At 39.7% G+C, this 50,415-nt stretch carries 49 protein-coding genes; 29 read left to right on the top strand and 20 right to left on the bottom strand.

The features are described 5' to 3' along the window. Positions 1 to 110: 110 nt before the first annotated feature. Both C7B62_RS09020 and C7B62_RS09015 read left to right on the top strand, forming a co-directional pair. Entirely contained in the window at positions 111 to 1,028 is a 918-nt protein-coding gene (locus C7B62_RS09020; protein ID WP_106234995.1) for a glycosyltransferase, read from the top strand. Beyond that, complete coding sequence (locus C7B62_RS09015; protein WP_106234992.1) at positions 1,028 to 2,281, top strand: lipopolysaccharide biosynthesis protein; 1,254 nt, start codon at positions 1,028 to 1,030, stop codon at positions 2,279 to 2,281. The genes C7B62_RS09020 and C7B62_RS09015 overlap by 1 nt, the downstream gene beginning before the upstream one ends. A 150-nt stretch (positions 2,282 to 2,431) precedes the next feature. On the opposite strand, the gene C7B62_RS09010 is transcribed toward C7B62_RS09015, so the two are convergent. The 3 genes from C7B62_RS09010 to C7B62_RS09000 all read right to left on the bottom strand — a co-directional run bounded on the left by C7B62_RS09010 (position 2,432) and on the right by C7B62_RS09000 (position 5,540). After that, the gene (locus C7B62_RS09010; RefSeq protein ID WP_106234990.1) at positions 2,432 to 3,121 is read right to left on the bottom strand and encodes a hypothetical protein; all 690 of its coding nucleotides are present in this window, start codon (positions 3,119 to 3,121) and stop codon (positions 2,432 to 2,434) included. Between the two features lie 268 nt (positions 3,122 to 3,389). After that, positions 3,390 to 4,574 carry a DegT/DnrJ/EryC1/StrS aminotransferase family protein gene (locus tag C7B62_RS09005; RefSeq protein ID WP_106234987.1) on the bottom strand — a complete coding sequence of 395 codons (1,185 nt, stop codon included), beginning with the start codon at positions 4,572 to 4,574 and terminating at the stop codon, positions 3,390 to 3,392. 174 nt (positions 4,575 to 4,748) lie between these two features. Continuing rightward, entirely contained in the window at positions 4,749 to 5,540 is a 792-nt protein-coding gene (locus C7B62_RS09000) for a phytanoyl-CoA dioxygenase family protein (RefSeq protein ID WP_106234985.1), read from the bottom strand. 237 nt (positions 5,541 to 5,777) lie between these two features. Between C7B62_RS09000 and C7B62_RS08995 the strand changes: the two genes are divergently transcribed. After that, positions 5,778 to 6,776, top strand: coding sequence for an adenosine kinase (locus C7B62_RS08995; RefSeq protein WP_106234982.1), 999 nt, complete (start codon positions 5,778 to 5,780; stop codon positions 6,774 to 6,776). A 175-nt stretch (positions 6,777 to 6,951) separates the two neighbouring features. Here C7B62_RS08995 and C7B62_RS08990 read toward each other — a convergent pair whose 3' ends face one another. The 3 genes from C7B62_RS08990 to C7B62_RS08980 are packed head-to-tail and all read right to left on the bottom strand — an operon-like array spanning position 6,952 to position 10,655. Beyond that, positions 6,952 to 8,328, bottom strand: coding sequence for a CHAT domain-containing protein (locus C7B62_RS08990; protein ID WP_106234979.1), 1,377 nt, complete (start codon positions 8,326 to 8,328; stop codon positions 6,952 to 6,954). 59 nt (positions 8,329 to 8,387) lie between these two features. Continuing rightward, on the bottom strand, positions 8,388 to 9,713 hold the full coding sequence (gntT, locus tag C7B62_RS08985; protein WP_199194118.1) for a guanitoxin biosynthesis MATE family efflux transporter GntT: 1,326 nt from the start codon (positions 9,711 to 9,713) through the stop codon (positions 8,388 to 8,390). Between the two features lie 42 nt (positions 9,714 to 9,755). After that, positions 9,756 to 10,655: an AEC family transporter gene (locus C7B62_RS08980; protein ID WP_106234977.1), complete on the bottom strand. Its 900-nt coding sequence runs from the start codon at positions 10,653 to 10,655 to the stop codon at positions 9,756 to 9,758. Between the two features lie 196 nt (positions 10,656 to 10,851). Here C7B62_RS08980 and C7B62_RS08975 point away from each other — a divergent pair, with 196 nt between their 5' ends. Continuing rightward, entirely contained in the window at positions 10,852 to 11,538 is a 687-nt protein-coding gene (locus tag C7B62_RS08975) for a PHP domain-containing protein (protein ID WP_106234975.1), read from the top strand. 352 nt (positions 11,539 to 11,890) lie between these two features. Here C7B62_RS08975 and C7B62_RS08970 read toward each other — a convergent pair whose 3' ends face one another. After that, on the bottom strand, positions 11,891 to 12,655 hold the full coding sequence (locus tag C7B62_RS08970) for a PD-(D/E)XK nuclease family protein (protein WP_106234972.1): 765 nt from the start codon (positions 12,653 to 12,655) through the stop codon (positions 11,891 to 11,893). Positions 12,656 to 12,728: 73 nt separating this feature from the next. Here C7B62_RS08970 and C7B62_RS08965 point away from each other — a divergent pair, with 73 nt between their 5' ends. The 8 genes from C7B62_RS08965 to C7B62_RS08930 all read left to right on the top strand — a co-directional run bounded on the left by C7B62_RS08965 (position 12,729) and on the right by C7B62_RS08930 (position 20,468). Further along, a complete protein-coding gene (locus tag C7B62_RS08965) occupies positions 12,729 to 13,505 on the top strand; it encodes a DUF1350 family protein (protein ID WP_106234970.1) in 777 nt (258 codons plus the stop codon). A 271-nt stretch (positions 13,506 to 13,776) separates the two neighbouring features. Beyond that, the gene (gene rfbF / locus C7B62_RS08960; RefSeq protein WP_106234967.1) at positions 13,777 to 14,631 is read left to right on the top strand and encodes a glucose-1-phosphate cytidylyltransferase; all 855 of its coding nucleotides are present in this window, start codon (positions 13,777 to 13,779) and stop codon (positions 14,629 to 14,631) included. After that, positions 14,609 to 15,601: an NAD(P)-dependent oxidoreductase gene (locus C7B62_RS08955; protein WP_233219883.1), complete on the top strand. Its 993-nt coding sequence runs from the start codon at positions 14,609 to 14,611 to the stop codon at positions 15,599 to 15,601. Before rfbF ends, C7B62_RS08955 begins: the two co-directional genes overlap by 23 nt. A gap of 153 nt (positions 15,602 to 15,754) precedes the next feature. After that, complete coding sequence (locus C7B62_RS08950; protein WP_106234965.1) at positions 15,755 to 16,984, top strand: class I SAM-dependent methyltransferase; 1,230 nt, start codon at positions 15,755 to 15,757, stop codon at positions 16,982 to 16,984. Positions 16,985 to 17,130: 146 nt separating this feature from the next. Then, complete coding sequence (locus C7B62_RS08945; protein WP_106234962.1) at positions 17,131 to 18,357, top strand: class I SAM-dependent methyltransferase; 1,227 nt, start codon at positions 17,131 to 17,133, stop codon at positions 18,355 to 18,357. A 118-nt stretch (positions 18,358 to 18,475) separates the two neighbouring features. Further along, positions 18,476 to 19,666 carry an L-2-hydroxyglutarate oxidase gene (gene lhgO / locus C7B62_RS08940; protein WP_106234959.1) on the top strand — a complete coding sequence of 397 codons (1,191 nt, stop codon included), beginning with the start codon at positions 18,476 to 18,478 and terminating at the stop codon, positions 19,664 to 19,666. Positions 19,667 to 19,957: 291 nt separating this feature from the next. Beyond that, complete coding sequence (locus tag C7B62_RS08935) at positions 19,958 to 20,212, top strand: type II toxin-antitoxin system Phd/YefM family antitoxin (protein ID WP_106234957.1); 255 nt, start codon at positions 19,958 to 19,960, stop codon at positions 20,210 to 20,212. Further along, positions 20,205 to 20,468: a Txe/YoeB family addiction module toxin gene (locus C7B62_RS08930; protein WP_106234954.1), complete on the top strand. Its 264-nt coding sequence runs from the start codon at positions 20,205 to 20,207 to the stop codon at positions 20,466 to 20,468. The genes C7B62_RS08935 and C7B62_RS08930 overlap by 8 nt, the downstream gene beginning before the upstream one ends. A gap of 434 nt (positions 20,469 to 20,902) precedes the next feature. On the opposite strand, the gene C7B62_RS08925 is transcribed toward C7B62_RS08930, so the two are convergent. Further along, the gene (locus C7B62_RS08925; protein ID WP_106234952.1) at positions 20,903 to 22,327 is read right to left on the bottom strand and encodes a carotenoid oxygenase family protein; all 1,425 of its coding nucleotides are present in this window, start codon (positions 22,325 to 22,327) and stop codon (positions 20,903 to 20,905) included. A 147-nt stretch (positions 22,328 to 22,474) separates the two neighbouring features. On the opposite strand from C7B62_RS08925, the gene nuoH reads away from it, so the two are divergent. The 5 genes from nuoH to C7B62_RS08900 all read left to right on the top strand — a co-directional run bounded on the left by nuoH (position 22,475) and on the right by C7B62_RS08900 (position 25,899). After that, complete coding sequence (gene nuoH / locus C7B62_RS08920) at positions 22,475 to 23,593, top strand: NADH-quinone oxidoreductase subunit NuoH (protein WP_106234949.1); 1,119 nt, start codon at positions 22,475 to 22,477, stop codon at positions 23,591 to 23,593. A 48-nt stretch (positions 23,594 to 23,641) separates the two neighbouring features. Beyond that, positions 23,642 to 24,259 (top strand): NAD(P)H-quinone oxidoreductase subunit I, encoded by a 618-nt coding sequence (gene ndhI / locus C7B62_RS08915; protein ID WP_106234947.1) that lies wholly within the window; start codon positions 23,642 to 23,644, stop codon positions 24,257 to 24,259. A gap of 42 nt (positions 24,260 to 24,301) precedes the next feature. After that, positions 24,302 to 24,913, top strand: coding sequence for an NADH-quinone oxidoreductase subunit J (locus tag C7B62_RS08910; RefSeq protein WP_106234944.1), 612 nt, complete (start codon positions 24,302 to 24,304; stop codon positions 24,911 to 24,913). Between the two features lie 50 nt (positions 24,914 to 24,963). Beyond that, positions 24,964 to 25,269, top strand: coding sequence for an NADH-quinone oxidoreductase subunit NuoK (gene nuoK, locus C7B62_RS08905; protein WP_106234941.1), 306 nt, complete (start codon positions 24,964 to 24,966; stop codon positions 25,267 to 25,269). A 159-nt stretch (positions 25,270 to 25,428) separates the two neighbouring features. Next, a complete protein-coding gene (locus C7B62_RS08900; protein ID WP_106234939.1) occupies positions 25,429 to 25,899 on the top strand; it encodes a hypothetical protein in 471 nt (156 codons plus the stop codon). Between the two features lie 136 nt (positions 25,900 to 26,035). Here the strand turns inward: C7B62_RS08900 and C7B62_RS08895 are convergent, their stop codons facing one another. From C7B62_RS08895 to rppA, 3 genes are all read right to left on the bottom strand, one after another. Then, the gene (locus C7B62_RS08895) at positions 26,036 to 26,449 is read right to left on the bottom strand and encodes a DoxX family protein (protein WP_106234936.1); all 414 of its coding nucleotides are present in this window, start codon (positions 26,447 to 26,449) and stop codon (positions 26,036 to 26,038) included. 47 nt (positions 26,450 to 26,496) lie between these two features. Then, positions 26,497 to 27,819, bottom strand: coding sequence for an NAD(P)/FAD-dependent oxidoreductase (locus C7B62_RS08890; protein WP_106234934.1), 1,323 nt, complete (start codon positions 27,817 to 27,819; stop codon positions 26,497 to 26,499). Between the two features lie 220 nt (positions 27,820 to 28,039). Continuing rightward, positions 28,040 to 28,714: a two-component system response regulator RppA gene (rppA, locus tag C7B62_RS08885; protein WP_106234931.1), complete on the bottom strand. Its 675-nt coding sequence runs from the start codon at positions 28,712 to 28,714 to the stop codon at positions 28,040 to 28,042. Between the two features lie 193 nt (positions 28,715 to 28,907). Here rppA and C7B62_RS08880 point away from each other — a divergent pair, with 193 nt between their 5' ends. The 10 genes from C7B62_RS08880 to pdhA all read left to right on the top strand — a co-directional run bounded on the left by C7B62_RS08880 (position 28,908) and on the right by pdhA (position 40,359). Then, positions 28,908 to 30,125: a PQQ-dependent sugar dehydrogenase gene (locus tag C7B62_RS08880; RefSeq protein ID WP_106234929.1), complete on the top strand. Its 1,218-nt coding sequence runs from the start codon at positions 28,908 to 28,910 to the stop codon at positions 30,123 to 30,125. 86 nt (positions 30,126 to 30,211) lie between these two features. Next, positions 30,212 to 30,400, top strand: a complete 189-nt coding sequence (gene pqqA, locus C7B62_RS08875; protein WP_106234926.1) for a pyrroloquinoline quinone precursor peptide PqqA — start codon at positions 30,212 to 30,214, stop codon at positions 30,398 to 30,400. Continuing rightward, positions 30,400 to 31,314: a pyrroloquinoline quinone biosynthesis protein PqqB gene (pqqB, locus tag C7B62_RS08870; protein ID WP_106234925.1), complete on the top strand. Its 915-nt coding sequence runs from the start codon at positions 30,400 to 30,402 to the stop codon at positions 31,312 to 31,314. The genes pqqA and pqqB overlap by 1 nt, the downstream gene beginning before the upstream one ends. A 123-nt stretch (positions 31,315 to 31,437) precedes the next feature. After that, entirely contained in the window at positions 31,438 to 32,154 is a 717-nt protein-coding gene (gene pqqC / locus C7B62_RS08865; RefSeq protein WP_106234924.1) for a pyrroloquinoline-quinone synthase PqqC, read from the top strand. Between the two features lie 78 nt (positions 32,155 to 32,232). Beyond that, complete coding sequence (gene pqqD / locus C7B62_RS08860) at positions 32,233 to 32,520, top strand: pyrroloquinoline quinone biosynthesis peptide chaperone PqqD (RefSeq protein ID WP_106234922.1); 288 nt, start codon at positions 32,233 to 32,235, stop codon at positions 32,518 to 32,520. After that, complete coding sequence (pqqE, locus tag C7B62_RS08855) at positions 32,517 to 33,614, top strand: pyrroloquinoline quinone biosynthesis protein PqqE (RefSeq protein ID WP_106234919.1); 1,098 nt, start codon at positions 32,517 to 32,519, stop codon at positions 33,612 to 33,614. The genes pqqD and pqqE overlap by 4 nt, the downstream gene beginning before the upstream one ends. 102 nt (positions 33,615 to 33,716) lie before the next feature. Then, the gene (locus C7B62_RS08850; protein WP_106234916.1) at positions 33,717 to 35,078 is read left to right on the top strand and encodes an efflux RND transporter periplasmic adaptor subunit; all 1,362 of its coding nucleotides are present in this window, start codon (positions 33,717 to 33,719) and stop codon (positions 35,076 to 35,078) included. Positions 35,079 to 35,121: 43 nt separating this feature from the next. Continuing rightward, the gene (locus C7B62_RS08845) at positions 35,122 to 38,364 is read left to right on the top strand and encodes an efflux RND transporter permease subunit (protein ID WP_106234913.1); all 3,243 of its coding nucleotides are present in this window, start codon (positions 35,122 to 35,124) and stop codon (positions 38,362 to 38,364) included. A 61-nt stretch (positions 38,365 to 38,425) separates the two neighbouring features. Continuing rightward, positions 38,426 to 39,256, top strand: coding sequence for a sulfurtransferase (locus C7B62_RS08840; RefSeq protein WP_106234911.1), 831 nt, complete (start codon positions 38,426 to 38,428; stop codon positions 39,254 to 39,256). A gap of 71 nt (positions 39,257 to 39,327) precedes the next feature. Next, positions 39,328 to 40,359, top strand: a complete 1,032-nt coding sequence (gene pdhA, locus C7B62_RS08835; RefSeq protein ID WP_106234908.1) for a pyruvate dehydrogenase (acetyl-transferring) E1 component subunit alpha — start codon at positions 39,328 to 39,330, stop codon at positions 40,357 to 40,359. Positions 40,360 to 40,414: 55 nt separating this feature from the next. Here the strand turns inward: pdhA and C7B62_RS08830 are convergent, their stop codons facing one another. Then, complete coding sequence (locus C7B62_RS08830) at positions 40,415 to 41,920, bottom strand: YcjF family protein (RefSeq protein ID WP_233219881.1); 1,506 nt, start codon at positions 41,918 to 41,920, stop codon at positions 40,415 to 40,417. Between the two features lie 453 nt (positions 41,921 to 42,373). On the opposite strand from C7B62_RS08830, the gene C7B62_RS08825 reads away from it, so the two are divergent. Then, complete coding sequence (locus tag C7B62_RS08825) at positions 42,374 to 42,994, top strand: rhomboid family intramembrane serine protease (protein ID WP_106234904.1); 621 nt, start codon at positions 42,374 to 42,376, stop codon at positions 42,992 to 42,994. 99 nt (positions 42,995 to 43,093) lie between these two features. On the opposite strand, the gene C7B62_RS08820 is transcribed toward C7B62_RS08825, so the two are convergent. From C7B62_RS08820 to C7B62_RS08790, 7 genes are all read right to left on the bottom strand, one after another. Beyond that, entirely contained in the window at positions 43,094 to 43,537 is a 444-nt protein-coding gene (locus tag C7B62_RS08820; protein WP_146132073.1) for a DMT family transporter, read from the bottom strand. 25 nt (positions 43,538 to 43,562) lie between these two features. Next, positions 43,563 to 44,243, bottom strand: coding sequence for an NADPH-dependent F420 reductase (locus tag C7B62_RS08815; protein ID WP_106234899.1), 681 nt, complete (start codon positions 44,241 to 44,243; stop codon positions 43,563 to 43,565). A gap of 2 nt (positions 44,244 to 44,245) precedes the next feature. Then, positions 44,246 to 44,824: a nuclear transport factor 2 family protein gene (locus C7B62_RS08810; RefSeq protein WP_106234896.1), complete on the bottom strand. Its 579-nt coding sequence runs from the start codon at positions 44,822 to 44,824 to the stop codon at positions 44,246 to 44,248. A 21-nt stretch (positions 44,825 to 44,845) separates the two neighbouring features. Beyond that, entirely contained in the window at positions 44,846 to 45,841 is a 996-nt protein-coding gene (locus C7B62_RS08805) for a zinc-dependent alcohol dehydrogenase family protein (protein ID WP_106234894.1), read from the bottom strand. Between the two features lie 39 nt (positions 45,842 to 45,880). Next, complete coding sequence (locus tag C7B62_RS08800; protein WP_106234891.1) at positions 45,881 to 46,168, bottom strand: hypothetical protein; 288 nt, start codon at positions 46,166 to 46,168, stop codon at positions 45,881 to 45,883. A gap of 14 nt (positions 46,169 to 46,182) precedes the next feature. After that, on the bottom strand, positions 46,183 to 46,839 hold the full coding sequence (locus C7B62_RS08795) for an NADPH-dependent F420 reductase (RefSeq protein ID WP_158260652.1): 657 nt from the start codon (positions 46,837 to 46,839) through the stop codon (positions 46,183 to 46,185). A gap of 128 nt (positions 46,840 to 46,967) precedes the next feature. Next, positions 46,968 to 47,321, bottom strand: a complete 354-nt coding sequence (locus tag C7B62_RS08790; protein ID WP_106234886.1) for a nuclear transport factor 2 family protein — start codon at positions 47,319 to 47,321, stop codon at positions 46,968 to 46,970. Positions 47,322 to 47,613: 292 nt separating this feature from the next. On the opposite strand from C7B62_RS08790, the gene C7B62_RS08785 reads away from it, so the two are divergent. Next, a complete protein-coding gene (locus tag C7B62_RS08785) occupies positions 47,614 to 48,528 on the top strand; it encodes a LysR family transcriptional regulator (protein ID WP_106234884.1) in 915 nt (304 codons plus the stop codon). A 10-nt stretch (positions 48,529 to 48,538) separates the two neighbouring features. On the opposite strand, the gene C7B62_RS08780 is transcribed toward C7B62_RS08785, so the two are convergent. Next, positions 48,539 to 50,029: a DEAD/DEAH box helicase gene (locus C7B62_RS08780; RefSeq protein ID WP_106234881.1), complete on the bottom strand. Its 1,491-nt coding sequence runs from the start codon at positions 50,027 to 50,029 to the stop codon at positions 48,539 to 48,541. Positions 50,030 to 50,415 lie beyond the last annotated feature (386 nt).

Genomic DNA, 50,415 nt, shown 5'->3' with positions numbered 1-50,415 from the left:
TCTTGTCAATCGTCCGAACGTAACGCATCATTTGGTGTAGTTACAAGCTGCATCCGCTTGTCGGTGCAGTAATTGACCCAAGCATTCCTTTGACAATTTTCAATTAAATTATGCCTACAATTTCTGTCGTTATCCCTACATATAATTCCGAAACTACTATTCAAGAAACAATTGAATCGGTACAAAAGCAAACTTTTAGTGATTTTGAGATAATTGTCATTGATGACGGTTCTCAAGATGGTACTATCGAATTGGTTAAAAGTCTTGTCAAATTAGAACCTCGTCTAAAAATTTTCTGCTACGAAAACGCAGGAGTCGCAGTTGCTCGTAATAGAGGAATTGAGCTGGCTCAAGGAGAGTTTATATCTCTATTAGATGCCGACGATCTTTGGACTCCAGATAAGTTAGAATTGCAGCTAAAAGCTTTAAAAGATCATCCTCAAGCAGGAGTTGCCTATAGTTGGACTAACCCTATAGACGAGCAAGGCAAAATTTTGTTTTTAGGCACTCGTCCTATTTGGGAGGGAAATGTTTATGGAAAGCTATTGCAAACGAATTTTTTGTCAAATGGCTCAAATATTTTAGTTCGCCGAGAAGCAATAGAATCAATTTGTGGCTTTCCTACCGACTTTCCCGTAGCCTCAGATTGGGACTTTTATCTTAAATTAGCCTTTAAATGCTCTTTTGTGGTCGTGCCTCAATACCAAATTTTGTATCGTCAACGTTCAAACAGTATGTCTTCTAATATTGAAGTTCTAATGCAAGAAAACTGTGCGGTATTAGAAAAAGCGTATTATATTGCACCAGCAGAATTAAAATCTTCTCGTAATAAAAACTTGAGTAATTTGTATTTTTATTTTGCTGAATTATATTTAAAACGAAGCAAAGATGTCAAAAGTATAAATCAAGTTGGACGAAATTTATGGATATCAATTCGCTTTTACCCGCCAAGTTTATTTAATAAAAATATTCAAAGAACATTGGTTAAATTTTGCTGGAAAAGATTATTATCAATTAAAAATTACTAATGCTAATTAACAAGCTAAAAAACTCGTTATCGAATCAATTTTTACGCAATGTTGGTTGGTTAGGTGCATCAGAACTAGTCAATCGAGTTTTTAGATTAGGTACAACAGTTACTTTAGCTCGTGTATTTAGTCCGCAAGACTATGGATTAATGGCTGTAATTTATACTATTTTTGATTTAGTAACTGTATTTATCTTCAAAGGTGGTATTGGAGCTAAAGTTATACAAGCAGAAGAAGAACAGGTTGCCACTATTGCCAGTACTTCTTACTGGCTTAATTGGATAGTATGTATTGCTCTTTTCTTGGTTCAATGCCTGGCAGCTTGGCCGATCGCTCAATTTTATGATAACAATAAGCTAATTTTACCTATTTGTGCTATATCCTTGATGTATTTAATTTATCCTTTTTTTCTAACTCACTGTGCCTTAATTGAGCGAGAAAATAGGTTGAAAATAATTGCTATGTGTACAGCATCTCAGTCAATTGTTAGTAATATTTTTACTGTTATTTTTGCACTTGTGGGTATGGGAATTTGGGCTATTGTCATACCAATGTTAATAACAGTTCCAGTTTGGTTTATTTTTAGCTGGAGAAATCATACGTGGCGACCACCAAAATCGTTTAGTTTAGAAGATTGGCAAATGATAGTTAATTATGGTAAAAATTTAATTGGAGTTGAATTATTAACCAAATTACGCCTCAATTTAGACTATTTAATAGTCGGTAAATTTCTGGGAGTAGAACAACTAGGATTATACTATTTTGCTTTTAATGCTGGTTCGGGAATTACAAATAATATAGTTAATTCTTTGATGTCAGCTTTATTTCCTCATCTTTGTGGTGCAAGAGGCGATCGCCAAGACTTGAAGAAACGTTATTTTAAAAGCTTAAAAACTATTTCCTTAACCGTAATTCCAATTGTTATTCTTCAATCAGCTTTATCGCCATTTTATGTACCAATCATCTTTGGTGAAAAATGGGTTAAAGCCATTCCCATTTTAATTCTAATTTGCCTTTCTGTTGTACCCATGACTTTTAAACATGCAGCTTCTTTATTATTAAATTCTATCGATCAAACTCACATCTCTCTTTATTTTGACTTAATTTATACAATTATTTTTGCTCTGGCAATTTTTATTTCTGTGCAACAAGGAATATTAGCCGTTGCAATTACCGTGCTGGCAATTAATCTTTTATTTTCTTTGACTTTTAGTATTTATTCTAGCCAAATGATATTTGCTAAAAAAATTTAAATATTAATTAATAATAAAATTATCTACTAGATTAACTTTGTATATTTGCCTTCTCTCTCCTCAGATTAACTATTTTATTGATTTTATTTATAGCGATCGCCTGAAAACTAAACACAGAACAAAATTTAGCATAAGCATAATATTATTACACTACAATAATTTTTTAGCTTTTTGATAACATGCTTTTACGTAATAGGTCATCAAACTGGCAATGCCTAATAACTTAAATCCTTCTTCTAAAATATAATGCCCCTTCATATTTTCAGGCAAAACATCAACAACTAGAGACATAAAAAAGAAAACCAAAGCTAGTATAAGCACCAAAATTTCTGTACGATATATTAATTTTCTAAAATAAAACCCATAGAAAAAAAATAGTGATACATAAAGGGTAAATACAGTTGCCTCTAAAATATTTTGTAGCTTATGATCGGTTACACTTATATTGGCATCTGCGCCAAATAACAAAGTAGAGAAGTTTTCGTGAAGCTGAAATGTATCATCAATTAATAAAAGAAGAACAAAATATCCTGAGCATTTAAAGAACAATTTCCATTTTTCATCATGCTTGTTATTAGCATCAATTAAGTAACTGCTAAAAAAACAAATGCTAGCAGCACAACATAGAAGTAATAGACCAAAATTAGAAACTGCTCCTGCGTATGGCGCTATACGACCTATTTCATTAGAATCGGCGACTAATTCATACACGGAAATTCTACTAAATTTTTCGATTAACCATACTGAAAAAATTATTGAGCAGATAGGTACGTATACTTTTCCTAAGCCATGTATTTGTTTACTAAATGAATCAAAAACCGATGAAATTAACTGCTTCATCAAAGCTAAATAATAAAAAAATTACGACTAAACTAAGAATATATTAAAATGAGCTTAATGTATAGTTAATAAATTTTACTGCAATATAATTTAAAATCGTCAACAATAACAATTTTTCAACAAAAATTGCTTCCAAAAGTCATTCTAAAGCCAGTATAGTTTTGTTACCACTACTCATTTTTGTCAAACTAATCTTGTCACAGTTTATTACTTCATGTTTGAATTAGCTTATATTAAACATTAATAGCTAGTTTTATAAATGTCTTGTTTACCCTAATATTTGTTTTACCGCCAAGATAACATCTTCAACATCTTTATCGGTCAACTTGGGTGACAATGGTAAGCTCACTGTTTGCCTTCCTATACGCATGGCATGAGGATAGTCTTCTGGTTTCCAACCAAAAGTTTTTTGATAATAAGGATGTTCAGGAATGCTTAAGTAATGTACTCCCAAACCAATATTTTCTGCTGTCATTGCATTCAAAAAATTGTCTCGACTAATTCCTGTTTTTGCTTCATCAACAAGAATAGTGAATAAGTGATAACCATGCTGGGTATTTTCTTCTGGACTTGCTGGTAAACTTATCGGCAAATCGCTCAAAGCTTCAATATATCTTTGCCAAATTGCTTCTCTTTTCAGCCAATATTGCTTGACCTTAGCTAGCTGATGAATTCCGATCGCAGCTTGTAAATCCATCATATTATATTTGTAGCCACACTCTTCCACATAATAGTGTTTATAGCCATCATCACCAAAACGCTTCCATGCATCTTTACTCATGCCATGCAATGCTAATGTTTTAATCCGAGCCGCCGCCGATTTTTGGCTAGTGAGGATCATTCCCCCTTCCCCTGTGGTAATGTTTTTGGTCACATAAAAACTAAAAGAGCCAAAATCACCAAATGTTCCAGCTTGGCGACCTTTATATTCTGTCTCAATAGCATGGGCGCAATCTTCAATCAATTTTAGATCGTGGTCTGCAACTAAGGCACAAATCCTATCCATATCACAAGGACGACCAGCAAAATGAACAGGCAATATCACTTTAGTTTTGTCGGTTATCTTCGATGCAATTTGCTCAGGATTAATATTCATCGTAACTGGATCTATATCTGCTAATACAGGCTTGCCACCAGCATGAAGAATGGCGTTGATAGTGGCACAAAAAGTTAGAGGCGTAGTAATAACCTCGTCACCAGGTTTTATTCCAGCAGCCAATATACTTAAATGTATGGCTGCTGTACAAGAATTGACCGCAACCGCATAATCCGCTTTTTTGTAATTGCTAAAGTCTTGTTCAAACCTTGCTACTTTTGGCCCTGTACCTAACCAACCAGATGTCATACTGGCAACAACTTCTTTGATTTCTGCTATTTCAATACAGGGAGAGCCAAATACCAAAAAATCTTCTTGAGAACGAATTGGAGATTTACCCTGAGAAATAGTTTGCATAACAGTTTTGATAATATTTTAAAGAATAATTTGTAGCTGAAATAAATTGAGATTTTGATTGATAACACTAACCAATAGTATTCAGTAATACAAATAAAAATTGAATATAATGCATTGTCAGAAAAATACTTGATTACTGATTATTGCATTTAGCTTATATTTTATAATACAAAATTAATTCTTATAATTTGCTAACTTGTTAAGTATTTTTTGAGATCGTTTGAGGTAAGGAATATAATATTTTAAGCGAGACATTGGATTATTACTGCCACGATAGGAACGGACAAATTCAGGGCTAGATTTACCATTTCGAGCAGCGACAAAATAAGGAGGCTCAATATAAGGATCGTAATGATCGAGAGACATATATTCGATCACATATGCCCATCTAGTATCCTGAGTAATATTGGGAGTCGTACTATGAAGCGTAAACGAAGAAAAAATCACTACATCTCCAGGTTCGGCGGTAATTAAAATAGGGTTTTGCGGTATTCCGTCATAAACAACTTCATATCCTTCATATCGATAAGGTTGACTTTGCAGATGTGAACCAGGTTGCAACAATAAACCACCATTATCGCCATTCGATTCGGTCAAAGCCACCCAAAACTGATAGTGAGTATCTTTCAATTTGCTATAATTGTTATCTTGATGCCAAGGAAAAGTATCTGAATTAGGTCCTTTAGCAACCGCCTGATCCCAACGTACCCAGATGTCAGGTCCAATCAAAATTTTGAGTAGATCAATGATCTTCTGCTGAGTGATGAAATGTTGAATTTTTGGACTATGAAAAAAAATACTACTTTTGAAGACCATCGAACCTTTGGTTAATTCATCTTGCTCATATCTGCGCTGGGAATCCTTGATGTCTTGCAGGAGAATTTGCATCTCCTCTTGAGAGAAAAGTCCTTTGCACAATAAAAAACCATCTGTTGCAAATGCAGTTTTAATTTCTTTTTCGTTCATAAATATTTTTAGAATTTCACAAATTGTAAAATAAAATTGTGTATTTGTTGAGAAATAATGAACCTAAATCTATCAAATGTTAGATATACAGTTGTGTCACACAAAAATTTAAAACTAATTTAAGCGAGCAAATCAAAATAGAACTAGTCAAATATAACTGCGATCGCTACTGATACTCAGAGGCTAATAGTGCTATCTTGCTTAAAGTTAATTGTGTTATGTGACTTGAGGTAATTTATGGCGAAATATGATGTATACGCTTTGGGTAATGCTTTATTAGATATTGAATTTGAAGTATCACCAGAGGTATTACAAAATCTAGGAATTGAAAAGGGTGTCATGACTCTCTTAGACCAAGAAAGTCAGGATAAAATTGTCAGTAATTTAGCCAACTATGACCAAAAACGCTCCTGTGGTGGTTCGGCAGCTAATACCTTGATTGCGATCGCTCAGTTTGGCGGTCAAGCGTTTTATTCTTGCAAAGTGGCAGATGATGAACCAGGCAAGTTTTACACTCAAGATTTAATTGACTGTGGTGTAAGCACTAATCTAGAAAGCCAGGTAGCAAAATCGGGAGTGACGGGGAAATGTCTTGTGTTTGTGACTCCTGATGCCGATCGCACGATGAATACTTTTCTGGGTATTTCTGGAGAATTTAGCGATGCAGAACTAGTCTCTGAGGCGATTAAGAATGCTGAATATACTTATATTGAAGGTTATTTAGTCAGTGGTGAAAGCAGCAAACAAGCAGCAATTAAAGCCAAAGAAACTGCTCAAGCTGCGGGAAACAAAGTAGCGTTTACCCTGGCGGATTTAAATATGGTCAAATTCTTTAAGTCTGGACTATTAGAAATTATTGGTTCAGGAGTAGATTTTCTGTTTGCTAATGAAGGAGAAGCTTTATTGATTGCAGAAACTCAAGATTTTGACCAGGCAATTGAATATTTAAAAACTTTAGCCACAAGGTTTGCGGTTACTCGCGGAGCATCGGGTTCAGTGGTTTTTGATGGTGAACAGCTAATTAAAATCGAACCGTTTCCTGTTAAAGCGATCGATACTGTGGGCGCAGGAGATATGTATGCAGGTGCTTTTCTCTACGGCATCACTAACGGCATGAGTTATACAGAGGCAGGGCAGTTAGCGTCTTTAGCATCTTCTCAAATAGTTACTACCTTGGGAGCGCGAATGAAAACCGCAGAAGTACAAAATCTCTTAAATCAGGCAAAAGTAGCCTAGGACTAAATATTTCTCGTTTAAAGAGTGCTAATTAATTTATAAGGTTAGGTTAAAGGGCAAGGGGAAAAAGGGAAAGGGTTTAATCTTTTAACCTTTTAACCTTTTCCCCAACATAACCAATTAATCAAAAGGCTTAGAGCTTACTAAGTCCTCGCAGGAGGATAGCTAAAAATCTCTACCAAGGATTACCGATCAGAGTAAATCCCGCCCAATAATAGGGATGAGAGAAGTCTTGAGTTCGATCTTTTGAGATTATGTCTGTCAGATCAACTTTGAAGTCTAATCCTTGAATTTGAGCATTTTTAACAAAAATTTTCCGTTGCAGCAAATTAACTTGGGCTTGTCTTAATGCTGCTGATTTACTAGGAGTAGATTTTAACTGCTGATAAAAGTCACTCATCAGTACAACTGTTCCCATGTCATCAATTGACCAAAGACTGGCTAAAGCAGATTTCACCCCTGCCTGCATTGCTAACCCTGCAAAACCATACTCCGCATCTTCATCTCCTAAAGCAGTTTGGCAAGCACTCAAAACCAATAAATCAACTAGGGGTAAATTTAAATTTAACTCGTTAATTTGAGCTAAACTTAAACGGCGATCGCTAAACTGAATAAAAGAATCTTCAGGAGAGCCAGGGTTAAACTCAGAGTGGGAAGCGATGTGAATAATATCAAAGCCTTCTCTTTGATGAACATCTTGCAGATTGGTCACCGTAAAATCTTGATCGGTTATTTTGCGTCCCGACCACAACTTTGGCACAATAGTTTCTAGCTCAATTGCTACTCCAGGCAGTGACGGCAAATTGTTGAACTTAGATGTTCCCATTGCCAAAACCTGCCGATCTGACTGAGCATTATAGCTAGTATCTGTGAGGGTAAAGGCAGGAATAAGAGCCAAGCTGTATTTTTCGACAATAAACTTATCTCCATCATGTAGCGCTGCAAAGGGAAGAGAACGCAGTTTAGGCCCAGTGCAAAGCAATAATGTGTCGATGTTCTCGGCTTCTAAATAAGGTTCGAGAGGTTTAAAGATCCAATTGTAAATTAATCTAGCGGGAGGATAATATTTGAGAGAGTCGCGATCGCCAATTGCCATTCCTAATTCATCAATCCTCTTGGTCAATCTCTCGCGGTTTGCACCAGGAATTTTTTTAACTACAAACTGTGCATCTGGAGTAACTAAAATTAATTCTAAAAAATCATCTGCTGGCATCGCCCAAATAACCGCAGGATTAATCTTAGTCTTCTCTTGAACTGCTCGCAAACGCTCGGCAATTTGATTGACAGAACTAGACTGATGAGCAAAATCGCGGTCAAAGTATCTTTCGTAACTGTTTTCCCATTTCGACTCCAACTTGCTAACTAAATCAGAAAATTGCTCCAAATCTACTAATTCTGGTTCTGCTACAGAAACTAATTGCGATGATGCAGCTTGAGATTTAAGCCCATAGGTTTGGGTGAAAACAATCGAAACTGCTATTAATCCAGAAATTAAACCATATAACCAATGACGATCTAGCCAACTAATACTCTTCAATATTTTGCCTAACATAGCACTTCTCGCGTCAATATTATTGAGTTTTATTGATCTAGCTTACAAGTAGTAGTAGCTTAATAATTAATTTTCCACCCTAGAGTAATACTTCGAGTTGCCATAAATAAAGCTAAAGCCAGCCAGAGTAGGTGATTCATTTGCCAATACCAAGCAGCGGTCGCCATTGGAGCAAAACCAATGAGCGCAGCAATTAAGGTGGACTGGCGTAATATCTTTCCAGCGGTTAAGCCTAAAAAATAGCCATCGAGCATGTAGGCAATCGAACCAAAGCCCAACACAGGAAATAACCACCAAAGATAGCTCCCAATGTGCTGAATTACTTTAGGGTGACTAGTTAACAAACCAAATAAAGGCAGTGGGAAAAAGCTAAACATAGCAGCAAAACCCAAGCCAGACATTAAGCTCACACTTCCCGCTAATTGCAGTAAAGGCAGCAGTTGCCCTTTCGCCCCCTGTCCGTGCAGATTACCCGCCATACTTTCGGTGGCGAAGGCAATCCCGTCAATAAAATAGGCTGCCAGAGTTACCACCTGCAACAATAAAGTATTCCCAGCTAAAGTCGTCGTCCCCATCATCGCACTGAGGTTAGTAAATAAGGCAAAAGTAGATACTAGCGCCAAAGTACGGATTAAAATATCTTTATTTAGAGAAAAAGCAGCTTTGAAGGCGGATATTTCCCAAATTTGCCCAATCAATTGTCTAAGCGATCGCTGTTCCTGCCTAGATATTTCCCTAAGTTGACGATCTGCCAAAATTAAGCCAACAATTAGAGTGATTAACTGACTCAGGGCCGTGGCAGCCCCCGCCCCTCCACTCTCCTGTCCCCAGCGCACCACAAACAAATAATCTAAAATAATATTTGCGCCATTATTAATCAAAGAAATTAGGAACACTCCTTGCTTTTGTTCTCGTCCCAAAAACCAACCCAACAAGACAAAGTTGAGCAAAGTGGCAGGCGCACCCCAAATTAAGGCATTATAGTAAGCTTTTCCTGCCTGAAGTACTTCAGGATCGGCTTGTAGTAAGACAAAACCAATTTCTCTTAAGGGTTGCTGTAGCAAAAGAATAATTATGCCAATGACTAAAGCGATCGCACTATTACGTAATAAAGTAAGTATCTCAACTTCACGATCTCCTCGACCTCTAGCTTGGGCGGTTAATCCTGTCGTCCCCATGCGGAGAAACCCAAACGTCCAATAAATATAATTAAACAACACTGTGGCGATCGCCACTCCCGCTAAATGCTTAATTTCCGTCAAATGACCCAAAAATGCCATATCAACTAGACTAGCCATTGGCACCATGAGATTAGAAATCACGTTGACGATTGCTAATTGCCAAAAACGTCTTTGGCGATCGAGTGCCGAAGAATAATGATTCAAAACTTTTTTCCAATTACTTCTGGTACATGAATAAACTAAGAACTAAGAATTAAGAGCTAGCAAAAACGACAATAAAATCGGCAGAGTAATAAAGCTCAATAAAGTAGAAGTAACAATTGCCCTGGCGACCAAATCTTGATCTCCTCCAAATTCACTAACAATCACAAAAGAACTAACCGCAGTGGGCATTCCACTTTCCAAAACCAGGATTTGTAAGTTGAGGGTTTCTAACTGAAGTAGCCTGCCAATTATATAGGCAATCATCGGCGCACCAAGCAAACGAGCGATCGCTAAAATAATTTCTTTAATCTCTGGTCGAAATCGAGTCTGGGATAGTTGAATTCCTAACAAAATCAAAGCAATGGGGATATCTGCTGCGCCTAACTGCTGAATCCCTTTATCTAATCCCCAAGGGATTTTTAGTGCTGTGAAATGAAGGCTTAAACCCAATAAAAATGCCCACAACAGAGGTAGCCTCAGAGTTAGCTTAAAGCCTTCAGTGATCCCCTTTCCCTGAAGCATCGCTGGTCCAAAGCAAAACATCAAAAAAGCAGAACCGAGCATATAAATAATTGCCCGATCCAATCCTGCTGTACCGAAAGCAAAAGTGGCGACGGGTAAACCCATGTTGCCATTATTGGGAAACATTACCACGGCGGTAATAGCTCGGCTTAAAGGATCACGAAGGCTTAAGAGACGATTTACGGCGGTGACAATCCCGTAGATACCCATAGATGTTAAGGCAAAGCCAATCAATAGTTTAGCGGAGCTATCTAAAGACAACTCAGTACGATATAAACTATTAATCACTAAGGCGGGAGATAAAACGTAAAGGGATAACTGAGAAAGGGTTGAACGTTGAAGAGGAATAGTACGACCGACAACAAAGCCAATCAAGATAATCAAGCCCACAGGGAGGACAGCAGGTAGCAAAGTCGTCATCTAAAAATTATTAGCTAATTTTATATATTTTATTGGGAATCTATCTATTTTTTTGAGCGTCTTGAAAACATATCTGTCAAAAGATTTGACAATTTCTTAGTGGTTATTTCCTAGTTCAAGCTCTCCCAAGGGGTCTTTTATTTTGCTATGGTATTTGTAACAATTAGAAACATTTCTCTGTTACTCCTTGACGCTTATGGTTGTTACATATCCTCTTAAACCCACAGCACAGGATACTGGATACTTAAAAAGTGTCTGGGAAACGATTGATGCTGCTAGTTGCCCTCTCTCCTACAACTTTCATTTACATACTATTGCTTCTGACGGTAAGCTCACACCAGTAGAATTAATAGAGCAAGCGATCGCGATCGGATTAAAAGGTTTGGCGATTACGGATCACCATTCTGTAGCTGGCTTCAAAGAAGCCGAATCGTATCTTGCCACTATTAGTTTAGAGCAAAAAAACTTACCCCAGCTATGGACAGGTACAGAAATTACTTCTCAACTATTGGAAGTAGAAGTACATATTTTAGGTTATGGATTCAATCCTGAGCATTCAGCTATTAGCTCATATCTGCAAGGAGATAGACCTCAAGAGAAAGCTGCTCAAGCTGAACGAGTGATTGAGAGCATTCATCAGGCTGGTGGATTAGCGGTTTTAGCTCATCCAGAACGCTATCGTCGCTCGGCGAGCCAGTTAATTCCTGCTGCTGCCCAATTAAATATTGATGGTGTAGAAACTTATTACGCTTATAATAACCCTCAAGTTTGGCAACCTAGCCCTGGAAAAACCGAACTAGTTCAGGCTTTAGCAACAACCCATCACCTTTATAGTACCTGCGGAACTGATACTCACGGACTTAATATTCTCCAGAGACTTTAGAGAAGAAATTTAGGAGACAATTTTGACCATAGCAGTTAGAAGCATATGTTATAGATTACATTCATTCAGAAAGAGAAACAGCGATGAGTAGATGAAGGCTTAAGTAAAGACACCATTTTGTTAACCTAAGACCCTGATTATATCTAACTTGCTACTGCGATGCAAAGCGATACGGCGCGTTTTCTGTGGGAAGCTTACCATAGAAAAGCTGGCTAGCCCTAAAGGGCTACTTGTTACTTGTTACTTAAGCGAAGCGGTATTAGGCTTCGCCTACCCGAAGGCGATCGCCTTGAAGGTTAACTAGAGGCATAAGATATTGCCCCAATTGGCAAACTGATGGCAATTAAATCAATTAAATCGATATTTCTTCAATGTCTTCAATGGATTTAAGCATCTTCTGCTGAACATCTGCTGTTACAAAATCTTGATAATAGCGACAGGTGGTTTCACAATCTGGTCGGTGTGGAAAGTCAGCTTGAAACTCCCGATAATTTTGCAACCATGTTGCGAGATTGCTTAATAGAATTGTTAGCTCTTGTTCTGCTTGTTGATGTTCTTGCTGGCTATATTTAATGGTCACATTTTTAGGCTGACCAGATTTGACAAACCAATAAGTCATTTGAACTTGTTCAGGCTTATATTCTGAAGTTTCAACCAAAACATAAAGATAAAGGCGAGTTTGCCAATTTTGCTTGAGCTTTTTTATCCCTATTGGCTGGCGATAAGTTTTCCAATCAAGAATTACTGCCCGATCATTCTCCGCAATTAATAGATCATAGATGACGGTAAACAAAAAATTACCCATGCTTAATGTTCGACAATGTTCTGCTGAACGCCAAACTTGCGGATTTGGTGCTAATTCAGGTGCAGCTTGAATCAAAGCTTTTAACGAGCTATCTAGCTCTGTATCAGTAGCCAATAGAGGTTCGATGGGTAAAGTCAATTCTCTTTGCTGCATCAACAGGTGAAAGCGACTACCCCACTCCATAGTATCTTGTTGTTTGGGTGCGGAAAGAGAACCTAAACAGTCGATGTATACCTGCTGAAATTTAGGTGGACAAATACTCAGGAGATTAAGATGGCTTTGAGATAAGCGAATTAAATCTTGATCGGGCATATAAAAGAGTGCATTTTGCTAAAATCAATTGTAAGTATTACCGAAAACGAAGTTAACTCAAACGGCACATTATATGCAATGGCAAGAAGTATCTGGTAATTGGGTTTATCTTCCTCGCCAGGAAGTCAAAGGTATTGTTCACTTTTTGGGTGGCGCATTTGTGGCTACCGCACCTCAAGTATCCTATCGTTCTATTTTAGAACAACTGAGTCAGGCTGGCTTTGCGATTATTGCTACGCCTTTTCTCAATACGTTCGATCATTTTGCGATCGCTCGTGAAGTCTTAAATCGTTTTGAAACCGTAATTACCAGATTACAAAAAACTAATCAGTTAAGAACAGGTTATCTACCAATATATGGCATCGGACACAGTATGGGCTGCAAGCTGCATCTTCTCATTGGTAGTTTATATGACGTAGAAAGAGCAGGCAATATTCTCATTTCGTTTAATAATTATCCTGCTAGTCGAGCCGTTCCTTTTATGGAACAGTTTAATGTGACTCCTATGCTGAACGTGGAATTTGCCCCTTCTCCCACAGAAACCGAAAAGTTAATTGCCGAACACTATAACGTACGCCGAAACTTGTTACTTAAGTTTACTCAAGATGAATTAGATCAAACAGTAATTTTAAACAGCGTATTGCAAAATCGGTTTCCCAACATGATAACTTTACGTACTTTAATGGGAACTCACTTAACTCCTTTGTCTCAAAATATACAGTGGCAAACAGGCAATTTATTTACACCAATTGATGCGATCGGGCAATGGTTTAATCAAGGAATGTCTCGCAATCTACAGAATTTAAGCCGAGAACTAATTGCTTGGTTAAATCCAATATCAGCTTTCTAAATAGTGCAATTAACTAATTAAATTGATTAGCAAAACTCTCTTCTTATGTGCTTGACATCAATATATTTTTGAATTAACTTTGAATAATATATGTGCGTTTACAACTTTAAATTCATCAAAACTTTATAGTTTAATAGCTTAAGTATATTTACAATTTATTGATATTAAGGCTAGGCTTTAAACGCTAGTAAAATCACTTAGGTGCATTAGCGAAAATATTCAAACGTAATGCAATTATTATATAAGCTCAAAAAAAGGAGCAACAATAAATATGAAAGTAGCATTTCTTGCTGGTGGGTTGGGAACTAGAATTTCCGAGGAAACAGAAAATAAACCCAAGCCAATGGTTGAAATTGGTGGACAGCCAATTTTGTGGCACATCATGATGCATTACTATAAATATGGCTTCAAAGATTTTACAGTTGCCTTGGGTTATAAAGGTGCGGCTATCAAGAAATACATGGTAGACTATTGCGCCCTCAACAGCAACTTAACCGTTGATTTAGGTAGCGGTAAAATTAAAACTCATGGTGGCTATCAACTAGATTGGAACGTAGATTTAATTGATACGGGACTGACAACTAATACTGGGGGGCGGATTAAGCGTCTAGCACCCTATATTGGCAGAGAAACCTTTATGCTAACCTGGGGAGATGGCGTGTCCGATGTCAATCTCCATGAGTTACTAGCGTTTCACCGCGCTCATGGCAAGCTGGCGACCCTGACAGCAGTTCGACCACCCGCACGTTTTGGTCACTTAGATCTAAAAGGAGATCAAATCTCTGAATTTTCTGAGAAGCCTCAAACAAAAGAAGGCTGGATTAATGGTGCTTTCTTTGTCCTAGAGCCTGAAATCTTTGACTACATTGATGGCGATGACACCCAGTGGGAGAAAGGCCCATTAGAAAAACTAGCTAGCGACGGTCAGCTTATGGCATATAAGCACGATGGTTTCTGGCAATGTATGGATACGTTGCGCGATAAAACCCTTTTGGAATCATTATGGGCTAGCGGTAATGCACCTTGGAAAACTTGGGAGAATGAAAAAAATGAGAATACTACTAACTGGTCACAAGGGTTACATCGGAACAATCATGGTTCCAATGCTGATCGAGAAAGGATATGATGTTGTCGGTTTAGACACAGATTTATACGCTAGAAGTACTTTTGGGGAGGGAATAGTTGAAATTCCTGAGCTAGTTAAAGACATTCGTGATGTTGAGCTAGAGGACTTAGCTGGATTTGAAGCAGTCTTGCACTTAGCTGGTCTGTCTAACGACCCATTGGGCAATCTGAATCCTCAACTGACGGAAGAAATTAACTATCTGGCTTCAGTTAAACTAGCAAAACTAGCAAAACTAGCTGGAGTCAGTCGCTTTATTTTTTCTTCTTCCTGTAGTAATTACGGAGCAGGTGGCGATGACTGGTTGAATGAACAGTCAGCCTTTAATCCTGTTACTCCCTATGGAGTTTCCAAAGTTAAAGTAGAGCAAGAAGTAAGTCAGTTAGCCGATGATAACTTTAGTCCAACATTTCTACGTAATGCCACTGCTTATGGCGTATCACCAAGATTACGCTTTGATTTAGTTTTAAACAACTTAGTTGCCTGGGCATTTACTAAAGGTTTAGTCTACATCAAAAGCGATGGTAGTCCTTGGCGACCAATTGTTCATATTGAAGACATTTCTCGTGCCTTTATTGCCGTTTTAGAAGCACCAAGAGAGCTAATTCATAATGAAGCCTTCAACGTTGGTCGTAATGAAGACAACTATCAGATTCGGGAAATAGCAGAAATAGTCAAGGAAACGGTGCCTAACTGTCGCATTGAGTATGCACCTGATGCGGGACCTGACACACGCTGTTATCGTGTAGACTGTAGCAAAATTGCTCGAGTTTTGCCTAGTTTTCAGCCTCAATGGAATACACGCAAGGGAGCAGAAGAACTATATGAAGTGTATCAAAAGGTGGGGCTAACTTTAGATGAATTTGAAGGTAGCAAATATCAAAGAATTGCTCATATTAAGTATCTCATCGGCAATGATCTACTTGATGGAGAGCTGCGTTGGCGTAAAGAACAGTTAGCGACTATCGAATAGCTTCCCTTCCATAGTGGTTAACTTACTTTATAACTTGATAATAATAAGTTAATCATAGATTTAAGCAAAAAAATTAGGGCAATTATAAAGTTGTCCTGATTTTTCTCATCTACCTTTGAGCCTCTTGTTCTTAAGTAATCTCTAATCTTAACTATGAATAATCATCCGCCGAGTTGTCTTTCCTGTGGTAACACAGACCTAAAATCAATTATTTCTTTTGGCTATACTCCCCTTGCCGATAATCTTTTAACTAAAGAACAGTTCGATTCCCCAGAATACACTGCTCCTTTAGATTTAGTATTTTGTCCTGAATGCAGTCTGGTGCAAATTACAGAAATAGTTCCTCCAGAAATTCTCTTCTGTCAAGATTATCCTTATTTCTCATCTGTATCAGTATCCTTATTAAAGCATTTTGGTGATAGCGCTAAAAATTTAATTAAAACCAGAAATTTAGATCAGACTAGCTTAGTGATTGAAGCAGCCAGTAATGACGGTTATATGCTGAAAAACTTTGTCGATGAGAATATTTCTGTGTTGGGAATCGATCCAGCTTCTGGTCCTGTAAATGCAGCCATTGAAAAAGGAGTTAACTCAATCTGTACTTTCTTTGGTCAAGAATTAGCTCAGAAGCTGAAAGATGAAGGCAAGCAAGCGGATGTGTTTTTAGCTAATAATGTTTTGGCTCACGTGCCAGACTTAAATGGTTTTGTAAAGGGAATTTCGTTGTTGTTAAAAGAGACGGGAGTGGCAGTAATTGAAGCTCCTTATCTTGTAGATTTGGTGGAACACTGCGAGTTTGATACAATTTACCATCAACATCTTTGTTATTATTCCGTAACAGCCTTAGATAAGCTGTTTAGAAGACATAATTTATATTTAAACGATATTGAACATACTAAAATCCATGGTGGATCTTTGCGTTTAGATGTCGAACCAAAAGAAGCGGTAAAAGATTCAGTTAAGTCTTTACTAGCAGCAGAACAGGTAGCACAAGTAGACAAAATGACTTACTACGAAGATTTTGCCAGTAAAGTAGCAGATTTCAAACATTCTCTGTTAGATATTCTGTGGGATTTGAAAAAACAAGGCAAAAGAGTTGTGGGCTATGGTGCTGCTGCTAAAGCCACTACTATGCTTAGTTATCTTGGAATTGATAAAACTTTACTGGACTATATCGTAGACTTAAACACTTTTAAGCACGGACGCTATATGAGTGTAAATCATCTACCCATTTTTCCTCCTACTAAGCTGTTAGAAGATCAACCCGATTATGTACTAATTTTGGCCTGGAATTTTGCCGAAGAAATCATGCAGCAGCAACAAGAATATCAACAGGCTGGAGGGAAATTTATTGTTCCTATTCCTAAGCCCAGAATTGTTTGACCACCTAGCTAATTTGCCAACTGATTAAATCTAGCTGATGCAAAAGTTAGAACCTTAAGCTTTGTTGAGAGCAAGTAAGCCTTAACCATAAATCAGAGTGTAATTAGCATTTTTAAAAACTTAAATTTGACCCAGGAGTGTCAGTTATGGTGAGAGATATGATTTCCGATGTAAGTTCTTCAAAAACCAAAACTAAAACAGTTAAACATACATGTCCTAACTGTGGTCATCATGAACTTGAAGTTTTTTACGAAGTTCGAGATGTTCCCGTTCACAGTTGCCTGATGATGTCGGATCAATCAGAAGCGGTTAATTTTCCTAGTGGAGATGTGGTTTTAGGATTTTGCGATCGCTGTGGTTTTATTACCAACACCGAATTTGATGCTAAATGGTCATCCTACGCACCAAACTATGAAGATCAGCAAAGCTATTCTCCCACATTTAATAAGTTTTCCCTCAAGCTAGCGAATCACTTGATCGATAAATACGATCTGCATAATAAAGACATTATCGAAATTGGCTGTAGCAAAGGAGATTTCTTACTGCTTCTGTGTGAATTAGGTAATAACCGTGGAGTGGGTATTGACCCTAGCGTCGTACCTGGAAGAGTAGAAAGTGAAGCAGCAGACCGCGTAACCTTTATTCAAGATTATTATTCTGAAAAGCATTCCGAGTATGTGGGTGACTTTATTTGCTGCCGTCATACCTTAGAGCATGTCCAGCCTACCTCTGAGTTTATCAAAACAGTGCGTAAGTCCATTGGCGATCGCGATACTGTAGTCGTCTTTGAAATACCAGACAATACCAGAGTTTTAAAAGAGCAAGCTTTTGAAGATATTTACTACGAACACTGTTCTTACTTTAGTCCTGGTACATTAGCCCGTTTATTCTGCGACAGTGGTTTTGAAGTAACAGATCTTTACTGCGATTATGGCGATCAGTATTTATTGATCGAAGCTAAACCTGTTGCTATGCCTTCAGATAAGATTCATCCTTTTGAAGAAAGCGTATCAGATGTCGCTCAAGACGTGCAGCTATTTACAGAGAAGATTACAGGCAAACTAGATTATTGGAAAAAGTATTTAGATGATGCTCACGCTAAACAAGAAAAAGTTGTAGTTTGGGGTTCTGGTTCAAAATGTGTAGCGTTTTTAACTACCCTGAAAACCATCGACAAAATTCAATATGCTGTCGATATTAACCCCCATCGTCACGGCAAATATATTCCTGGGGTGGGCAAAGAGATCATGTCACCTGAATTTCTCAAAACCTATCAACCAGATAAGGTGATTGTGATGAATGCCATTTATACCCAAGAAATTAGCGAAATGCTGAAAAACATGGGTGTATCAACTGAAGTAGTGGCACTTTAACAGGATCTAGAGATCAATAATGAGGGATGAGGAGGAATTAATCTTCATCCCTTATTTCGTGTTTTGTTTAAAGCTTGAATTGATTGAACGTAGCTTAATTATTAATACTTAGTCATATATGTATAACTATACTATCATCGGTGGTGGAATTGTTGGGTTGTCTACGGCAATGGCGCTAAGTCAGCGGTTTCCTGCTGCTAAGATAGCTTTATTAGAAAAAGAAGCATCATGGGCTGCTCATCAGACAGGACACAATAGTGGTGTAATTCATTCGGGTATCTATTACAAACCAGGAAGTTATAAAGCCAAACTTTGCCGTGATGGTAATCGCTCAATGGTAGATTTTTGCGTTCAACACAATATCGATCATAAAATATGTGGCAAAGTTATCGTGGCGACAGAAGAGCATGAATTACCTCTGTTAGATAATCTCTACGACAGGGGACTAGCTAATGAGCTTGAGATTAAAAAGATCACTAAAGAGCAAGTACAAGAAATTGAGCCTCATGTTAATTGTTTAGCTGGAATTAGAGTCAAATCTACAGGAATTGTTGACTATAAACAAGTTTGTTTGAAATATGCTGAAATTGCTCAAAAACAGGGTGTAGATTTATACAACAATACCTGTGTCCAGGATCTTGTAGCAATGACAGACGGTTATGTAATTAAGACCAATCAAGAAGAATATCAAACAGAATTTTTAATTAACTGTGGAGGGTTATATAGCGATCGCTTGACGGAATTAGCCAAAGCCAAAGCTCCCGCCAAAATTGTGCCTTTCCGTGGCGAATATTACGAGTTAACTCCTGAAAAAAAATATTTGGTCAATGGGGCAATTTATCCCGTTCCAAATCCTAACTTTCCCTTTTTAGGAGTCCATTTTACCCCTGGAATTGATGGTAGTGTCCATGCCGGGCCTAATGCAGTATTAGGCTTTAAACGAGAGGCTTATAATAAATTCGATTTCGATCTAAAAGACTTTTTGGATACTATGACCTATCCTGGGTTTTGGAAGCTGGCAGGGAAATTTTATAGCGAAGGAATCCAGGAGATGATTCGCTCCTACAGCAAGACTATTTTTGTCCGTAGTTTACAAAGATTAATTCCTGAAGTGCAAGCCCAAGATGTAGTACCTACCCCCGCAGGAGTGCGAGCGCAGGCTTTAAAAAGTGATGGCTCAATGGTAGACGATTTTCTGTTTATCAGTCGCGATCGCGCCCTCCATGTTTGTAATGCTCCATCCCCCGCTGCTACTGCTTCGATTGAAATCGGTAAACAAATTGTGGCGCAAGTACCTGATATTATTTAATTTGAAGTTTTTTATAATTGCAAAAATGATCTAAAATCAAATTCAAAATTATTTTTTAAATGCACTAGTAATTCATCTATATATATGCTTAAGGAAGTAATAGAAATGCTATTAGAGAATGAAGATATAACCTTTAAAACCGAGTTTGTCGGTACTCAACAAATGATCGAGGAGTTGAATATTATTAGTTGTCATTTGTAGGTTTACCTCAAAATTATTTTGTCAAAAAGGCTATTGAGTAATTAACAATAATTCAGTATACTTGTACAAGTACTAAGACAGGTTTAAGTGATGAAAATAGTAACCTTTACTGAAGCAAGGAACAAGCTCAAAAATATTTTAGATCGAGTAATTGAAGATGCAGACTATACCGTAATCACTAGGCGAGATGCTGATGATGCCGTGGTCATGTCCCTGGACTATTTTAATAGTTTGCTGGAAACAGTTCATTTACTCAAATCTCCAGCAAATGCTGCTCATTTAGCCAGATCGATCGCCCAATATGAACAGGGACAAGTGACGGAAAAAGATTTGTTGGATGAGTAGTCGGATTTTAGCCTGGACTGATGAAGCCTGGGATAGTTATGTATACTGGCAGAGTCAGGATAAGAAGAAATTAAAGAGAATTAACAAACTAATTAAAGCTGCAAAAAGCACACCCTTTACAGGCATTGGAAAACCCGAACCTTTAAAAGAAAATCTATCGGGTTTATGGTCGCGTCGCATAGACGATACAAATCGTCTTGTGTATGCAGTCAGCGATCGCTACCTAACTATTATCTCTTGTCGATTTCATTATTAATCAAAGACTGCTATTTCTCCCAGAGATCAAGACGGCGATTGGACGTTAACTTATACTTTGCGATCGCGGACGACTAGAAAATTTGATTTTGTTAGATCTAGGCTGTAATCATCTCAGGCTGAGAATTAGGGGAAGTTGGCTCGAAATGCAATTAAAGTATAACGCTGCCCAAAAGAGTCTTTTCGTCCTAACTTAGCTGGATGGGTTCTAATAATTTTCAGCAGAATTTGACGTAATGCTAGTTGCATGATCCGCACTCATCCCCAACATAGATTGAAGGCGATCGCTTTAATCCAATAAATACCGTCAATAGTCTTGAGGACATCAATAGTTAAAGGTCAATCTTTGAATTTCATAGTAAAGCAATGGGCGCAGAGTCAAACGTTCAGTGTAAAGCGAATGCGACGTTATTTTGATGTCTTATCTTCCAGTTATTAACTACTCTTCCAAGTGCCATGGAAACCAGGAGGAATTACAGAAGGTAATGCTAAACGACATACAGGTACTGCTGACAATTGATCGCTTTGATAAATTCTGACTTCGCTACTATCGGTATTACCATCAAATACTACTGTTAACAACCAACCTTGTTCGGGATTGTCTTGACGAGGAACTAAAATTGGTTCAGAAGGATAGCAATTTTCCCCTAGATCGGCGATCGCAATTGTACCAGTTTCTCGATCAAAGCAAGCGATCGCCTGGAATAATTCTGACCCATGAGTTACACCATCGCGATGTACATTTAAATAGGTATAACGCCAATTCTGTCCTACTTTGGCAGGAGAGACTAAAGGAAATTCATTACAAGCATTTAATATTGGCTGGTTACTAATTACTTTTGCTGTTTGTGGATCGATAACAAGTGACCACAAAGTTCCTGGCGCTTTAGTTTCGCTGTAGCCAGAAGCGACTTCTTTTAAATACTGATTGGTAGCAAAATTTTCATAGCGAGTAAATTCAGTCACAATATTACCGTCTTGATCGACATAACCATTAACAAAATGCCATTGAAACCAAGGATCGGTTTTACCACGACTAACTAAAGATAAGTCATCGCGATCAAAAATTAGAATTTCTGTACCTAATTCTGGTTTCCATTCGAGGGAGTCACTGTAGCTTTTTTGTCCGAACATTACAGGGGGAATACTAACTCTTACTGGAGAAACCAAAAAGATTAAATATTGCCCTGCAAAACAAAAGTCATGAATCAAAGGTAATCCCACCAGCGGAAAAGAATTCTGCTGTTCTAACTCCCCTGTAGGAGCGCAACGGTATAGATTTAGGACAGTATTTGCGCCACTGCTAACCCCGAAATTAAAAATATTCCCCGTCATGGGGTCAACTTTTGGATGGGCGGAAAAAGGTTGCTTGTCTGTAAGAGCAGATAGCGGATCAATACCAATAGTTGCCAAAGTCTCTAAATCTAAAGCATGAGGCTTTCCCCCTTCCCAAAGAGCAAGCAAACGGTCGCTTAAAGCCAAAACCGAAGTATTAGCCGCGTTTTTAATCGGTTTAAACCAATTGTTCCAAAATGCTCCCGCAGCAGTCATACCGTAGTTAGGATAAATATAGGCATCTGCCGACTGTTCATCTAGATATCCCTGAGTCTGTACGTAGCGATAGACCCCAGTTGCCCCTGTATCCGTAAAATGAACCCCTAAAATAGCACCATCGCCATCAAACCAATGTCCTACTCGTTTACCGCCTCTAGACAACCTAGCAGGGCCATTACGATAGAGTGAGCCACGTAAATCTGCGGGTATTGCACCAGAAATAACTAATAGCGGTGTTAAATCAAATTCTGGCGCGGGTCGGGCGATCGCGTTTGACCAGGTTTTCTGTTTAGATGTAGTTATCATCAGACTCTTAATTAAGTTTTATAACTAATTCAAAATTTAGGGAACAGCGGACAACGATATACTAGCAATGATAAGGAATAGAAAATTGTCTAAACTCTAGCTATAGTCTGAGATTAGCTTAATCCAAATCCAATACGATATACAAATATGAATTCAGGAATTGACTTACAAGGAACTTTTGTTCAAACTCTTCAGGATTTTGGACTTCCCTTTGGTTTAGCTAAAGCAATTTGGCTACCTCTGCCAATGTTGTTAATGATTATTGGCGCAACCGTGGGAGTTTTGGTAGTAGTTTGGCTAGAGCGAAAAATCTCGGCTGCCGCTCAACAGCGCATCGGTCCAGAATATGCAGGACCGTTAGGGGTATTACAGCCCGTGGCTGATGGGATCAAACTAGTTTTTAAAGAAGACGTTATTCCAGCTAAAGCAGATCCTTGGTTATTTACTCTTGGCCCTGTCCTAGTGGTCATCCCCGTATTTTTGTCCTATCTCATCGTACCCTTTGGACAAAACTTAGTAGTGACAGATTTAAACGTAGGGATCTTTATCTGGATTTCACTATCTAGCATTGCCCCAATTGGGCTATTAATGTCGGGTTATGCTTCTAATAATAAGTACGCTTTATTAGGAGGATTGAGAGCCGCAGCCCAATCCATTAGTTATGAGATTCCCTTAGCTTTATCCGTGTTGGCGATCGTGATGATGTCTAATAGTCTTAGTACCATCGATATTGTCGAGCAACAGTCAGGCTATGGGATTTTGGGCTGGAATATTTGGCGACAACCCGTGGGTTTTATTATTTTTTGGATTGCAGCCTTAGCTGAATGTGAACGTCTCCCCTTCGATTTGCCTGAAGCAGAAGAAGAACTAGTTGCAGGTTATCAGACAGAGTATGCAGGGATGAAATTTGCTCTTTTCTATCTAGGTTCTTATGTAAACTTAGTCTTATCGGCATTAGTTTTTGCCGTTCTCTATCTCGGTGGGTGGGAATTCTTTATTCCTTTAGATCGTCTAGCAGACTGGATTGGCGTTGCCGACACTACTCCCTGGCTACAGGTATTGACTGCTTCATTAGGCATCATTATGACTTTGGTTAAAGCATACTTCCTAGTATTTATCGCCGTCTTATTGCGTTGGACTGTACCCCGTGTGCGGATCGACCAATTGTTAGACTTAGGCTGGAAATTTCTCTTACCAATTTCTCTCGCCAACCTACTGATTACTGCTGCTTTGAAAATATCTTTTCCCGTAGCTTTTGGTGGCTAATTAAAGCAAAAAGTATTTAACTTACAAAATAAAGCAAGAGCGAACATCATGTTTAATATCCTCAAACAAGTGCAAGACTATGCCCAAGAAAGTTGGCAGGCTGCTAAATATATTGGTCAAGGTCTTTCCGTTACCTTCGATCACATGTCTCGTCGTCCTGTCACCGTTCAATATCCTTACGAAAAACTAGTTCCTTCCGAACGCTATCGAGGTAGAATTCACTATGAATTTGATAAGTGTATTTCCTGTGAAGTCTGTGTTCGCGTCTGTCCGATTAACCTCCCTGTAGTTGATTGGGAATTTGACAAGGTAGCCAAAAAGAAAAAGCTTAACCATTACAGTATTGATTTTGGGGTCTGCATCTTTTGTGGTAATTGCGTCGAATATTGTCCCACCAACTGTCTTTCCATGACCGAGGAATATGAATTAGCCTCCTATGATCGTCATGAGCTTAATTACGATAACGTAGCTTTAGGACGCTTACCTTACAAGGTAACTCAAGATCCAATGGTAACTCCTCTCAAAGAGTTCGCTTACCTACCCAAAGGCGAAGTAGAACCTCATGGTTTACCCAAAGGAACTCAACGCGCCGGCAAACGCCCAGAGGAAATTCTCGCAGAAATTGAAGCTGCTAAACCAAAAGAAGAAACAGCAACAGAAGGATAGACAAACATTTTTAATTGACTAACTTAGCAAGAGGAGAAAAGAGTGAATTTAGCTGAAGGGGTACAGATAGTTTCTTTGGTAATTTTGGGTTTAATGATGATTGGAACAGCCTTGGGAGTTGTCCTACTCCCAAAAATTGTCCATTCTGCTTTTTTACTAGCAGGAGTGTTTATTAGTATTGCTGGTTTATATATCCTGCTCAATGCCGACTTTGTTGCAGCGGCCCAAATTCTGGTATATGTCGGTGCGGTTAACGTATTAATTTTGTTCGCAATCATGTTGGTTAATAAGCAAGAAGATTATGTTGAACTTCCTGGGCGGATCATACGCAAAGCAGCAACTGCCCTAGTCTGCTTTGGACTGTTTGCCCTATTAGGAACAATGGTCTTAGCAACTCCTTGGTCACTTGATACTGTCTCTGTTCCCGTGGAAAACACAGTTGTAGCTCTAGGTGAACATTTCTTCAGCGATTATCTATTGCCGTTTGAACTGGCTTCAGTATTGCTCTTGATGGCGATGGTAGGAGCAATTATCTTGGCACGTCGTGATTTAATTCCTGAATCCTTAGTTACTGACGATACGATTAGCACTAAGCTAACTTTACCCGAACGCCCTCGCGAGTTTGCTACTTTGAGTGGTGATAGTGATAAGTAGAATTAGTATTAGTTAATTAGATAGCAAATAAATAAGGAGAGATAAATACAGTGCAGTTAGAATATTTTTTGTTGCTTGCAGCAGCATTATTCTGTATCGGAATTTATGGTTTAATTACTAGCCGTAATGCAGTACGAGTTTTGATGTCCATTGAGTTGATGCTCAATGCGGTCAACCTAAATCTGGCAGGATTCTCTAATTATTTAGATCCAGAAAATATTAGAGGTCAGGTATTTACCGTATTTGTAATTACTGTAGCAGCAGCAGAAGCAGCGGTTGGTTTGGCAATTGTGTTAGCTATTTATCGTAACCGCAACACGATCGATATGGAGCAGTTTAATTTATTGAAGTGGTAGCAAATTAAAAGCAACAGTAACTACAAAAGCCGAGTTAATCCTCGGCTATTTTTTTTGAGCAAAAAGCGATCGCCAAATCATTTAACTATTGACACCTCCTTGTCATATTTAAGCGTCACAATAAGTATTAAAACTGATAGATGACAATAGAGAAACGAGATGTTTAATTTAAAAACCATTGTGACAACTATAATTGGCACGAGTATTGTAGGTACTGTTGTCGCTTTACCTGTAAAGGCTAATGAAGCTAATTTAGTCAGAGCGAGGGACGCAGAATTAATCTTGAGCCAGATTGATGATCGTAATATTCCATATGACAATGAAACCGATGACGGTTTGAAAAATATGATCGGCTTAACTGGATTAGCCCTTGGTACGGGAGTAGTTGGCTATTATGTGAGAAAGGCATATAAGCCATCTTTTGTTAACTTGTTACCTGGAATAAATAACAGCAGCAATGTTACCTTACTCGCTCGCACTAGTCCTAAGCTACGTCGAGAGTTATTAAGACTGGTTCATAATCAACAGACTGTTAATCGTTTAATGAATAGTACTTCAAATAGCCATCCTGGACGTTCGGCTAACTGGATTGCCGAAAAAGTTATTTACGATCTCAAACGCGATCGCTAAATATCATCAGAGATAAATTAGCTAGTTTGTATTTTATCTAAAATGCCAAATAAGGTTAGGAGGCAAAATAATATCCTTGTACTGTGTTGCCAACGAACAGCAGTTCTAATTAAACTAATTATTTTATAGTTAGTGGTTAGTGGTTGGAGGTTATTTTTTGTTGGTGTTGCGATCTTTGTGTAGAGTTATCGATACTTAATGCGCCAGCACCTGCATAGATAACCATCAATAATCCGCCAATTAGACCGATGTTTTTGAGAAAAGAATTTATTTCATCAGGATTGGCAATGGGATTGTGAAATACTAGGGTGGCAGGAATTAAAAATAAAATTAGCAAGATCGAGCCGATTTTGACTTTATAGCCTAACAGCAAAGAAAAACCGCCAAGTAATTGGAAAGCGATCGTAAAGATTAATAACACATTGGCAATAGGTAAGCCTTGATTTGCCATCATTTCAGCAGTACTGGCAAAACCGAAAATCTTACCAATTCCTGAATGAATAAAGATGATGCAAAGACAAATACGGGCAGCTAAAGGTATGTATTTCATTTTCCAATAAACTCCTATTGATAAGATTAAGATTGTGATTATTGAGATTATGCGCCGTTAACAGGGATTTTGGTAGATTTAGAGGCAATTTGGCGAAGATTACGTTTTCCTGTGAAATAGTTTCTAACCCAGCTTTTAAAAACTATTAAGCGATTGGATAAACCAGGTAGATAATATAAATGAATGCCTAACCACAACAGCCAAGCGAACCAGCCTTTTAAGGGAATTTTGCCAAACAGATAAGCAACCCCTGCGTTGCGAGCAATTATGGCTGCTGTTCCTTTATTAAAGTAATTAAAAGATTTGGGGGGCAATCCTCGAAGTTGTCGTTTAAGATTACCAGCTACTGCTGTTCCCTGCTGTAAAGCTTCTGGTGCAATTCCTAACAGTGGTTTACCGTCTTGTTCTACATATGCCACATCTCCCACCGCATAAACTTCAGGGTAATTTAATAGTTGCAATGTCGAGCTGACGCAGGCTTGATCGCGACGCGGAGCTATATTTTTTAGAAGTTCTTTAGAGCTTTTAGCTGTAGATAAGTTCTCGGAATCGGCAGGAAGATTAGCCTCTACTCCTGCTGTCCAAATAATCGTTGCGGTTTTAACTATTGTCCCGTCGTCTAGTTCTATCGCTCCAGGCATTACCGAATGAACACGAGTAGAGAAGTGAATTTTTACTCCGCGACGGCGTAATTGTTTACCAGTGTAGTCTCCTAAACGCTCTGGAAAATCAGCCAGTAATCTAGTTCCAGAATGAATCAGTATGATTTTAACTTCTCTGGGATCGAGTTGGGGATAGTTATCAACCAAGCTAGTTTGAATTAACTCACTCAAAGCCCCTGCTAATTCTACTCCTGTTGCCCCACCACCAACTATGATAAAAGTGAGTAATTGTTGTCGTTTTTCGTAGTCAGTACAGGTAACAGCACGTTCCAAGTTACCCAAAATGCGATCCCGTAAAGCGATCGCATCATTAAAAGTTCGCAAGGGATAAGTGTATTTCGGTGCGCCATCGACACCGAGAAACTTGGTTTTACTCCCCGTAGCTATTACCAAATAATCATAAATAATATTTTCGCGATCGCTTGTGACAAATTTGCGCTCAAAATCTATTGCTAAAACTTCTGCTTGAAAAAAACGTGTGTTAGCAGCAGAATGCAAGTATTTATGTAAGGGATAGGCGACAGTTTTCGGCGGAATAAAAGCAGTTGCTACTTGATAAAGTAATGGCACAAAAGTATGGTAATTATTGCGATCTATTAATAATATCTCTGCATCAATTCTGGCTAAGTTTTTTACTGCTCTCAATCCTGCAAAACCAGCCCCGATGATGACTATCTTTGGTTTGTGATTAGGTTTATCTTTTAGCATAATTACAATTTCTACTGACTACTGACTACTCAACCACCTGCACGGCAGCTTTATCCATAAACCCATCTCCACCTGTAACGATGATCGCCTGACTTTCTGCCAAAGTTTCTTATTTATTTATAGTTACCTAGAAAATATGACACAGAAATGACAAGACTATCCCGTGTCTAAGATCGGGCGAGCTAATCTAATAAATTAAATTAATAGTAAATAATTAATTTTAATCTCGAACATCTAAACGATATCCCATACCATAAACTGTTTCCAGGCAATCTTTTGCCCCAACTGTTGCCAAACGCTGTCTTAGCCTTCTCACCAAAGTTGTCACCGCATTACTCTCAGGTTCACTTCCCCAACTCCAAAGTGCTTGTTCGATCTGATCGCGGGATAGTACTTGTTGAGGATGGCGTATCAGATACTCCATCAGTTGAAATTCTCTGACTGAAAGCTGTATCTTTTTTTCTCTTTTTGCCAAGTTCAGGGTAGTTAAATCTAGCTGTAAATCCCCTAAAGTTAAGGTATCCCCCGTCCATAAAGGCGATCGCCTGCCTAAAGCTCTGACTCTGGCTAATAACTCTAAAACATCTACAGGTTTAACAATATAATCATCTGCCCCCGCATCTAAACCATCAACCTTATCGGTGGTAGTGTCTTTGGCAGTAAGCATGAGTACTGGAGAAGTATTACCTAAGTTGCGATACTGTCGACATAGTTTAACTCCGCTTACCTGGGGTAACATCCAGTCTAAAATTAATAAGTCATAGCTTTTTTCTTTAATCAGCCATTGCGCCGTCGAGCCGTCTTCTACCGCATCAACTATATGTCCTACCTGTGATAGGGCTGTCTGCAAAGGTTCTAGCTGTGCAGGATCGTCCTCGACCAATAAAATTAACATCTAAATTATTAAGGATTAAATAAAATAGATGATAAACGATCGCTGGTGAACAATAAAGAGATCTGCCTTGAACCGACTGTCCTGTCATTTCTCTGTCATCTTTATCTTTTAAGCTAAAAATATGGTCTAATTTGAATTTTTATCGAAATACTTTGAGAAAACATCTTCGTAAAGCGATCGCATTTCGGGCAGCATGAATAGCATGATCAAACGTCAAATTAAAACAGCACTATTATCGAGCGTTCTTTTAACTTTTATGGGTTGTTCGGTTCTTAAAGAATCTACTTCTGCTAAGGTTGCCAATGGCTCATCAAATAGTCCCGTTGTCTCCGATAGTAATGTTGCGGTTGCTAATAATTTTAGAACGACAACTATCACACAAGGGTTGGAGCGCCCCTGGGGGATGGCATGGCTGCCCGATGGCTCAATATTAATTACCGAACGACCAGGAAGATTGAGAATTATCAGAGATGGAAAGTTAGATTTAGAACCTGTTTCGGGAGTTCCTGAAGTCTTTGCCGTCAATCACGGGGGTTTGTTAGATATTTCCCTACATCCTAATTTTGCTAAAAATCAGCTAGTCTACTTTACCTATTCTGATGGTACTAACCAAGCGAACCGTACCAAAGTTGCCAGAGCTACTTTTGATGGAACTAGTCTGCAAAATTGGGAGGATATTTTTGAAGTCAATCCGACCAAACCAGAGGGTCAACACTTTGGTTCGCGTATCGTTTGGCTACCCGATAATACGATGTTGGTGGGGTTAGGGGATGGTGGTAATCCGCCAATTCAGCTTAATGGCGACTTGATCCGCAATCAGGCTCAAAATCTTAATTCTCATCTTGGTTCGGTGGTGCGATTAAACGATGATGGTTCAATTCCTCAAGACAATCCTTTTGTTAATAATGCCGACGCAAATTCGGCTATTTGGAGTTATGGACACCGTAATATTCAGGGAATGACCATCGATCCTGTTACCAAACGTGTTTGGGCAACAGAACATGGTTCGAGGGGTGGCGATGAGGTAAATATAATTAAAGCCAAGCAAAACTATGGTTGGCCTGAAGTTAGCTACAGTGATGAATACACTGGGGGGAAAGTGGCAGAAATTAGTTCTCGTCCTGATGTACCAGAGCCAGAGTTAATCTGGACACCATCAATTGCACCTTCTGGACTGGCATTTTATTCGAGCGATCGCTTTGCTCAATGGCAGGGAGATTTGTTTGCCGGAGGCTTAGTTTCTCGTGATGTTCGTCATATCGACCTCGACGGAGAGGGGAATATTTTGGGTGAAGAGTCAATTGCAATCGGTCAAAGAGTACGGGATGTACGGCAAGGTCCAGACGGGATGCTATATGTCTTAACAGACGAGCAGAATGGATCTTTGATTAGTATTGAACCTGAAGGTTGAGACTGGGTGACGAGGAGAACTAGTAATAGGTATTAATCTCTACTTTAAAAGTAAAACACAGTAAACAATTAGGAGTAACAAATATAATGGTAGATCGAGCAAAAGATTATTTAGGTTCTATTAAGAAAGAAAAAGATCCTGCCAATAGAAATAAAAATACGACAAATACGGCCCTCTCTACTACGGGAAAACCGATCGCCGTCTGGGAGTCACCTGAGTTTGAAGAGTTTGATCTTTGTATGGAAGTAACCGCTTACGTCCATCAGTGGCAATAATGCAGATCCGTATTTTGGGTTCGGCAGCAGGGGGCGGATTTCCTCAGTGGAACTGTAACTGTCCTGGTTGTCAGGCTACTCGCACAGGGGAACAGGAAGTACATCAGCGTACTCAATCATCTTTAGCGGTTCGTGGCAGTTCGGGAGATTGGTTGTTGGTCAACGCCTCTCCCGATGTGCGTCAACAACTAGAAAGCCTTCGCGATCGCTCCTTTACTTCAATTCGCTCTAGTCCAATTGCAGGGGTGCTGCTGAGTGATGCTGAGATCGACCATACCGCAGGTTTAATAATTTTGAGAGAGTCCAACGAACCACTTCAGATTTACGGCACGGATACTATCAGACGGGCATTGACTGAAGGTTTTTCTCTACTGCGGATACTAGAAAATTACTGTGGGGTGGAATGGTCGGAAATCAAACCAGGTTCGGTTATAGATTTTAGCGACAAAAAAGAGTCGAGCTTGGAAATAGAAGCCTTTTTACTAACTGGTACTCCGCCTAAGTATATGCGAGATCGAGCTTCGGCAGAGGGTAATTGGGTAGTGGGGTTTACCTTCCGCGATCGCGCTACTGGTGGAGTTGCTACTTATGCACCAGCATTAGCTGAATTGACTCCCTCAATTATCGCTCGGTTTGAGTCGAGTGACTGTATTTTGGTAGATGGTACTTTTTGGCAAGATGACGAACTGGTAAAACTGGGAATGTCACACCGCACCGCTTTATCTATGGGTCATTTACCTCTTTCAAGTGAGGGCGGTAGTCTCAAGCGTCTATCTCAACTTTCCTCGTCGCGCAAAATTTTTACTCATATTAATAACACCAATCCAATTCTCATTGGTAATTCACCCCAACGCCAACTAGTTGAAGCAGCAGGGATGGAAGTTGGTTATGACGGATTAATTATTGAATTGTAGTTATAGCCGTACAAAGTTAAATGAAGGCAAGTTCAGTTATTGGCTATACCTTTAATAAACAAGTAAAGCAATTAGAAGTAATTGGAAGTAATTAGAAATAATGTTGTATTTATCTCAAGCAAGATGCAAAGAGTAGAAGAACAAAAACCACCTTGGACAGTAGAGGAATTGTCAGCCCGACTTTATGCTCAAAAATTCCGATATCACGATCTTCATCCTTTTCATCGCCGAATGAATGAAGGCTTGTTGAGTCCAACAGAAATAAGACGGTGGGCAGCAAACCGCTTTTATTACCAGAAAAGTATTCCTTTAAAAGATGCTGCTATTTTAGCCAATTGTCCAGAACGAGAAATAAGAAGAGAATGGATCGAGCGAATTATCGACCATGATGGGCGAGGAGAAGATCAGGGGGGAATTGAAGCCTGGCTGAGATTGGGTGAAGCGGCAGGGATTGAGCGTACAGAACTATTAGACGAACGATATGTTTTGCCTGGGATACGCTATGCGGTGGATGCTTACATCAATTTTTGCCGTACTCAACCTTGGATTATTGCGATCGCTTCTTCCTTGACAGAATTGTTTGGCCCTGGTGCAATTCAGGTAAGGTTAGCAGCTTTAGAAAAGCATTACCTCTGGATCGATCCAGCTGGATTTGAATACTTTCGAGTACGCTTAAAACAAGCGCCCCGCGATGCTCGTTATGCCCTGAACTTGGTCTTAGAACGTTGTCAAACCCGTAACAGTCAAGAACAAGCCGTTCGAGCATTAATCTTCAAATGCGATTTGCTCTGGAGTCAGCTAGATGCAATTGAGCGAGGTGAGACTCGCCCTGTTGAATAGCAATTAGGTAAGAGGTAGGGGCGAACGACGGTTCGCACGTACAAGTAGCAAGTAAACTAATTACTTAATTTTTCTACAATGATCGAAGAAGAGCGAGTTTATTATTTGGACAATTTAGGTTTTGCCAGTGGTGTGCGTTTACACTGGAGTACAGCTAGACAGCAGCATTGGCTATTATTTCCTGAAGGTGCGTTGTTTTTGAATCCTACTGCGGTAGCAATACTTTCTATCTGTGATGGTTATCGTTCTTTTACTGCGATCTCGCAAATTTTATCAAGTCAATTTTGCGACGTAGATATTAATCAGGTGCAGAATTTGTTATTACAGATGTTGAAACGAGGATTGTTGATTAACAAAACGCCATGATAGATCTAGATCTGCCTCTAACCCTCATGGCTGAGTTAACCTATCGCTGTCCATTGCGCTGTCCTTACTGTTCTAATCCGACTAACTACGATAGTAGTAGATATCGTCAAGAATTAACTACTGAATACTGGCTAAAGTTAATCAAACAGGCTGCAAATCTGGGTGTTCTACAGCTTGGCTTTACAGGTGGCGAACCTATGTTGCGTCAAGATTTGGAGTTGATGGTAGAAACCGCAACAGCAACGGGTATTTATACCACTCTCATTACCGCCGGTACTCTTTTCACCAAAGATCGAGCAATCAAACTACGAGATTGTGGACTCGATCATATTCAGATTAGTCTTCAAGATAGCCAAGTAGACAAACTCAACTATATTGCGGGAATTCCATCTTACGAGCAAAAGCTTACCGCAGCCCGTTTAGTCAAACAGTTGAATTTTCCTCTCACTATTAATGTGGTGCTACATCGCCATAACCTAGATCGCATTGAAGAAATTTTAGAACTATGCAAAACTTTAGAAGCAGATCGAGTTGAACTAGCTAACACACAATATTACGGCTGGGCTTTACTTAACCGAGATGCACTATTACCTACGCTAGAACAGTTAGAACGAGCCAAACAAGTAGTAGCGATCGCCCAACAAGAAAAGTATTTCCCAATGGGTGTTGTATACGTGTTGCCCGATTACTACGAACAGTATCCCAAACCCTGTATGGGCGGTTGGGGACGGCGCACGATGGTAATTGCCCCCAATGGGGATGTTCTACCCTGTCAGGTGGCTGCTTCAATTCCCGAACTGAATTTTGATAACGTTCGAGATCACTCTTTAGAATGGATTTGGTCTAAATCCGCAGCCTTTAACCGCTTTCGTGGCACAGACTGGATGGAAGAACCGTGTCGTAGCTGCCCTCGTAAAGCTGTTGACTTTGGGGGGTGTCGTTGCCAAGCCCTGTTGTTAACTGGTGATGCAACTGCTACCGATCCTGTCTGTCATTTATCACCACAACATCATCTGATTACTAAAGCTTGCGAATCGGGACAATCCCATAATTCTTCTTCATTTAGATACCGCGATCGCCTAAACAGTTCTTAATAAAAGATTGATATAATAATTGTTAAAAATATCACTTCGATCTAGTTTGATTCAATACCAACGAAATTGAATCACCTCTGCCTGCTTCAGTTTCGTAAAATTATGCCAGTCAAATTTTCTGTTACTAAATATACTGCTAGGTCGCAAAACTCAGCTAGATTTTCACATTGGTTGCTGTTTTTACCTGTATTGCTATTGATTTCATCAGGTTGCAATTTGTTGCCCCCAGGAGATGCTCAAAGTGAATCTGAAGCTTCTCGTCCTCAAGAAAAATCTTTATCTGTTGATATAGCAGTAGCTAGTCTTGGGTCATTAGAAAAAGACACCGAGTATGTAGGTACGACTTTTCCAGTACGAGAAGTTTCTTTGCGATCGCGCATTGAAGGACAAATACTGGATATGACAGTAGACGTAGGGAATCGAGTAGAGCAAGATCAAGTATTAGCGCGAATCGATGATTCAATCTCAGCATCTACGGTGAGAGAAGCAGAAGCAGAGGTTGCAGCCCTACAGTCAGAAGTAGCCAGTTTAGAAGCAGATGTCAACGATGCCCGCGCACAAGTTGAACAAGCACAGCTAGAACTAAAGCAGGCACAGTCTGATGCAGCCAGGACGAACCTACTTTTTGAGCAGGGGGCGATTTCCGAGCAAGAAGCAGAATTAGATAGAACGGCAGTGGGGACGGCAGAACAAAGATTACGCTCTGCTCAACAGCAAGTAGCCAATCGCTCCTCAGCAGTAGTAGCTGCCCAAAGGCGCGTAGCAGCACAAGAGGCATTAGTTGCTCAAGAACAACAAAGACAATCATTTACCGTTTTGACTTCCCCCGTGACGGGTTCGGTATTAGAACGGGTTTTAGAACCAGGAGACTTAGCCCAACCAGGCGATGAAGTACTGAGATTAGGAGATTTTAGCCAGATCCAGGTACAGGTGCAGATTTCTGAATTGGAACTAGCAAGGGTTAGGGTAGGACAGATGGCACAAGTACAGTTAGATGCATTACCAGAGCAAACCTTTACAGGAGAAGTAACCCAAATTTCTTTGGCTGCCGATGCTACTGCCCGTTTGATTCCCGTAGAGGTAACTATCCCAAATCGCGAATACCCGAAGGGTACGCTTCGCGATCGCCGTATTGGTCGAGGATTGCTGGCGCGGGTAAATTTTGGTCAGCAGAATAATCAGAGCGTAGTCATTCCTGAAACAGCAGTCCAGGTGGCATCAGAAGGGGCAAAACAAAATAATTCTCAATCAGATACTGCAACCATATTTACCCTCAAACGAGAAGGAAAACAGGCAACAGTTGCAGCCCGTCAAGTGAAATTAGGCGATCGCGCTAATTCGCAGGTAGAAATTCTCTCTGGACTAAAACCAGGAGAAGAATTTGTCGTGGCTAGCAGTGGCAATTTGCGGGATGGCGATTCGGTTCGCCTCAGCTTTATCTCTGAATCAGCATCAGAATCATAAAACAAAATTCCAGTAAGGGCGAACGGCCGTTTGCCCCTCCACGATGAAAACTTCTTCTGCCTCCAATTTTAGTATCACTACTATTGCCATTCGCCAACACATCGGTACTCTGATGCTAACTCTAGCGGTAGTTGTGATTGGCGTATTTTTCCTATTTAATATCCAAGTAGATTTACTCCCTGCCATTACCTATCCACGCATTGGTTTAAGAGTTGACGTACCTGGCATTTCTCCCGAAGTTGCCGTAGATGAAGTGACTCGACCTTTAGAAGAAGGGCTGGCTGCCACTGAAGGAGTAGTACAGGTTTTTTCGCAAACTCGTGAAGGACAGGTAAGTATAGATCTTTACTTTCAACCAGGGGGCAATCTCGATCGCGCTTTAAACGATGCCACAGCTGCATTTAATCGGGCGAGATCTAACCTACCAGATACGGTCGAAGAACCAAGACTGTTTAAAGTCGATCCTTCTCAATTACCCGTATACGAATTAGCATTGACATCTCAATCTTTAGATCCTTTGCAATTGCGCGTGCTTGCCGATGAAGAACTGGCACGAGAATTAGGAGTTGTTGAGGGTGTAGCGGTAGTAGACGTTTCTGGTGGAGTCGAGGAAGAGGTAAGGGTTTTAATCGATCTCAGTCGTCTTCAAGCTTTGGGCATAGGCTTAAATGACGTCCTGACCGAATTAGAAGAAACCAATCAGGATATTTCTGGAGGGCGAATTTTGGGGAAACTTAATGAACCCTTGACTCGTGTAGTGGGAAGGTTTCAAAATGCTCAGGAAATTCTCAATCTCTCTTTTGAAGTAGAATCGACAGCAGCAACGGAAAACAATTTAACATCTCCCCCTCGCGTATATCTGCGGGATTTTGCCCAGGTAATCGATGGTCAAGCCAACCAGCGAGTTTTTGTGTTTCTCAACGAACAACCTGCGGTAAAACTCAGTATTCAAAAGCAGCCCGAAGCCAATACCATTGAGGTAGTCGAGGGAGTTAAACAGCGAATTGAGGAGTTAAGACAGACAGGGATAGTTCCCGAAGATCTGGAATTGGTTGCTACCCTAGATGAATCAATTTTTATTCGCAATGCCATTAGCAACGTTACCAATTCTGGACTGATTGGCGCAGGACTAGCTGCGATCGCTGTTTTGCTTTTTCTCGGTTCACTGCGTCAAACTGCGATCGTCGTCTCGGCAATTCCTCTGGCAACACTGATGGCAATTATTTTGATGAAAATGTTTGGCTTGTCTCTCAATGTCTTTAGCCTAGGCGGATTGGCAGTAGGAGTCGGGATTGTCGTCGATAACTCTATTGTCATGCTGGAGAACATCGCCGAAGGTGCAGGGATGACCCCAGGCAAAGATGCACAGACGCGACTCAATTCTCGTCAGTTGATCGAGCGATCGATTTCTAGCAGTCAAGAGGTAGAATCGGCGTTAGCTGCCTCTACCAGTACCAATTTGGTTGCCGTGTTGCCTTTTTTGCTCATCGGTGGTTTTATTGCCTTGCTGTTTAATGAATTAGTTTTGACCGTTAGCTTTGCTGTAGCTGCCTCAGTTTTAGTAGCTTTAACAGTCGTACCAATGCTTGCTTCTCGTTTGCTGGCAATCCGCAAATCGAGTAAGATTGGTCTTTTTTGGCTATTACAGGCATTTAATCGCCAATTTGAAGCTGCTACCAGATGGTACGGCATCATACTTAAACGGGTTTTACAACGGCGGTTGCTGGCAATTGGCTTAACTTTTTTACTGCTGGGTGGCAGTAGCCTTTTAGTTATTGGTCGAATTCCTCAAGAGATTTTGCCTCGAATCAATACAGGACAAGCTCAATTACGGGCTCAATTTCCTCCAGGAACACCCCTAGAAACTAATCGCCAAGTTATGGCAAAAGTGGATGAGATTTTATTAGCCCAGCCAGAGACTGAATATGTTTTTACGACATCTGGAGGCTATCTGTTTGGTAGCAATACCAGCGAGAATCCCTTGCGTGGTTCTAGCACTATAACTCTCAAGCCAAATACAGATGTTGAGGCTTTTGTGTCGCGGGTAACGGCAGAATTCGACAAGCTAAATTTAATTGATATTCGCCTGCTTCTTAGTCCTGGTGAAGTGCGGGGCTTAGTTTTAAACAACTCTCCAGTACGGGGGGCGGAAGTTGATATTATCCTTCAGGGGCAAAATTCTCAGGCACTAGAACAAGCAGGACAACAGGTGTTAGATACCTTAGAACAAAGAGCCACTCTATCCAGCTTTCGTCCCGATGCCGATCCTCGCCAGCCCGAAATTCAAATTCGCCTAGATCGAGAACGCGCTGCGGATCTCAACTTAAATGTTCAAGATATCGGCGATACTTTAGAAACTGCACTCGAAGGTTCAGTTCCCACACAGCTACAGCGGGGAGAGCGTCTTGTAGACGTACGAGTTGAGCTTAAAGATGATGCAATTCGTCGTCCCTCTCAACTAAAGCAAATCCCATTATTTATCGAAGATAGTAATAGCTTAGTTCGCTTAGGAGATATTACTAGCATCGAAGAGGGGCAAGCACCTGGAGAAATTCAGCGGATCAACCAACAACAGGTGTTTCTCATCGCAGGCAGCCTCAATGAGGATGCAGATTTAGGAGCAGCTTTGTCCGAACTAGAGCAGATTTTTCAAGAGATTAACCTGCCACAAGGAGTAAATCGCCTCCCCAGCGCTGCTGCCCAAAGCAATCAAGAAATTCAGTCTACTTTCGCTGTTTTAGGCGGACTGGCGGCATTTTTAGTTTTTGTAGTCATGGCAGTACAGTACAATTCCTTGATCGATCCGTTGGTAATTATGTTCACCTTGCCTTTGGCATTAGCAGGAGGAATTTGGGGGCTGTTTCTTACCCAAACGGCGATTGGTGTAACTGTAATTGTGGGAGCAGTTTTACTAGTCGGTATTGTGGTCAACAACGCGATTATTATGGTCGAGTTAGCCAATCAAATTCGAGAGCGAGAAAAATGCGATCGCGCCACGGCAATTGTACAGGCAGCGCCCCAAAGATTGCGTCCTATCCTAATGACTACTATCACCACTGTAGTCGGGATGTTTCCTTTGGCATTGGGCTTAGGACAAGGAGGAGAGTTTTTGCAACCATTAGGGATTGTGGTCTTTTCTGGGTTGGCATTGGCAACCCTATTAACCTTGTTTCTGATTCCTTGTTTTTATATTTTGCTACATGATTGGGTAGATCGGGTTTTGGGTAAAAAGCGATTCCCTGTATCTACTCAGCAAAAAGCCACAAAACCTCTTGCCCCGAAATAAAATATTGATCAGCTAAATCGAGTCTTAAGATAATCTATCTGAGTCATGTCAAAAATAACTCATGAAAAAAACAAAATATCTAGTCGATAGCGAATGGTTGATTTCTCAATTAGATAATCCCCAAGTAGTAATAGTAGATTGTCGTTTTCGGCTAGCCGATCCCCACTGGGGCGAAGAACAATATTACGTTAGTCATATTGAAGGTGCATACTACTTGAGTTTAGACCGAGATTTAGCGAGTAAAGTACAGCGCCACGGAGGAAGACACCCTTTGCCAGATTTAGAGCTGCTGGGTCAAAAGTTGGCAGACATGGGAATTATCAAAAATGAAACCCTAGTAGTAGCTTACGATGATGCTCGGTTTGCTTTTGCAGCGCGTTTATGGTGGTTGTTACGTTACTTAGGACATGACGGGGTAGTTTTACTCGATGGTGGCTGGAATGACTGGCTCAAACATAATTATCCTGTGAGTAACGCTGTTGCAGCAAAGAGATTGGGAAGTTTTTCACCTCAACCTCATTCAGATTGGTTGGTAAATATAGATGCAGTTAGATCTGCTCAAAACCATGATGGTGTAGTGATTGTTGATTCGCGCGATCGCGATCGCTATCTGGGATTAGCAGAACCCATCGATCCGATTGCTGGAAGTATCTCAGGTGCAGTTAATTCTCCTTGGCAGCAGGTGAGTGATGAATCGGGATATCTCAAGTCCCAGCAGGCACATCAACAGTTATGGGAAGATTATTCAGCAGCAGAAATAATTGTCTATTGCGGTTCTGGAGTGACAGCCTGTGTTAACTTATTTTCTCTCAGCTTGGCAGGAATCAACCATGCTAAGTTGTATCCTGGTGGTTGGAGCGATTGGTGTTCTTATCTAGGAGATGAGGAGTAAATCTTACTACTTCCGTCCACTGGAGTTTTGTGATTCAATATATATCTGCGCCTTTATTTTGAAACTACTTTATGTGTGCTGAAAGAACCTTACCTAAATTTGATGCTAGTTCTGTCAAGATAACTAAAGAAGAAGGATTCATTTTGTATGAAGATATGGTTTTAGGACGCTTATTTGAAGATAAGTGTGCTGAGATGTACTATCGAGGCAAAATGTTTGGTTTTGTCCACCTTTACAACGGTCAAGAAGCGGTATCTTCGGGAATAATTAAGGCTCTAAGAACTAAGGGCGACTATGTTTCTAGTACTTACCGAGATCACGTTCATGCTTTAAGTGCGGGAGTACCTGCCAAGGAAGTGATGGCAGAATTATTTGGCAAAGAAACAGGCTGTAGCAAGGGTCGCGGTGGTTCAATGCACATGTTCTCGGCAGAACATGGGCTTTTGGGAGGTTATGCTTTTGTTGCTGAAGGAATTCCTGTAGCTACGGGTGCTGCTTTTCAAAGTAAATATCGTCGCGAAGCCATGGGTGATGAAAGTTCTGATGCTGTGGCGGTATGTTTTTTTGGTGATGGGGCTAGTAACAATGGGCAGTTTTTTGAGTGTTTAAATATGGCAGCACTTTGGCAATTACCCATTATTTATGTCGTCGAAAACAACAAATGGGCGATCGGCATGGCTCACGATCGCGCTACTTCTCAACCCGAAATCTATAAAAAAGCCAGCGTCTTTAATATGGCAGGGTACGAGGTTGACGGCATGGACGTGTTAGCGGTTAATACCCTGGCTAAAGAGGCAGTGGCACGCGCCCGCGCAGGAGAAGGTCCAACCTTAATTGAAGCCTTGACCTATCGCTTTCGAGGTCATTCTCTAGCAGATCCTGATGAACTTAGAGATCCTCAAGAGAAGGAATTTTGGGGTAAGCGCGATCCGATTAAAAAATTTGCTACCTATTTAATTGAGCAGAATTTGGCTACAGCAGAAGAACTGCAAGAGATTAACAAAAAGGTGTCCGCTACTGTAGATGAGGCAGTCAAATTTGCGGAAAGCAGTCCTGAACCTAATCCTGCCGATTTACGCCGTTATATCTTTGCCGAAGATTAGAACTAGAATCAGCTAATGGCTCTTAGCTATTAGCTATATTTAATTTTAGTTAAAATTACCAATCATCTTCTAACTGCGCGACCATTTTTGACACTAATTGAGCTTCCTCTTCTTCTTCTAGATCTTCATCTCCCCAGGCTTCTGATAGAGGTTGCACCACTTTAGAAATTGCATCCTGCACAAAAGATTTGACAAACTCATCTCGCCGACTGAGTTGAAACTGTTGCTGCACCACTTCTGTTATCCCACCGTCCCCCCAATCTAGATTGCGCCTAAAGTATTCAATAAAACTTTTCCCAGCAATACGAGTTAAATAAGCCGCAGATACAGCTTGAATGGCTTTGCCAACGATATAGGTAGCAAAATTAAGCTGAAGGGCTTTGGCTAAGATATCTACTGCACCCTTAACTACTCCTAAACTGACCAGAGTTTTTCCTAACGACAAAGCTAATTCCTTACCCTGTTCAAAATCTAGTTCAATGTTATAAATTCTGCCAATTTCAATGACCATCTGAGCATTAACCGCAGCCGTGGCCAACATATCTACTACAGGGACAGGCGTGACGGCAATTACCCCAGCGCTAATCCACTGGTAGCGATCAATGATTTTATCTGACTCCCTACGTCGCTGATTTTCAATGATAGTGCGGGCTTCTTCTCCTAAGCGGTGTGACTGAAGCAAGATATTATCGGCAATTAAATCTTCTCCTTCTGCCCGTAACACTGCCACCAGTCTTTTGATTAACGGCAAGATTTCTACTGGTGGATCGATAATTTCTCCTGTAGCTAACTGTACTGGTTGGGGGTTAGCACAAATAGCCGTAACATCACCAGGCGCAATAAAGGATTTTACTCTTTCTTTGAGTCTGCCTAAAATCATTTCGCGATCTTCATCGGTATAGAGATCTGTTTTGTTAAACACCAAAAGCGATCGCTTGCCAATTTCGGCTAAAGTTTTTAAAGGCTCGTATTCTGACTGACGCAAATCATTATCAACAGTAAATACTAGTAAGTCGGCTTCAGTGGCTAGCTGCTTGGCTACTTTTTCTCTTTCTGTTCCCGCAATTCCCGCTTCTAAAATACCAGGAGTATCAATAATCAGGATTTCTCTGCCTACACCTCGCAGCTTCAGACTATAGGTTTGTCCTTGAGTAGTTGTTCCCATGATCGGATTGGTTTCCCCAACAATTTCGCCGACGAGGGCATTTACTAAAGAAGTTTTTCCTGCCGATCCTGTGCCAAAGATCACGACTTTAACTTCTCCCCGTTGGAGATCTGCCTCAATTTGTCGAGATCTACCTAATAAAGCTTTTTGAGCAATTTTGTCCTGTATTTGCCCTACTTGTTGTCTTAACGCTTGAAGATTTTGTGCTGCTACCTGGGTTTTTTCTGCTGGTATTCTGACCCGATTATCTCGACGTTTTCCTGGCTTACCCCTAGAGCCTCGGCGCGTATATTTATTAATGTAATAGATATAACCGCCCACCAAAGAGCCGATCAAAACTATCACTAACAACAGTAGTAGATTAGCCAGAATAGGTGCAGTAAAAGAGATCTGCATATAGAGGTGAGATAGAGATGTCACCAACCAAATCGATAGTCCGAGAATTATGCTCAGACCAAGGAATAGAGCTACTATCCGAAATAGGGGCATGGTACAGTTTGGCAGAACAAAGTTAGTTTACCTATATTAACGACTTTGATTAATTTTAATTAGATTAAAAATTAAGTCTTAAAAAAATGACCGCAAAGGATAAATTTTTTCTTGGCGATAACTTTTGTATTCTTAAGCGAGAATTAAGTAATATTACTTGCCTATGATGAAAGTATGATATTTGTTTCACTGGAGTAGAACAAAACGCTATGATAACCCCACGTATTAGTTGTAATGTAACTTCTATCTTTTAACCTGAATGTTTTGAACTAACTACTTAAATTAGTTGCTAATTAGTTTAATTTTCAGTTTGAATTCAGACTGCTAAAGCTATAAATCGATTAAATCCAAATATTTTGCATGAAAATTAGCCGTAACAAGATAGCCTATACGACGTATATATTAATTGGCTTAAATTTACTGATCTACGGATTAGAGATTAAGTTAGGGGGAAGCGAGAGTTCTTCAGTATTGGAACGTTTGGGAGCTTTGATTCCTGAAAAAGTTTTAGCAGGAGAATGGTGGCGATTGATTGGGGCTAATTTTCTCCACTACGGCTTATTTCATTTAGCAACAAATATGTTGTCGTTATTTTTTGTGGGACGCTTGATTGAGTTGAGTTTAGGAGCAAAGTATTATTTAACAATCTATTTAGTTAGCGGTATCGGTTCAATGTTAACCTTTACACTATTAGCTTTTAGATTGGGATTAAATAATGTTTTTTTAGTCGGTGCTTCAGCAGCAATTATGGGTTTAATTGGCGCAATTTTAGCTATTTTCTTGCAAATTTGGTTAAAGAGAAGACATTCGGTTACTGCTAAACGTCGATTACAACAAATTATTTTGATCGTTATTGTGCAATTTATTTTTGATCATTTAATTCCGCAGGTTAGTTTTCATGCTCACTTATTTGGTTTTATTATTGGCTTTTTAATTAGCAGTGTGCTGGTGTTTATTAAGTTTAATTTACAGGAAGCTTAAATTAGTTAAGCTTTTTTTTAGCCCTTATGATTAGTTAATCGAAAATAAGATTTGCTCCCTCTACGTTGGTAATTTCCAGATAAAATAAAATCTATTGCTCTAAAATCTTTGAATTAGACCCACACCAACTATTAGCAAAATTGCACCTATAGCTCTCCAAAAACTCAAAGGATGCACTGGAAATCCTACTAAGCCAAAACTATCAAGAGCGATCGACGCTAACATTTGACCAGCGACAATCAAGCCAATCATTGTGGTAGCACCAAGTAAAGGAGCTAACACTATTGTGGTTGTTAGATAGATTGTTCCCAGTATGCCTCCAACCCATAAATACCAAGGAATTTGTTTGATTTGACCCAATGGAGGCAATGAAATATGGAAAACTATGGTGTAAAGTATTAAAGCGATCGCACCAATACCGAAAGAAACAGAAGCAGCTAAAAGTGGATGACCGAGATTCTTTGCTAACTGAGCATTGATTCCAGCTTGAGTTGGGAGAAGTCCTCCAGCGATCGCAGCAACAAGTACAAGCAGCCATTTCATTGCTCTATCTCCTTTGAACAAAATTTTAATAAAGTGAGGAAGATTGTCTTCCACCCAAACGCTGATTTTGAGCTTCAGGTAAAGTTGCCACAGAAATAGTGGCGTATGAACCAAGATTTTGACCAATCATTAGATAACGAATAAAGTCTCCTAGTCCTTCAAGCAAACGAGCAAAGCGTAATTCACCGCAATCGACTGGTGCAAAACCGATATCTTGAGCCAGATTCATTACAGTCTTTTTTGCTGCTGCATCATCACCTGCGACAAACACGGAAACGTTATATTCTTTCAGCGGTTGTGGGGACAGTTCAAATACTTCTTGTGCCATTGTATTAAATGCTTTTACTACTCTGGCTTGGGAAACTTCGGAGGCTAGTTTCTCGGCTAAAGAAAGCTCTATAGGCGGATAGGCAAAGTTTTCGGGAATATCATAATTATTACAATCGATTATAATTTTGCCGTTCAAAAGCTCGATAGAGGTAAGGACTTCGGCTGGATTAATACCACGAATGGTATATAACAATACATTACCAAAAATTGCTGCTTGCTCATTTGTACCGCCTTGGGTATTATTTTCAGCGGATTTAGCGATCGCTTTACCTTTTTCTACTGTCCGTGCGCCAAAAAATACTTCGTGTTTTTGTTCCGCCCAAAGAATACCTAAAGAGCGTCCCATATTGCCACTGCCAAGAATGCCAATTTTCATTTTTACTCCTCTGTTTTGAAAATGTAAGAAGTTTGAGAAGCTTTTTCGCGCATAACTTTGTCTGGTAAGAAATCACCATTAATAGACATCTGTTGATAAACTCGATGTTGTAAATACCAACTACCTTTTTGACGTATCCAGCGATCGCACACAACACCATGACCAATAGTACGAGGCAATAGCGAATCTAACTCTTCATTGGGAGACTCGTTACGGGATTTGGCTGGAAAAAGCTGAAGTACCAAGATATAACTAACTGATTCGGCTACATCTTGACTAACTCCACGAGTTATGGAGTTTAAACAATTATGTCGAATACCATCGAAACCAGCAGGAGTCTTCTTAAACCATTCAATAAAGCTACTCGCGCTCTCATGTCGCCCAAATAAAGGATGCTCATTGATATAATCATCTACTAAAATTTTTTTTAGTGCATCATAATCTCGACTGTCTTCACATAAATAGACGCGGTGGAGTAACTCTGTAATTTGAATGCGATCGCCAACTGATAATTCTTGCTCTAAAGCTGTTTTTGGCTCGCAAAATTCTTCTGGCAACTCAGTAATGTCATGAAATGGCATATCTTCACCTCTAAGCAATAATTACGGTACAGTGACAATGATCTTGCCGTTTTGTTGATTGGATTCCATATAACGATGAGCATCAACGATTTGTTCTAAGGGAAAACTGCGATCGATTATCGGAACGAGTTTGCCAGAATCTAAACCATCATACATATATTGTTTGGCTTTTTCTAGCTTGACTGGATCGCCAGCAATTTCAAATAGAGTATAGCCTTGTATTTTTAAGCCTTTTTGTAGTGCAGCAAACAGTGGAAAAGGTGTCGCCTCCGAACTTAATGCACCATACTCAATAATAGTTGCTCCTTTGGCTGCTGCATTAGCCAGAGTTTCGATAAAAGAACCAGCTACGGGATCGAAAATAAGGTTTGCTCCTTGTCCTTGAGTAATTTCCATCACTTTATTGGGTAAATCTTCCTCATCGGTGACAACTACATAATCTGCACCTTTATCTAACAGCATTTGTTTTTTACTCGCTCCTCTAGTAGTAGCGATCGCAGTTGCACCTGCTGCTTTGGTTATTTGAATCGCTGCACTCCCCACACTACTAATAGCTGCTGAAATTAAGACAAAATCTCCCGATTTAATCTGTCCATATTCAACCAACGCCCCGTAAGCAGTTATATATTGCATCCAAATCGCCGTTCCCTCTTGAGGTGATAACTTCTCAGGATATTTAGCAACCATAGTCACAGGAGCGATCGCACTTTCCCCATATACACCGTAATTTTTCATCGAAAAACCAGGAATAGTCGAAACGCGATCGCCAATCTTAAATTCAGTAACTCCTTCCCCAACCGCATCGATAACTCCTGCTGCTTCATATCCTAGAGTCGAGGGAAAACTATCAGGTTGTTCTAAATATGCCCCTTGGCGAAACATAACTTCTGCCCGATTTAAACCGATCGCTTCGACTTTTAAGCGTACTTCTCCTTTACCTGGTTCGGCTAAGGGTAATTCATCTAGCTGAAGTACATCAGCATCGCCAAATTGATGAAAACGAACAATTTTTACCATGATTTAAATTCCTTATTATTAAGAGTTTCGATGTCAACATTAATTAAAAAGTGAAGCGTAGGCTGTATAAGGCTTGAGTGGCATAATTTCTAAATCGAGAACACCAGCCTCGTACATTGGTAACTTTTGCGCTTCTTTGGTAACAGATTCAACGCTTTCGCCTTCCCAAAGCATTACAGCACCACTCATATCAGCAATGTAATACATTTGGCGAATTTGTTCAGAAGCATAAAATTCCCAGGCTTTTGCAGCTTCAGGACTGACAAGAGGTAGAACTTTCTCAACAGCAATTCCAGACTTAACACGAGCGATTACTAAAACTTGCATAATCTAATAACCTTTCAATTTTGAATGGATTTGATTTCTGGCTGGATGAGATTTAACACTGTAAAAGGATCGTGTCCCGAAAAGAGTAATTTAATGACAATGGCAGCAGCAGGTTCGAGCATTCGAGCATATTTTAGATCGCCAATGTCTTTAGCTTCACAACCAACATCTTCAATCAAAATGGCAATTTGCTGTTTAGCTTGTTCATTATCTCCGCAATACATTACCACTAAAGGGCGAGCGTCAAACACTGGGGGATTCATCTGCCATACTGAGGCTTGGCACATATTAAAAGCCTTCACTACATGAGCGTGGGGAACAACTTTAGCAATTTCTTCGGATAAAGAAACACCATCATAGCTTTTGGCTAAAAAATCAGATGTATCTACTGGATTATTAATATCTAGTAAAACTTTGCCAGTTAAAGCATCACTACCACCAGCAGCATCAATCGCCTCAAAAACTGCTTCGTGTCGAGTTGCCAGAACTACAATCTCGCCAAAGGTCGCAGCTTCTTTTTCCGAACCAAATTCAACATCTTTTCCCAGTTTTTTAGCTAAATTCTCAGCTTTTTCAATATTACGTCCACCGATAAAAAGTGAGTGTTTGGCAACCCACTTTGAGGCTAATGCTTCAGCCATGCTTCCGTAACCAATAAATCCAATTTTCATATTTATCTTTTGATACTTGATTTTTGATTGATGTAATGGCTTTAACTGGGAGAAAAATAGCGATCGCATCTACCTAATAAGCTATTGAATTCAATTTAGGATTGAACTTCAATCATATCGGCAGGATTCTAGAAGCCGACTAAGTTGACTATCTTTCCCCTGCGATCAAATTGAAAAAAATTAATTCCCTCGAACTTAACGATTCGACTATCTTTGGTGACACCTCGACCAGTCCATTTAGCTGCTGCCCTGAGATTATCTACCGAAACGTACTCTGGGTATAAACCTACAGTTTCAAAGTTTGCCATAAACTCTTTTCCTCTTTCTAAAATAGCATCAGTTCCCTGAATTTCTGGACTTCCTACGGGATCGTCAACAGTAGCATCAGTAGCAAAACAAGCAGCCCAAATTGACGCATTATTGCTTTGAGTAGCTTCAAAATAACGATTAACAAGCGTGGTGGTATTTATATTTTCAGTCATTACTTTTGAACAAAATTTGATTAGTAACCGTTAGCGAGATCAAAGTAAATTATTCGCATAACAGCAGAAGCAATTTGATAGCGATCGCCAATTCGTTTTAGAACAGCTTGATCTTCTCCCACAACGGATACTTTATCGTTGTACCGCTAGCACCGATAATTACTACTTTCATGCTGATTTTTTAGTTTTATCTTGTAAATGCCTATTTACACCATAATAAAAGTGATAATATTAGTCAAATGAATATTATAAATACTAACTATCAATAATATCGATTTAATCAGCTTTATTTGTGAATATCGACTACACTAATCTCCGTAAACTCGATCTCAATTTATTAATCGCCCTGGATGTTTTAATTGCAGAAGCTAGTGTCACCAAAGCAGCGGTCAAGCTGAACATGAGTCAATCGGCAATGAGTCATGCCTTAAAACGATTGCGAACTATATTGAACGACGACATTTTGATTCGGACTTCTAGAGAGATGGAAGTTACTCCCTATGCCCGTCAAATAAGCGATCGCGTTCGTCAAATTTTGATCGACATTGAATCAACTTTACTTTCTCAAACAACTTTTAACCCCGCTATTGCCCAATCAACTTTTAGAATTGCTGCCAGTGATTATGTTGAAGCTACTATCGGCATTAATTTAATCCAGCAACTAAGTAGTCAAGCACCAGGTATTCGTATTCGCATTACTAATCTGAATAAAGAAACTGTGATGGATGCCATAGACGACAACCGTATCGATTTACTTATTGGTGCTAAATTACCGCTCAAAAGTTGGCACGTAGAGCAAGATTTATATCGAGAAGAGTTTGTTTGTGTGATGAAAAGCGATGATGCTCTAACAGAGTTGTCTGTGGAAGATTATCTGTTGCGATCGCATCTTTTAGTTTCCATGCGCGATGATTTTCAAGGAAAAGTAGATGAAATTTTAGAACAACAACAGCAATCTCGACAGGTGATTTGGTCTACACCTCACTTTATGGCAATTCCTTTTTTATTAGCTAATTCAGACTGTGTAGCGTTGCTTCCCAGACGGATGGCACAGCAGTGTGCTAAAGCAATGGATTTAAAGTTACTCTCACCACCGATGACAATTGAAGGTTTTACTGTATCTATGATTTGGCATCAACGCAATATTAATCGTCCTCAACATCAGTGGTTACGCGCTCAAGTTATTGAGGCGACACAAAATATTTAAAATTGCGAATTTATTCTTCTTGATTCCATTGCTTAGATTCTTCGGCTACTTTAAATTCTCGTTTCTTGATTGGTTTAGGTTGATTGGGGATTAACTTTAACTGTCGATATTCTGACTGTTGATTTTGATAATTTTGTTCACCTCGGCGACGTTCAGAAGTTCTCTCTTCACTGGTGTTTTCCGTCACAACCTCGTAGAGAATTGCCTGTTTGTTGGCTGTATTGCCTTTCCTGAGAACTCTACCCAATCGTTGAATATATTCTCTAGTAGAACCTGTACCTGAAAGAATGATGGCAATTCGCGCATCGGGAACATCAACTCCTTCATTCAGTACGTGGGAAGCAACTAGGGTTTTATATTCTCCAGCTTTGAATCTAGTCAAAATATCATGACGCTCTTTAACAACTGTTTGATAAGTGATGGCAGGGATCAAAAACTGCTGGGAAATACGATATACGGTGGCGTTGTCGTTGGTAAAGATTAAGATCCGCTCTGTTTGATGTTTTTTGAGTAGATCAATTAAGATACGGAGTTTAGCATCTGTACCTAAAGCAATTTCTTTGGCTTCACGATGGGCTAACATTGCTTTTCTTCCTTGGGGCGATCGCGCACTAGCTTGCACAAATAGCTGCCAGCCTTCGAGACTACCTAAAGAGATATTCGACTCTCTCAAAAATTTACGGCGCACAGCGATCGCCTGTTCATATTTTAGCTGTTCTTGCTCAGATAATTTAACCCGCATCTGTACGATCTTATGATCTGCCAATGTACCTCCAGAAAGTTCTTCAGGAGTTTTACGATAGATAATTTTACCAATGAGGATATCTAAATCTCGATGAGTACCGTCGCTGCGTTCGGGGGTAGCGGTTAATCCTAAACGATAGGGAGCGATCGCATATTCAGCAATAACTTTGAAAAAGTCGGTGGGTAAATGATGACACTCATCAAAAATCTGGAGTGCATAACGATTACCTAAAGTCTCAGCATGAATTGCTGCGCTGTTATAAGTGGCAATTAAAATCGGCGTGCGATCGCGCGAACCGCCTCCTAGTAAACCTACCTCTGTATTGGGAAAGGCAGATTCTATTTGAGCGTACCACTGATGCATCAGATCTAACGTTGGCACTACTATTAGGGTAGTGCGGGGAGTTGCCTGGATTGCCAACTGGGCTAAATAGGTTTTGCCTGCTGCGGTAGGTAGTACTACCACTCCCTTTCTGCCCGACTGTTTCCAAGCTTGTAATGCCTCTGCCTGATGTGGGTATGGTTCAAATTGAGATACAGATTTTAGCTCTAGACTATAAAATTCTTTAGCTTCATCAATAATTTTTTTATCATCTGCCTGAAGCGCTTCCACTAGTGAACGATAGTAAATAGCTGGAATGCGAAACTTTTCCACGCGATCGTCCCAGGTAGCATAGTCTAACCATGCTCTCCCCTTTGGGGGTGGATGTAATAACAAAGTTCCGCGATCAAATTTTAGCTTCGGCGATCGAGGCATAACTTATTAAAAATCAAAAGAGCAGTAAAATCATTAAAACAATCATTACTTCTAATCAAATTACCGCTTTAAGCACTCTAATTGCAATCTGTTCTTAACAATATATCGGACAAGTTAGCAGAAAACATTGTTGAAATATGTTGTTAACAAATAAATTCTGGAAAGTTATTTATTAGGCGATCGCTACATTCTCAAATTACATTTATTTAATTTTATGCATTATTGCATAATACTTTCAGCAATAAATTCTGGTCGAAATTTGAGTTAAAAGTTTTTAAGCAACAATTTAGTTTAAATGTTAGATCTTTCTTTATAGAAAGGGTCGTAAAACCTCGTCCGCAGCGTAGCGGAGGGCGGGGATATAAGACCCCGCGAGGTACGAGCAT

The sequence above is a fragment of the Pleurocapsa sp. CCALA 161 genome (assembly GCF_003003995.1).
Lineage (GTDB): Bacteria > Cyanobacteriota > Cyanobacteriia > Cyanobacteriales > Xenococcaceae > Waterburya.
This window is presented reverse-complemented; position numbering and strand designations above follow the sequence as displayed.

Bases quoted from the DNA above. Each gene is read 5' to 3' on its own strand.
- C7B62_RS09000 (WP_106234985.1), bottom strand. From the start codon at position 5,540: ATGAACGAAAAAGAAATTAAAACTGCATTTGCAACAGATGGTTTTTTA.
- C7B62_RS08955 (WP_233219883.1), top strand. From the start codon at position 14,609: ATGCTGATCGAGAAAGGATATGATGTTGTCGGTTTAGACACAGATTTA.
- pdhA (WP_106234908.1), top strand. From the start codon at position 39,328: ATGTGTGCTGAAAGAACCTTACCTAAATTTGATGCTAGTTCTGTCAAG.
- C7B62_RS08790 (WP_106234886.1), bottom strand. From the start codon at position 47,321: ATGACTGAAAATATAAATACCACCACGCTTGTTAATCGTTATTTTGAA.
- C7B62_RS08970 (WP_106234972.1), bottom strand. From the start codon at position 12,655: ATGCCCGATCAAGATTTAATTCGCTTATCTCAAAGCCATCTTAATCTC.
- C7B62_RS08840 (WP_106234911.1), top strand. From the start codon at position 38,426: ATGAAAAAAACAAAATATCTAGTCGATAGCGAATGGTTGATTTCTCAA.
- nuoH (WP_106234949.1), top strand. From the start codon at position 22,475: ATGAATTCAGGAATTGACTTACAAGGAACTTTTGTTCAAACTCTTCAG.
- C7B62_RS09015 (WP_106234992.1), top strand. From the start codon at position 1,028: ATGCTAATTAACAAGCTAAAAAACTCGTTATCGAATCAATTTTTACGC.
- C7B62_RS08980 (WP_106234977.1), bottom strand. From the start codon at position 10,655: ATGACGACTTTGCTACCTGCTGTCCTCCCTGTGGGCTTGATTATCTTG.
- pqqB (WP_106234925.1), top strand. From the start codon at position 30,400: ATGCAGATCCGTATTTTGGGTTCGGCAGCAGGGGGCGGATTTCCTCAG.
- rfbF (WP_106234967.1), top strand. From the start codon at position 13,777: ATGAAAGTAGCATTTCTTGCTGGTGGGTTGGGAACTAGAATTTCCGAG.
- C7B62_RS08815 (WP_106234899.1), bottom strand. From the start codon at position 44,243: ATGAAAATTGGCATTCTTGGCAGTGGCAATATGGGACGCTCTTTAGGT.
- C7B62_RS08810 (WP_106234896.1), bottom strand. From the start codon at position 44,824: ATGCCATTTCATGACATTACTGAGTTGCCAGAAGAATTTTGCGAGCCA.
- C7B62_RS09020 (WP_106234995.1), top strand. From the start codon at position 111: ATGCCTACAATTTCTGTCGTTATCCCTACATATAATTCCGAAACTACT.
- C7B62_RS09010 (WP_106234990.1), bottom strand. From the start codon at position 3,121: ATGAAGCAGTTAATTTCATCGGTTTTTGATTCATTTAGTAAACAAATA.
- C7B62_RS08895 (WP_106234936.1), bottom strand. From the start codon at position 26,449: ATGAAATACATACCTTTAGCTGCCCGTATTTGTCTTTGCATCATCTTT.
- pqqC (WP_106234924.1), top strand. From the start codon at position 31,438: ATGCAAAGAGTAGAAGAACAAAAACCACCTTGGACAGTAGAGGAATTG.
- C7B62_RS08800 (WP_106234891.1), bottom strand. From the start codon at position 46,168: ATGCAAGTTTTAGTAATCGCTCGTGTTAAGTCTGGAATTGCTGTTGAG.
- C7B62_RS08935 (WP_106234957.1), top strand. From the start codon at position 19,958: ATGAAAATAGTAACCTTTACTGAAGCAAGGAACAAGCTCAAAAATATT.
- C7B62_RS08880 (WP_106234929.1), top strand. From the start codon at position 28,908: ATGAATAGCATGATCAAACGTCAAATTAAAACAGCACTATTATCGAGC.
- C7B62_RS08795 (WP_158260652.1), bottom strand. From the start codon at position 46,839: ATGAAAATTGGATTTATTGGTTACGGAAGCATGGCTGAAGCATTAGCC.
- C7B62_RS08850 (WP_106234916.1), top strand. From the start codon at position 33,717: ATGCCAGTCAAATTTTCTGTTACTAAATATACTGCTAGGTCGCAAAAC.
- C7B62_RS08965 (WP_106234970.1), top strand. From the start codon at position 12,729: ATGCAATGGCAAGAAGTATCTGGTAATTGGGTTTATCTTCCTCGCCAG.
- pqqA (WP_106234926.1), top strand. From the start codon at position 30,212: ATGGTAGATCGAGCAAAAGATTATTTAGGTTCTATTAAGAAAGAAAAA.
- C7B62_RS08990 (WP_106234979.1), bottom strand. From the start codon at position 8,328: ATGTTAGGCAAAATATTGAAGAGTATTAGTTGGCTAGATCGTCATTGG.
- C7B62_RS08950 (WP_106234965.1), top strand. From the start codon at position 15,755: ATGAATAATCATCCGCCGAGTTGTCTTTCCTGTGGTAACACAGACCTA.
- pqqE (WP_106234919.1), top strand. From the start codon at position 32,517: ATGATAGATCTAGATCTGCCTCTAACCCTCATGGCTGAGTTAACCTAT.
- C7B62_RS08820 (WP_146132073.1), bottom strand. From the start codon at position 43,537: ATGAAATGGCTGCTTGTACTTGTTGCTGCGATCGCTGGAGGACTTCTC.
- C7B62_RS08900 (WP_106234939.1), top strand. From the start codon at position 25,429: ATGTTTAATTTAAAAACCATTGTGACAACTATAATTGGCACGAGTATT.
- C7B62_RS08845 (WP_106234913.1), top strand. From the start codon at position 35,122: ATGAAAACTTCTTCTGCCTCCAATTTTAGTATCACTACTATTGCCATT.
- rppA (WP_106234931.1), bottom strand. From the start codon at position 28,714: ATGTTAATTTTATTGGTCGAGGACGATCCTGCACAGCTAGAACCTTTG.
- C7B62_RS08890 (WP_106234934.1), bottom strand. From the start codon at position 27,819: ATGCTAAAAGATAAACCTAATCACAAACCAAAGATAGTCATCATCGGG.
- C7B62_RS08825 (WP_106234904.1), top strand. From the start codon at position 42,374: ATGAAAATTAGCCGTAACAAGATAGCCTATACGACGTATATATTAATT.
- C7B62_RS08975 (WP_106234975.1), top strand. From the start codon at position 10,852: ATGGTTGTTACATATCCTCTTAAACCCACAGCACAGGATACTGGATAC.
- C7B62_RS08945 (WP_106234962.1), top strand. From the start codon at position 17,131: ATGGTGAGAGATATGATTTCCGATGTAAGTTCTTCAAAAACCAAAACT.
- ndhI (WP_106234947.1), top strand. From the start codon at position 23,642: ATGTTTAATATCCTCAAACAAGTGCAAGACTATGCCCAAGAAAGTTGG.
- C7B62_RS08925 (WP_106234952.1), bottom strand. From the start codon at position 22,327: ATGATAACTACATCTAAACAGAAAACCTGGTCAAACGCGATCGCCCGA.
- C7B62_RS08930 (WP_106234954.1), top strand. From the start codon at position 20,205: ATGAGTAGTCGGATTTTAGCCTGGACTGATGAAGCCTGGGATAGTTAT.
- C7B62_RS08830 (WP_233219881.1), bottom strand. From the start codon at position 41,920: ATGCAGATCTCTTTTACTGCACCTATTCTGGCTAATCTACTACTGTTG.
- C7B62_RS08995 (WP_106234982.1), top strand. From the start codon at position 5,778: ATGGCGAAATATGATGTATACGCTTTGGGTAATGCTTTATTAGATATT.
- C7B62_RS08780 (WP_106234881.1), bottom strand. From the start codon at position 50,029: ATGCCTCGATCGCCGAAGCTAAAATTTGATCGCGGAACTTTGTTATTA.
- C7B62_RS09005 (WP_106234987.1), bottom strand. From the start codon at position 4,574: ATGCAAACTATTTCTCAGGGTAAATCTCCAATTCGTTCTCAAGAAGAT.
- C7B62_RS08805 (WP_106234894.1), bottom strand. From the start codon at position 45,841: ATGGTAAAAATTGTTCGTTTTCATCAATTTGGCGATGCTGATGTACTT.
- lhgO (WP_106234959.1), top strand. From the start codon at position 18,476: ATGTATAACTATACTATCATCGGTGGTGGAATTGTTGGGTTGTCTACG.
- pqqD (WP_106234922.1), top strand. From the start codon at position 32,233: ATGATCGAAGAAGAGCGAGTTTATTATTTGGACAATTTAGGTTTTGCC.